Source organism: Streptomyces sp. NPDC048001, assembly GCF_043203115.1.
Lineage (GTDB): Bacteria > Actinomycetota > Actinomycetes > Streptomycetales > Streptomycetaceae > Streptomyces > Streptomyces sanyensis.
The window spans coordinates 292,404-344,181 of sequence record NZ_JBIDBN010000010.1 but is presented as its reverse complement, the minus strand read 5'-3'; the positions used below and the strand labels follow the sequence as shown (position 1 = coordinate 344,181).

Genomic DNA, 51,778 nt, shown 5'->3' with positions numbered 1-51,778 from the left:
CGCTCCCGCAACCCCGAAAGATCATCACGCTCAACGCCCACGGTCCTCGCAACTCCCACAGATCGCGGGTGTTGCGAGGACCGTTAGAACCCAAGGCCCCGCGCGGGGGCCGTGGCGCGTCCGGGCCGCGGGACGTGCCTCGCCGGGACGTGCCTCGCCGGGACGTGCCTCGCCGGGACGTGCCTCACCGGGACGTGCCTCACCGGGAGTGCCTCACCGGGACGAAACCGGCCGGAGACGACCCCCGCTGACGGTGCGCCGGGGCAGGGTGGCGGTCAGTTGTCCGTGTGCGCGGTGACCGTCACCCGCTCGCGCAGCCTCTCGTAGGCGCCGCGGTCGAACTCGCCCGCCGCCGGGGCGAGTACCGTCGCCGCGGACAGGGCGGCCGCTCTCGCCAGGCGTTCCGGCCACGGCAGGCCCTCCACGAGGCCCGACAGCAGCGCGGCGACGGCGGAGTCCCCGGCGCCGGTCGGGTTGCCGCGCTCGGCGGCGGGCGGGGCGGCCTGCCAGGTCCCCTCGGGAGTCGCGGCGAGCAGCCCGTCGGGGCCCAGGGAGCCGACGACGGCGTGCGCGCCCCGGCGGCGGGCGTCGCGCACGGCGCGCCGCGGTTCCCGGGAGCCCGTCAGCAGCGCCAGCTCCTCCGCGTTGGGCTTGATCAGGTCGGGGCGGGCGGCGATACCGCGGCGCAGCGGTTCCCCGCTGGTGTCGAGCAGCACCGGTACACCGGCCGCGCGGGCCCGGCGCACCAGGTCGGCGTAGGCGCCGACGTGGATGCCCGGGGGCAGGCTGCCGCAGAGGGCGACGGCCTCGGCGCCGTCGAGCAGGGTGCCGTAGGCGGCGAGGAACGCGGCCCACTCCTCGGGGGTGACGGCGGGGCCGGGCTCGTTGAGCTGCGTGGTGTCGCCGGTGGAGTCGTCCGTCACGGCGACGGTGCGCCGGGTCGGTGCCGCGACGGGCACCAGTGCGTCGTGGAGCGGGAGGCGGGCGAGCATCCGGCGCAGCACGTCCCCGGTGTGGCCGCCGGCGAAGCCGGTGACGGTGCAGGCGTGGCCGAGCGAGGACAGTACGCGGGCCACGTTGACGCCCTTGCCGCCGGGCCGTTCGTGCACCTCGCCGACCCGGTTGACCGCGTGCGGGGTCAGGGCCGGGACCCGGTAGGTGATGTCCAGGGCGGCGTTGAGCGTGACCGTCAGGATCACCCGTACACACCTCGCGAGAATGCGGCGTCGGAGCTCGTACGGGGCCTGATCATGCCAAAGGGAGGGCGGTCGGCCCAAGCCCCGGGTCCGCCTCCGCACCGGCCCCCCCTCGTCCGGGGCCGGTGCGGAGACGGCGTCAGGCGCCCTTCGGCTCGACGATCCACTCGCCCCGGCGCATCACGCCCTGGAGGACGAAGTCGGAGTCCAGGACCACCAGGTCGGCGTCCTTGGCGGGTTCCAGGGAGCCGATCCGGTCGTAGGCGCCGAGCAGTCTGGCCGGGTTGGCGGAGATGGCCCGCACGACGTCCTCGACGGGCAGGCGGTCGACGGTGACGGCACGTCGGAAGGCGGTGTCCAGGGTGAGGGTGGAGCCGGCGATCGAGCCGCCCTCCACCAGCCGGGCCACCCCGTCCTTCACCTCGACCTCCAGCGGGCCGAGTTCGTAGCGCCCGTCGCCGAAGCCCGCCGCGTCCATCGCGTCGGTGATGAAGGCGACGCGTCCGGCGCCGGCGCTGCGGAAGGCGAGTTCCAGGGCGGCGGGGTGGAGGTGGACGCCGTCGTTGATGAGTTCGACGGTGACCCGCTCGTCCTCCAGCAGGGCCGCGATGGGGCCCGGGGCCCGGTGGGCGAGTCCGGGCATGGCGTTGAACAGGTGGGTCGCGACGGTGGCGCCCGCCTCGATGGCTTCGACGGTCTGCTCGTAGCTGGCGTCGGTGTGGCCGACGGCGGCGATCACGCCGTGCTCGGCGAGCATCCGCACGGAGTCGATGCCGCCGGGCAGTTCGGTGGCCAGGGTGATCATCCGGGCGGTGCCGCGTGCGGCGTCGACGAGCCTGCGGACCTCGGCCGGCTCGGGGTCGAGCAGCAGGGCCTCGCTGTGCGCGCCCTTGCGGCAGGGGGAGATGAACGGCCCCTCGAAGTGGATGCCCGCCAGGTCGCCCTGCTCCACGAGTTCGGAGAGCATCCCGGCCCGCCGGGTGAGGAAGTCCATGCTCGCGGTGACGGTGGAGGCGACCAGGGTGGTGGTGCCGTGCCGGCGGTGGGTGTCGACGCCCTTCAGTACGTCCTCGGCGGTGCCGGAGGTGAAGGAGGCCCCGCCGCCGCCGTGGTTGTGGATGTCGACGAACCCGGGGACGATCCAGTGCCCGGACAGGTCCCTCACGGGAGTGCCGGGGTCGGCGGCGCCCGCGATCCGCGTGCCCTCGACGACGACCCGTCCGTTCTCGACGACGCCGGTCGGCAGCACCACACGGGCTCCGGCCAGCACGGTGGCTGTGGCGCGAGCGGCCATCAGTCGGTTACCTCCGTGGCGAGTAGATCCCAGGCGAGCAGACCTGCGCCCAGGCATCCGGCGGTGTCCCCGAGGGCCGCCGGGACGATCGCGGGCAGTTTCTGGAAGGTGACGCGCTCCTCGACCGCCGCCCGCAGCGGTGTGAACAAGGTTTCCCCGGCCTCGGCGAGCCCGCCACCGATGATCAGGGTCCGGGGGTCCAGCAGGGTGAGGGCCGTGACGAGTCCGTCGGCCAGGGCGGCGACGGCGTCCTGCCACACCGCGACCGCGCGCGGGTCGCCGGAGGCGACCGCCTCGGCGCAGTCCGCCGCGTCCGCGTCCGGGTCGCCGGAGGCGGCGGACCAGGCGCGGGTGACGGCGGAGGCGGAGGCGAGCGCCTCCAGGCAGCCGCGCTGGCCGCAGCCGCAGGCGGGGCCGCCGGGGCGGACGACGATGTGCCCGATCTCCCCGGCGTAGCCGTGGGCGCCGGCCTCGATGGTGCCGCCGATGCCGATCGCGCCCGCGATGCCGGTGCCGAGCGGGACGAACAGGAAGCGGTCGGCTCCCAGCCCGGCGCCGATACGGCCCTCGGCGAGGCCGCCGGTGCGCACGTCGTGCCCGAGGGCGACCGGGATTCCGCCCAGCCGTTCGCTGAGGAGCTTGCGCAGCGGGACGTCCCGCCAGCCGAGGTTGGCCGCGTAGACGGCGATGCCGCGGTCGGCGTCGACGATGCCGGGCACGGCGACCCCGGCGGCGAGCGCCGGCTCCCCGAAGTGCTCCTGCCCGTAGGCCCGCAGGTCCTCGGCGAAGCCGAGGATCGACTCCACCACGGCGTCCGGGCCGCGCTTTCGCCCGGTCGCCCGCCGCAGCTCGTGCAGGAGGGTCCCGTCCGCCGCGACGAGGGCGGCCTTCATGCCGGTGCCGCCCACATCGAGGGCGATGACGTGTTTCACGGGGAACAGTTTCGCCCGAGGACCCGAATAGGTCTAGTCCACTTGGCGAGATTGTTGCCAAGCCATACAAACTCGTCCATCCGTTCGGACGGGGCGAAGCCCGCAGGCAGGGGGGTGCGCCGGCGCCCGGAGGGGGCCTCCCCCCGCCTGCGTGGGGCGCGCGGCGGTCGCGGAGCGGAAGGGGTTGTGCAGGGACGTTGCGAAAGCGAGACCGGCACTGGTGTAGACCTCATGGCAATGCGTGGGACAATCTTCGTTCATCCGCAGAGCGTCACGGGGGCCGACGGGGACGCGCGCAACCGACGAGCAGAGGGTGGGGGAGAGCAGTGCAGCGTCCCTTCATAGGTCTGACCGCCGCAACCGCGGCACTGGGCATGGCGGCCGTGCTGACAGGGTGCGGCGCGACGGGTTCGGGCGATGTCACCCTCCATCTCGTCGCCGCCGACTACGACGTCTCCGGCGGCCAGACCAGCAAGGTCTACTGGGAGCAGCTCACCACCGCCTTCGAGGCCGAGCACCCCGGGATCAAGGTCGAGGTGCAGATCGAGTCCTGGAACGACGTCGACCGCAAGGTCGCCGAGATGGTGGAGGCCGGGAACGCCCCCGACGTCGCCCAGATCGGCGCCTACGCGGACTACGCCGCGGACGGTCGCCTCTATGCGGCCGACCAGCTGCTGTCGGTGCCGGTGCAGTCCAACTTCCTGGTGCCGCTCACCGACGCGGGCGAGTACAAGGGCACCCAGTACGGTCTCCCCTTCGCGGCCTCCACCCGGCTGCTCTTCTACAACAAGGAGCTCTTCGCCGAGGCGGGCATCACGGGCACGCCGGAGACCTGGGACGAACTCGCCGAGGACGCCCGGGCGCTCAAGGACAGCGGGGTCCGCTACCCCTTCGCGCTGCCGCTCGGCCCGGAGGAGGCGCAGGCCGAGACCCTGATGTGGCTGCTGAGCGGCGGCACCGGCTACACCGACGCGGTCGACAAGTACGCCATCGACTCCCAGGCCAACATCAGCGCCTTCGAATGGCTCCGGGACGAGCTGGTCAAGCCCGGCCTGACCGGGCCGGTCGCCCCCGGCGAGCTCAACCGCAAGGACGCCTTCGCCGCGTTCACCCGCGGTGAGGTCGGCATGCTCAACGGGCACCCGTCCCTGATGCAGGCCGCCGAGAAGGAGGGCGTCGACGTCGGCAAGGTCGAGCTGCCGGGGCGCGAGGGCGAGGCCAAGGGGTCGATGGGCGTCGCCGACTGGATCATGGGCTTCAAGGAGAACGGCCACCGCAAGGAGATCGGCGCGTTCTTCGACTACGTCTTCAGCGACGCCAACGTCCTCGCCTTCGCCCGGCAGAACGACCTGCTGCCGCCGACGGTCACCGCCTCCGAGGCCATGGAGAAGGACCCGGAGCACGCGGACCTGCGCGAGTTCCTGCACGCGCTGCCCACCTCCGTCCTCCCGCCGGTCGGCAAGACCTCCTGGGCGGCCGTGAGCGAGACCATCAAGAAGAAGATCGGCAAGGCGATGGAGCCCGGCGGCAGCGTGGCGGCGACCCTCTCCGAGATCGACGGCGACGCGGCCGAGGCCGAGGCGGCCGAGTAGGCCGGGCCCGGGGCCCGGATTCAGGCCTGCGGCCCGGGCGAGGACCGGGCCCGGGGCTCGGGGCCCGGCCCCAGGGCCGGGCCCGGGGTTGGGCCCCCACGGAGCCGGGGGCGCCCGGGCTTGGTACCAGGACCAGGACCAGGGCCAGGACCGGGCCCGGGGCCGGGTGGGGGTGCCGGGCGATAGGTTGGATCGTATGACCGAGGAGCCGCAGAGCACCGGGCTGCCCGCCCGCGAGCAGTCCGTGCTCGCCATGGAACGGCGCACCTGGTCCGGCCCCGGGGCCAAGGAGCGGGCGATCAGGGAGCAGCTCGGCATCTCCCCGGTCCGCTACTACCAGCTGCTCAACGCCCTCCTCGACGACCCCCGCGCCCTGGTACACGATCCGGTCACCGTGAACCGTCTTCGCCGTGTCAGGGACGCACGCAGATCCCGCCGTTAAGGTCGGGGCATGGGCAGCTCCCCGTACGCACACACCCTGCCGACGCCGTCCACCCCCGCGGGCCGCGACGGACTCGCGGCCGTCCTCGACCGGCCCGCCGAGACCGTCGTGGCCCTCGACTTCGACGGCACACTCGCCGAGATCGTGCCCGACCCCGAGCAGGCCCGCGCGCACGAGCGCGTGGTCCCCGCGCTCGCCCGGCTCGCCCCGAGGGTCGCCTCCGTGGCCGTGGTCACCGGCCGCCCGGCCGGGACCGCCGTCCGCTACGGGGGCTTCGCGGGAGTGCCCGGGCTCGACCACCTCGTGGTGCTCGGCCACTACGGCGCCGAGCGCTGGGACGCCGCCACCGGCACGGTCACCGGGCCGGCCGCGCACCCCGGAGTGGCCGCCGCCCGGGCCGAACTGCCGGGCGTCCTGGAGGCCGCCGGCGTCCGGCAGGGCGCCTGGATCGAGGAGAAGGGCCGGGCGGTGGCCGTCCACACCCGGCGCGCCGACGACCCGCAGGGCGCCTTCGAGGCGCTGCGCGAGCCGATGGCCTCGCTCGCCTCCCGCCACGGACTGGTTCTCGAACCGGGGCGCATGGTCCTCGAACTGCGCCCCCCGGGCATGGACAAGGGGGTCGCCCTCGACGCCCATGTGCGCCGGTCCGGTGCCGGGGCCGTCCTGTACGCGGGGGACGACCTCGGCGACCTCGCGGCCTTCGCCGCGGTCGGGAAACTGCGGTCGGACGGGGTGCCGGGGCTGCTCGTGTGCAGCGGGAGCGAGGTGCCGGAGCTGGCGGAGCGCGCGGACCTGGTGCTTCCGGGCCCCGCGGCCGTGGCGGAGCTGCTGGCGGCCCTCGCCGAGCGGCTGTAGGACACCCGGAGGCCCCCGCGGCCGGGCAGTCCGCCGGGTGGCCATTGCCGGTGGGTGGTGCCCACCGGCCCGATGGCAGGATGACGGCATGGCGGCGGCGCGGTGACGGACGAGGCGTGGGCGGGGCTCCACGGCGACCTGCTGGCGGCGAAGGCGCTGGTCTACGACCCGGCCGGGTTCGCCTGCTCGCCCCCCGTGCCCGAACCGGAGAGCGCGGCGTACGCGGCCTGCGGGTTCACGCTCGACGGCCGCTCGGTCCGGTTCCGCGCGGCCAGGACCACCCCGGCGAGGGCGGGGCAGTTCGTCACCCTGTGGCAGAGGTCCGAGGCGGGCCCGATCCGGCCCTTCGACGCGGCCGACGCGGTGGACCTCTTCGTCGTCGGCAGCCGCGACGGCGAAGGCTTCGGGCAGTTCGTCTTCCCCCGCGAGACGCTGCGCGACCACGGGATCGTCTCCTCGGGAGGCTCCGGCGGCAGGCGCGGCTTCCGCGTCTATCCGCCGTGGGCCGCCCCGACCGGCCCGGCGGCCCGGCGCACCCAGGCGTGGCAGGTGCGCCACTTCCTCGACCTCGGGGACGGCGGCGGGCCCGCCGACCCGGCACGCGCCCGCGCCCTGTACCACCCGTAGGACGTGATCTGCGCCATAGGCTGTCACAGCGTCCGCCTCCGCGGTGTCTTGAGGTCGAGCCCACCGGGATGGGGAAAGTCCACCGGGGAACGAGGGAGAGGCCATGAGCGAGAACACCGAGGTGGTCGTCGTCGGAGGCGGATACGCCGGCGTGATGGCGGCCAACCGCCTGACCAGGCGCGGGGACGTGACCGTGCGGCTCGTCAACCCGCGTGGGTCCTTCGTCCACCGGGTCCGGCTGCACCAGCTGGCGGGCGGCACGGGCGACGCCGTCGTCGCGTACCGGGAGGTGCTGGCCGGGAGCGTGGAGCTGGTGGTGGACAGCGCGGCCCGGATCGACGCGCCCCGGCGCCGGGTGGAGCTGGCATCGGGCGGCACGCTGCCCTACGACTACCTGGTGTACGCCGTCGGCAGCGGCAGTGCCGATCCCGGGGTGCCGGGCGCGGCCGAGCACGCCTATCCGATCGCCGGCCTGGAGGAGGCGCAGCGGCTGCGCCCGGTGCTCGACGCCGAGCCCGCGACGGCCCCGGTGACGGTCGTCGGAGCCGGCCCGACCGGGATCGAGACCGCCGCCGAGCTGGCGGAGCTGGGCCGCGCCGTGACCCTGGTCTGCGGCCGGGTGCTGGGCCCCTACCTCCACCCCCGGGGGCGCCGCGCGGTGGCCGGGCGGCTGGCCGCACTCGGCGTGCGGGTCCTCGACGGGCCCGGCGCGCAGGTGACGGAGGTGACGGCCGGGGCCGTGCGCCTCGTCGACGGCCGTGAGCTGGCGAGCCGGGTGACCGTGTGGACGGCCGGGTTCGCGGTGCCCGACCTGGCCCGGCGCAGCGGTCTGCGCACCGACGCGCTGGGCCGCCTGCTCACGGACGAGACCCTGACGTCCGTCGACGACGCGCGCATCCTCGCGGCCGGGGACTCGGCCGCCCCGTCCGGCCTGCCGCTGCGGATGAGCTGCCAGGCAGCGATGCCGCTGGGGGCCCGGGCCGCGGACACCGTGCTGGCCCGGATCGAGGGCGAGCGGCCCGCACCGCTGAACCAGGTGTTCGCGGGCCAGTGCATCAGCCTGGGGCGGCGGACCGGGATCTTCCAGTTCTCCCACCGCTCGGACGTCGCGGTCGGTGTCCACCTCGACGGACGGCCGGGCGGGCGGCTCAAGGAGCTGGTCTGCGACAGCGTCGTCAAGCAGCTGTCCGGTGAGGCGGCCAAGCCCGGCTCCTACAAGCTGCACCGTGTCCCCGGCGGGTCCGCGCGCCGCAAGGCGCTCCGAGGCGGGCAGGGCACGGCGCTGCCCGCCGCCGAACCGGCCGCGTGAGCGGCGTCCACCGGACCGCGGACGGCGGGGGCACGGCGGCCGGGCAGGCCGCCGCCCCGGCCCCGGCCCCGGCCCCGGCCCCGGCCCCGGCCCCGGCCCCGGCCCCGGCCCCGCCCGCCCGCGGGGAGCGGGGCCGCGGGCCGGTCGCGCCGTCCCCGCGGACCGCCCCGACCGCCCCGACCGCACGCACCACGGGGCCGGCACGCACCACCCGATCCACCCGATCCACCCGATCCACCCGATCCACCCGAACCGCACCCGGCGGCCCAGCGCCCCGGCCGCCCAGGAGGGGCGAGAGATGAGCGACCACGCCGCCGACCCGGCCACCGAGAGCTTCGTGGCCCACCGCAACCTGCTGTTCACCGTCGCCTACGAGATGCTCGGCTCGGCGGCCGACGCCGAGGACGTCCTCCAGGAGACGTGGCTGCGCTGGGCCGAGGTCGACCCGGACCAGGTGGCCGACCCGCGGGCCTACCTGGTGCGGATCACGACCCGGCAGGCCCTCAACAGGCTGCGCACCATGAAGCGCCGCAGGGAGTCCTACGTCGGCCAGTGGCTGCCCGAGCCGATGCTGACGGCGCCGGACGTGGCCGAGGACGTGGAACTCGCCGAGAGCCTGTCGATGGCGATGATGCTGGTGCTGGAGCGGCTCGCGCCGACCGAGCGCGCCGTCTTCGTGCTGCGCGAGGTGTTCGACGTCGGCTACGACGAGATCGCCGAGTCGGTGGGCAAGAGCCCGGCGGCGGTCCGGCAGATCGCGCACCGGGCCCGCAAGCACGTGGAGGCCCGCCGCCCGCGCACGGTGGCCTCCCCGCGCGAGGCGCGGGCGGCCGTGGAGTCCTTCCGGCGGGCGCTGGAGACCGGCGACCCGCAGGAGCTGCTGGACGTGCTCGCCCCGGACGTCGTGCTGGTGAGCGACGGCGGCGGGGTCAAGCAGGCCGCCCTGCGGCCGATCGTCGGCGCCGAGAAGGTGGCCCGCTTCTACCTCGGCAGCATCAGGAAGACCGGAGCGGTGGTCACCAGCGACCCCGCCGTGGTCAACGGCCGCCCGGCGCTCCTCGTCCGGGTGGACGGGGAGGTCGACGGGGTGCTCGCGGTCAGGGTCGAGGAGGGGCGCATCGCGGGCCTGTTCTACGTGCGCAACCCCGAGAAGCTGACCCGGGTCGGGTCGGAGACCCCGCTCACCCTGCGGTGACGCGGGCGGCGGCGGGCCGCAGCGGACGCGACTGCCGCGGGCCCGCCCCGGGGGACGCCGACGTGCCGGGCGGCCCGCCCCGCGCGCCCGCGACCACCGGCCGGGGGTGGGGCGGTCGCGGGCGCGCGCCCTCGCGTCCGTACTGGGCGACCTGCCCTGGTGGGTGACGGGGGCGGTCGCGGGCGGGTGCCCTCGCGTGGACGGCGCCGCCGTCAGGAGCGCAGGGGCTCCAGCTGGTCCAGGAACCACCGGCGCGGCGGCAGCGCCGTGGACGCGGCCCCGAGGTGCTTGGTCCGCTCCGCGCGCTCCGCCGCGGGCATCATCAGGCCGCGGTGCAGTGCCTCGGCGGTCGCCGTGACGTCGTAGGGGTTGACCGTGATCGCGAACTCGCCCAGCTCCTCGTGGGCGCCCGCCTCCCGGGACAGCACGAGCGCACAGCCCTCGTCCGAGACGACCGGAACCTCCTTGGCCACCAGGTTCATGCCGTCGCGGATCGGGTTGACCAGCGCCACGTCGGCCATCCGGTAGGCGGCCAGCGAGCGGGCGAAGTCGTCCCTCACATGCAGCACGACGGGCGTCCAGTCCCCGGTGCCGAACTCCTCGTTGATCGCGGCGGCCAGCCGGGACACCTCGGCCGTGTACGCGCGGTACACGGGGAGGTCCTGGCGGGAGGGGTAGGCGAGCGCGATGTGCACGACCCTCCCGCGCCACTCGGGCCGGGAGGTGAGCAGGTCGCGGTAGGCGAGCAGGCCGCGCACGATGTTCTTCGACAGCTCGGTGCGGTCCACCCGGACGATCGTCCGGCGGCCCGGCCCGACGGCCTCGCGCAGCTCGGCCATCCGCTCCTCCACGTCCGGCCTGCGGGAGCGCTCGCGCAGGAACTCCGCGTCGGCGCCCAGGGCGTGGACGGCGGTGACCGCCGCGTCCGTGCCGCCGAGCTGCTGGGCGCAGCACGCGGTGAAGGCGTCCGCCCAGCGGCGGGTCAGGAAGCCCAGGCGGTCCGCGCCGAGCATGCCCCGCAGCAGCTCCCCGGCGATGGCGTCGGGCAGCATCCGGAAGTACTCGGGGGGCGCCCAGGGCGTGTGGGAGAAGTGGCCGATTCTCAGGTCGGGCCGCCGCTCGCGGAGCATCCCCGGCACCAGCGCCAGGTGGTAGTCCTGCACCAGCACCGCCGCACCGTCGGCGGCCTCGGCGGCGAGGGCCTCGGCGAAGGCGCGGTTGTAGGTCCGGTACGCCTCCCACTGCCGCTCGAAGTCCCGGTCGAACACGGGCTCCAGGGGGGTCTGGTAGAGCATGTGGTGGAGGAACCACAGAACGGAGTTGGCGATGCCGTTGTAGGCGGCCGCGTGGACCTCCGGATCGATGTCCAGCATCCGGACACCGTCCTCGCCCACGCCCTGGCGCACCGCGTGACGGTCGCCCTCGCCGAGGGCCGCGCACACCCACAGGGACCGTGCGTCGGACCCGATCGCCGAGAGCCCGGAGACGACTCCGCCGCCCCCGCGCCGTGCTTCGACGCCGCCGTCACCGGTCGGCGTGTAGGAGACCGGGCCGCGGTTGGACGCGACGAGGATCTGTGCAGCGTCGTGGACCATGTGGCGAACGTAGCCCGTACCACCCGGGCTCAAACGTGCGTGCGGCAAGGCCGCGGCTCAGTGGTCGCGTTTCCGGCCACGGACGGCGGCGACCGCGACGACCCCGGCCGCGGTGAGGCTGAGCGCGACTCCGCCGAGCAGCCAGAGCTGCTCGGCGGCGGTGCCCGTCCGGGCGAGGTGCTGGCCGTGCTGTCCCGTCAGGGCGAGGGAGCGGCCAGTGGCGTACAGGAAGGCATCCATGGCGTCCATAGGGTGAAAAGGTAGACAAGAACGACAAGCACACCGTGGATTGCCCGCTATGCGGCATGGCGTGCCGCGTACTCCCCGATCTCCCGCATCGGCGGCCGCTCCTCCGTGTCCACCTGGTACGTCCGGGGTACGAACCCCCGCTCCCCGCGCTCGAACTGGGTGAGCGAGGGACGCACCAGATGGCCCCGGGCCAGGCGCAGTTGCGCGGTGCGGTAGATCGCCGCGGCCATCCGCCCCAGCGCCTGCCCGTCCTGGTGGCGGTGCTTGCGGGTGCCCACGTCCACCTGCGCCAGCGCGTCCAGGCCGACCGTGGCCAGCGCGTCCACCAGCAGCCCGATCTCCACGCCGTAGCCGACGGGGAAGGGCAGCCGCTCCAGCAGCGAGCGCCGCGCCGCGTACTCGCCGCCCAGCGGCTGGACGAACCCGGCCAGCTGCGGCCAGTGCAGATTGAGCAGGGGGCGGGCCACCAGCTCCGTCACCCGGCCGCCCTGCCCCGGCTCCCCGGCCAGCGGCCGGTCGTGCATGGCCTTGACGAAGTGGACGTCGGGCTCGGTCAGCAGCGGCCCGACGGTCCCGGTGACGAAGTCGGGGGAGAAGTCGCGCAGGTCCGCGTCGACGAAGCACACCACGTCGCCGCCGGTCACCAGCAGGGAGCGCCACAGCACCTCGCCCTTGCCCGGCACCGCCGGCAGCCGCGGCAGCACCGCGTCCCGGTGGACCACCCGCGCCCCGGCCGCGGCGGCCACCTCCGCGGTCGCGTCGGTGGACCCGGAGTCGAGCACGACCAGCTCGTCGACCAGCGGTGCGGAAGGCGTCATCAGCTCCCCGCGGATCACGGAGACGATCTCGCCGACCGTCGCCTCCTCGTTCAGTGCGGGGAGCACGACGCTGACCGTGGTCTCCTGCTTGGCGGCGAGCAGCCGTCCCATCGGGCGGTCCGCCACCGTCCAGGACCGCCGGGCCAGCCAGCGCTCCACCTCATCCAGCACGTGATCTCCATCTCGCGGATCGGACGACCGGCTCAACCGTCCGGGGGTTCGGTTACAGTCTTGAACAACGCGGACGACCGTCGCATGTCGGGGTGGTACCGCGCGGACAATCGAATACCGCTCATCCAGAGGGGCAGAGGGAAACGGCCCGTTGAAGCCCCGGCAACCCTCCAGCCGGTCTCGTTGCGTACGACGCGAGGCTCCCGGCTAGGGAAGGTGCCAAATCCGTCTCATGGCGAGATGCGCCATGAGGAAGATGAGGAGAAAGGGCCTCGCCTCCATGGCTGTACAGACTTCTGCCACCGCCGCTCCCTCCGCCGCCGGCACGGGCGCCGTCGATCTCGGCCCCGCCTCCGGGCTCTCCTGTCGCGAGTGCGGTGAGCGCTTCGACCTGGGCCCGGTCTTCGCGTGCGAGGTCTGCTTCGGACCGCTGGAGGTCGCCTACGACCTCCCCACCGGCGACCCCGAGGGGCTGCGCAAGCGGATCGAGAACGGCCCCGAGAACATCTGGCGCTACGCGCCGCTGCTGCCCGTCCCCGCCGACGTCGCCTCCAAGCCCAACCTGAACCCCGGTTGGACCAAGCTGGTGCAGGCCGACAACCTCGCCCGCGAGCTGGGCATCGAGCCGGGGAAGCTGCACGTCAAGGACGACTCCGGCAACCCGACCCACTCCTTCAAGGACCGGGTCGTGGCGCAGGCGCTGGAGGCCGCCCGCGCCTTCGGCTACACCACCCTGTCCTGCTCCTCCACGGGCAACCTCGCGGGCGCCGTCGGCGCGGCCGCGGCCCGCGCCGGCTTCCGCAGCTGCGTGTTCATCCCGAGCGACCTGGAGCAGGGCAAGGTCGTCATGGCCGCCGTCTACGGCGGCGAGCTGGTCGGCATCGAGGGCAACTACGACGACGTCAACCGCTTCTGCTCCGAGCTGATCGGCGACCCGGCGGGCGAGGGCTGGGGCTTCGTCAACGTCAACCTCCGCCCGTACTACGGGGAGGGGTCCAAGACGCTCGCCTACGAGATCTGCGAGCAGCTCGGCTGGCGCATCCCCGACCAGATCGTCATCCCGATCGCCTCCGGCTCCCAGCTCACCAAGATCGACAAGGGGATCCAGGAGCTGATCCGCCTCGGCCTGGTGGAGGACCGCCCCTACAAGATCTTCGGCGCCCAGGCGGAGGGCTGCTCCCCGGTCTCCGCGGCCTTCAAGGCGGGCCAGGACGTGGTGCGCCCGCAGAAGCCGGACACGATCGCCAAGTCCCTCGCGATCGGCAACCCGGCCGACGGCCCCTACGTCCTCGACATCTGCCGCCGCACCGGCGGTGCGGTGGAGGACGTCACCGACGCGGAGATCGTCGACGCCATCAAGCTGCTCGCCCGCACCGAGGGCGTCTTCACGGAGACCGCGGGCGGAGTGACCCTGGGTGTGGCGAAGAAGCTGGTCGAGGCCGGTGCCATCGACCCCTCCCTCACCACGGTCGTCGTCAACACGGGTGACGGCCTGAAGACCCTCGACGCGGTGGAGCCCACGACGGGTATGACCGCTGTCATCCGCCCCAACCTGGACTCCTTCCGAGAGGCTGGCCTCGCATGAGCGTCAACGTCCGCATCCCCACCATCCTGCGCACCTACACCGGCGGCCGGGCCGAGGTCAGCGCCGAGGGCGGCACCCTCGCCGAGGTCATCGCCGACCTGGAGAAGAACCACACCGGTATCGCCGCCCGCGTCCTGGACGACCAGGGCAAGCTGCGCCGCTTCGTGAACGTGTACGTGAACGACGACGACGTCCGCTTCGAGCAGGGCCTGGAGACGGCGACCCCCGAGGGTGCCGGCGTCTCGATCATCCCGGCGGTCGCGGGCGGCTGCTGAGCCCCGCGGGAGCCCCGTCCGGAAGGGCCCGGTGCGCGCTGGCGCGCCCGGGGCCCCGGAGCCGGCCGTTCTGCCCCCTCCCCGAGCCGTCGGGAGGGGGCATTTCCGCATGGTTGAGCGCGGTAGAGTCTGGGAAGCCCCCTTCGCCTTCTCCGCGGGAACGGGCTCCCCACCGCAAGAAAGCGGCCAAAGTCTGTGCGTGAAATGCCTTGATAGTGCTGTTTTGTCGGGCCCGACTTGCCCCGGAAAGCCACGTATTCGCATAGATCACTCGATCGGTCCTGCCCGGATTTCTCGTCCGATTGACCTGTTGCAGAGGGCAGTTGGGCAGATACATTCAGCCGCGGTCGACGCGTTCCGGCGCACACCCCACCTGTCGGGGTGAGGTCTGACCCGGGTCCGCGAAGTGCGGTCCTGTGCAAGGGCCAGTAATAGGGGAGTTAGGCATGGCTCAGGGCACCGTCAAGTGGTTCAACGCGGAGAAGGGGTACGGCTTCATCGCGGTCGACGGTGGTGCGGATGTATTCGTCCACTACAGCGCCATCCAGATGGACGGCTACCGCACCCTTGAAGAGGGTCAGCGGGTCGAGTTCGAGATCTCGCAGGGCCAGAAGGGTCCGCAGGCGGACATGGTCAAGCTCGCCGTCTGATCCGATCGGTCCAGGCGCGTTCGGCCACCGACGCACTCAGGCCGAGGGGCCCGCATCCCGACACGCTCGGGACGCGGGCCCCTCGCGCGTGTCGGCCCCGCCCCGCCACACGCGACGGCGCACGCCCCCCGCCCGCCCCGGTCGGGCCCTTCTCCGAAGGCGCTCGCCCCCGCCCGTCTCCCGACCACCACCCCTCACGGAGCCTTCTTCGAAGGCGCTTGCCCCCGCCCGTCTCCCGACCGCCACCCCAGTGGAGCCTTCTTCGAAGGCGCTTGCCCCCACCCGTCTCCCGACCGCCACCCCTCATGGAGCCTTCTTCGAAGGCGCTTGCACTCGAGGGGGTCGAGTGCTAATCATTGGTTAGCACTCTCCGAGTGAGAGTGACAGAACTTGGATCGGGTCGGTGAGGTCCGCGAGCCGTGTGGGGCAAGGAACCACAGGGCGCGCAGGCCGGCCGTCGCGGGCGCCGGGCGCGATCCGATGTATCCACCCCAGTCCGGGAGGACCACTTCACATGGCCAAGATCATCGCGTTCGACGAGGAGGCTCGGCGCGGTCTCGAGCGCGGGATGAACCAGCTCGCCGACGCCGTCAAGGTCACCCTTGGTCCCAAGGGTCGCAACGTCGTCCTCGAGAAGAAGTGGGGCGCCCCCACGATCACCAACGACGGTGTGTCCATCGCCAAGGAGATCGAGCTCGAGGACCCGTACGAGAAGATCGGCGCCGAGCTGGTCAAGGAAGTCGCCAAGAAGACGGACGACGTCGCCGGCGACGGTACGACCACCGCGACCGTGCTGGCCCAGGCCCTGGTCCGCGAGGGCCTGCGCAACGTGGCCGCCGGTGCCAACCCGATGGCCCTGAAGCGCGGCATCGAGAAGGCCGTCGAGGCCGTCTCCGGTGCGCTGCTGGAGCAGGCGAAGGACGTCGAGACCAAGGAGCAGATCGCCTCCACGGCCTCCATCTCCGCCGCCGACACCCAGATCGGCGAGCTGATCGCCGAGGCCATGGACAAGGTCGGCAAGGAAGGCGTCATCACCGTCGAGGAGTCCCAGACCTTCGGTCTGGAGCTGGAGCTCACCGAGGGTATGCGCTTCGACAAGGGCTACATCTCGGCGTACTTCGCCACCGACATGGAGCGTATGGAGGCGTCCCTGGACGACCCGTACATCCTGATCGTCAACTCGAAGATCTCCGCGGTGAAGGACCTGCTCCCGCTGCTGGAGAAGGTCATGCAGTCGGGCAAGCCGCTGCTGATCATCGCCGAGGACGTCGAGGGCGAGGCCCTGTCGACCCTGGTCGTCAACAAGATCCGCGGCACCTTCAAGTCCGTCGCCGTCAAGGCCCCGGGCTTCGGCGACCGCCGCAAGGCCATGCTGAACGACATCGCCATCCTCACCGGCGGCACGGTCATCTCCGAGGAGGTCGGCCTCAAGCTGGAGAACGCCGGTCTGGACCTGCTGGGCCGCGCCCGCAAGGTCGTCATCACCAAGGACGAGACCACCATCGTCGACGGTGCCGGTGACAGCGAGCAGGTCGCGGGCCGGGTGAACCAGATCCGCGCCGAGATCGAGAACAGCGACTCGGACTACGACCGCGAGAAGCTCCAGGAGCGCCTGGCGAAGCTGGCCGGCGGCGTGGCCGTCATCAAGGCCGGTGCCGCCACCGAGGTCGAGCTCAAGGAGCGCAAGCACCGCATCGAGGACGCCGTGCGCAACGCCAAGGCGGCCGTCGAGGAGGGCATCGTCGCCGGTGGCGGCGTGGCCCTGCTCCAGGCCTCCGCGGTCTTCGAGAAGCTGGAGCTCGACGGCGACGAGGCCACCGGTGCCAACGCCGTCAAGCTGGCCCTGGAGGCCCCGCTCAAGCAGATCGCCGTCAACGGCGGCCTCGAGGGCGGCGTCGTCGTGGAGAAGGTGCGCAACCTGACCGTCGGCCACGGCCTGAACGCCGCGACCGGCGAGTACGTCGACATGATCGCCGAGGGCATCATCGACCCGGCGAAGGTGACGCGTTCCGCGCTGCAGAACGCCGCGTCGATCGCCGCGCTGTTCCTCACCACCGAGGCCGTCATCGCCGACAAGCCGGAGAAGGCCGCCGCGCCTGCCGGTGGCGGCATGCCGGGCGGTGACATGGACTTCTGATCCGGCTTCCGGATCGGACCCGTCCGCACGGACCGAGGGCGGCACCCCCAAGGGGTGCCGCCCTCGGGCGTTTCCCCTTCCGTGAGGAGTTCCCGCACGGTCTCCTCGGCGGACCCGTCCTCCTCAGCCGGGGCGATCGCCCCGGCCGCCAGGCCCCGGCGCGGTCATGACGGCCCTTCTGCCCGGGGCGGGGAGGACGAGGTCCCTTCCCCGGAGCGGGCGGCCGCGGCGCGGGCCTCGGCGGCCAGGGCCCGGACCCGGTCGGGCGGCAGCGCCGCGGGCGGTCCGGCCGCCAGGCCCCGGCAGCGGCGGCACGCCCCGCGGACCAGCTCCCCGCCCCGGGCCGGGGCCCCGCAGCCGCCGCACTCCAGCACCCGGACCGGCCGCGGCCTCGGCGGCGGCGCGGGAGGCAGCTTGTCGACCAGGCGCCGCCGGGCCAGCGCGGCCGGGTGGTGCACCGGCCGGGGCAGGCCCTCGGTGAGCGCGCACAGCACCTGACGGTCGGTCGCCTCGCGGGCGAACCACTCCTCCACCAGCGGCGCCAGCGCCGTGCAGTCGGCGTGCGACAGGGACATCGCGGGGTTCTCCCGGCCGAGCGCGGCGAGCACCACATAGGCCCGCGGCAGGGTGGTCCGGCGGCGCTCCTCGACCGCGTCGCCGCGCCGGAAGGCGGCCCACCAGGCGTCGTCGCGGGCGGTGCGCGACCACCAGGTGCGCGTCACCCACACGGGGCTTCCCGAGGGGTTCGTCACGCACTCCCGTCCGCGCCTCAAGTGGCCGGCCGCGATGAGGTTGTTGAGGGCGCGGGCGACGGCGCACTGGCCGTAGGGGGTGAGCCTGGCCAGCGTCTTCACGGAGATGTCGCTGCCCTCGGGGAGCCGGTCGACGAAGGAGGCGAGGGCCGCCTCGCGCGGCGGCAGGCCGGTGAAGTCGGCCCCGGTGCGCGGATGCCCGCCCGGGGTCGTACGTTTGCCGTAGCCGGGGTTGGCGGGCGGATGGGGGGCGCTACTAAGCTCGGCGTCAGCCATGGGATCGAGTGCCTTTCGATCGTGCGGTCAGGCCCCCGCGGGTGTTGGTAGCACCCGACGGGGGTCGTTCGTTTTCCGGCACGCTAGAGCGAGATGACGCTGCGTGGCAAATCGCTCGCGCTCTGTGCCCGGTTCATGTCAACCGGCAGGGTGGGGGGGCGGGTTGAGGCCCGGCCACCCCTTCCGTCAGAAAGGCGCTCGACGCTCGGATCCCGAGTCTCGGGTGTGCCCGCGGCGCCGCCCGGCGGTCCCGGTCAGGGGCGGCCGAGCCCCCCGAGGAAGGCCGACCAGGCGTCTGCGCCGAACACGAGCTTCGGGCCGTCGGGGGCCTTGGAGTCCCGGACGGGGACGATGCCGGGGTGGCCCTCCGCCACCTCCACGCAGTCGCCTCCCCCGCCGCCGCTGTGGCTGGACTTGCGCCAGGCGAGGGCGACTTCCACGCAGTTCCCGCCGCTGCCGCCGCTGTAGGAGGAGGTGGACCAGACGGCGGGCCTCAGATCGTGCTCAGGGCTGCTGCTCTTCATACGTGTAATCCTCCGCCACCGCCTCGATCCGCGCCAAGGAGGATTCCGGCGCGAGCGCGGCCGCCCGCAGCAGGTCGAAGGTGAGCTGATGGCGGGCGACCGTGGCCGGATCGTCCTCCAGACGCCCCGAGCCCACGCCCTGGAGATAGGCGAGCGGGGGCGCGTCGGGGAAGGTCATCAGCTTGATCGAGCCTTCGAGCGAGGCGTGGGCGCCCGCGGAGAAGGGCAGCAGCTGGAGGATGATCCGGCGCCTGCGCGCCAGGCCCGTCATATGGCGCAGTGCCCCGGCCATCACTGCCGGGCCGCCGACCCGGCGGTGCAGCACCGCCTCGTCCAGGATGACCCAGAACAGGGGCCGGGTGGGATCGGCCAGCAGCGCGGCACGGTCCAGCCGGGCCGCCACCAGCTCGTCGACGGCCGTCTCCTCCGCCGTCGGCCGGTAGGCGCGGAAGACCGCCCGGGCGTAGGGCTCGGTCTGGAGCAGCCCCGGGATGAGCGTCGGCTCGAACTCCTTGAGGGTTTCCGTCAGGGGCTCCGCCTCCGCCGCCTCGGCGAAGTGGTCCGGATAGCGCGAGCGGTGGCAGGCCGCGCAGTTGCGGGCGAAGAAGGAGCCGGTGCCCAGCACCTCGTCCAGCCGGGCGGCGTGCTCGGGGAGGATGCGCCGGGTGCCCGCCTCCATCTGCCCGATGTAGGAGCCGCTGACGAACAGCGCCTCGCCCAGCTGGTCCTGGGTGAGTCCGGCTCTTGTCCTGGCGTGGCGCAGTTCCGCGCCGAGCAGTGCCCGCGGGGAGGCCGACGGGTCGAGGTCCTTGGGTCCGGGCATGGGGCGGCTCCTGGAGCAGCAGCAGGTGTTGTTGGGTCTGCGCCGCTTCCCAGGCTAGCGAGTGATCGACACTCTGGGTGAGGGAAGTCTGACAACCAGTGGTGGAGGAGAGCGGGTCATGGCACAGGTCGTGCGTTCGGGGGAGCGGTTGCGGGCCGCGGAGGAGGTGATCGCCCGGCTCAGGGGCGAGTTGGCGGCGGCCTCGGTGACCCTGCCGTCGCTGCGGGTCGACGTGGTCACGCTCGCGAGCGAGACCCCCTGTCCGCTGGTCGACCTGGGGCGCTGCACGCTGGAGACCGCCGCGCGGCTCGCGGACGCGCTCGGGGCGGTGGAGCGGTGACCCTCCCGGCCGCCGGGCCCGAGCCCGGCAGCTACGCCGTGGACCTGCGCAGCGGGCGGGTGGGGCGGGTGATGGCCTACCTCGGGCCGGACGCCTATCTGCGCCCGCTCGGCGGGGGCCGGGAGTGGGAGTGCCCTCCGGGGGAGCTCAAGGCGGCCTCGTTCTCGGAGCTGCTGCGCGCCCGGGTGCGGGAGCGCAACGCGCAGGGCCGGTTGCCGTAGCGGGGTGGCCTCGGCTGGCCGGGTGCTTCCCGTGGCGCCCGCGGGGTGCGGCCCGGTGTCACCCGGACGGGCGGTGTCCCCGCCCGGCCCCCGCCGTTGGACCTCGGGGTGGTCGCCGGGTCCGGCGGCCACCGGCCGACCGCGCCGGGGTATGCCGTGCCGGTCGGTCCACGACGAACAGAGGAGTAGAGGACCATGCTTTCTCCGAGGGCCCGGCGGGCGGCCGGAATCGCGCTGAGCGTGCTGGTGGCATGCGGCCTGGGGCAGGGGACGGCGGTCGCCGCCGACCCGGGCACCTACGCGGGCCGTGCGCCGATCGTGATCAAGAAGGGGGAGACCGAGGGCGCCGCCATGGTGTTCTGCAAGGAGGGCTGGCACGCGACCGGAGGCGGGTTCGTCTCGAACTACCGGCACGTCAGCCCGGTCCTCTCGGGCCCGGCCTTCACCGACGGCGAGGTGCGCGGCTGGCGCGCGGTGCTGACCGTGGGGCAGTCGGGCCCCGCGCAGACGGACCTGGACGCCGGGTTCGTCAACGTGATCTGCGCCAAGGACGCCTGAGCGTCCCTCCGGCACCCACCGGCCCCGGCCCGGCGTCCGTCCGGGCCGGGGCCGGTTCGTCCGTCCAGGCGTGCGGGGCGCGGTGGTGGTTCGCGTGCCCGGCCGCCAGGGCCCGGCGCGGTGCCGGCGGGTGCTCGGTGTCCGGGGGGAGGCCGAGCGCCGTGAGGAGGTCCAGCGCCGCCGCCGGGTCCAGCCCGCCGTAGACGGCGTGGCAGCCGTCCGGCAGGCCGCGGAAGACCGCCGGGCGCAGCGCGGCGACCGCGGCGGCGGCCCGGTACGCGGGCAGTTGGACCGGCCACGGCACCGGGCCGGACACCTCCGGCACCCGGCGGGCGCGGCGGGGCAGCGGCGCCGGGGCGTCCTCGCGCAGCCGGGTGGCATCGCGGCCGAGGACCTCCTCGAAGGCGGCCGCGGAGGTCCCGCGGTCCTCGAACCCGTCGACCCGCAGCGAGCAGGGCACCGTCTCGCCGGCCGTCGGCGCCTCCGGGCGCCCGCGGTAGCCGTCCCACACCGCCTCGGCGGGCAGGCCGTCGTCCGGGTCCGCGAGGGCGAAGCGGATCTCGCCGGTCACCCGGTACGCGTCGAGCAGGTCCACGAGGCCGAAGGCCAGGCGCAGGGCTTCCGGCGGCTCGGACTCCTCGCCGAACACGTCCTCGGCACGGGCGACCGCGACCTCGGCGGCGGTGAGACGACGCCCGGGGCACGTGGCGTCGGCCCAGGTCCCGTCGTCGCGTTCGGTGACGCCTTCCCCGGCGAGCCGGCGCCGGGCGTCCTCCTTCTCCTGCCCGTCCACGGGGGGAGCCCAAGGGCTGTCCCGTCTCGCCGTGCGCCATGGGCCGGGGCGGCCCGCAGGGGGTTCCCGCCGTCCCGAGGTCACCGAGCCGTGCGCGGGGGTGCCGCCCCCTGGGGCGAGCGCGGTCCGGCGCGGCCGGGGCGCTGATCCGGAGCGCGGGCCGGCCCCGTGACTTTGGCCACTCCGAGGGGCCGCCTGAATAGGGACAGTTCACCTGGATGCAAAGCAATCTCCCCCCTTTGTTATCACTATGTGACTGTCGTACAGTCGGCCTCGGTTCCGGCTGAGGTAGCTTCGATCGTCGGTCTCCGGAGTGATTATCGGCTTTGCTGGTCGCCGGTCCCGGCTGGGTCGACCGCCTGCCGCGGAACGAGTCCCCGGACCGAACAGGGGGCGGACGCGAGCGCATGCGCGTGCCTCTGAGCACTGCAGCGCCGTCTGCGCACCCCGGCGACACCCACGAACAAGGAGAACCACACGGTGCCCGTCCTCCGTACCGCGCGCCCGTCCGGGTCCGCCGACGAAGCCCCGCCGGACACGGAAACGAGGGAGGGCGGCTCCCCCGGCAAGCCGGCGGCGAGAACGGACAAGGCGGGCCTGCGGCTCGACATCCAGGGGCTGCGCGCCGTCGCCGTCACCCTGGTGGCGCTCTCCCACGCGGGGGTCACCCAGGTCGCCGGCGGCTACGTCGGCGTGGACGTGTTCTTCGTCATCTCCGGCTTCCTCATCACCTCGCTGATGCTCCGGGAGCACGCCCGCACGGGACGGATCGCACTGGGCCGGTTCTACGCCCGCCGCGCGCTGCGCCTGCTGCCCGCCTCCACGCTGGTCGTGCTCGCGACCCTCGCGGGCTCCTGGCTGTTCCTGGGCCCGCTGCGCTTCGCGGACTACGTCAAGGACGCCATCGCGTCCGCCTGGTACGTGGTGAACTTCCGGCTGGCCGACGCGGGCACCGACTACTTCAACACGGACGTACCGCCCTCGCCGTTCCAGCACTTCTGGTCGCTGGCCGTCGAGGAGCAGTTCTACCTGGTCTGGCCCGTCCTGCTGATCGTCGCGCTGAAGCTGTTCCGGCGCCGCGCCCTGCTGGGCGTCCCGCTGCTGGTGCTGGCCGCGGCCTCCTTCGCCGTGAACCTCCACCTCACCGAGACCTCCCCGTCCTGGGCGTACTTCGCCTCCCAGGGGCGGATCTGGGAGCTGGCCGTCGGCGCCCTGCTCGCCCTGGTGGCGCACCGCCTGCCCGAGATACCCCGGCCGGTCGCCGCGGTCGTCAGCTGGGCCGGCCTGGCCGCCATCGCCTACGCGGCCGTGGCCTTCGACGAGAGCACCCGCTTCCCCGGCTACTACGCCGTCGTCCCCGTGTTCGGCGCCGCCGCCGTCCTCGCCTGCGGCGAGGCGGGCGGGCGCTACGGCGCGGGGGCGCTGCTCTCGCTGCGTCCGGCGGTCTGGGTCGGCGGCATCTCCTACGCCTGGTACCTGTGGCACTGGCCGCTGATCCTGATCGTCCCGGCCGCCGCCGGGTTCGGCGAGCACGAGGGTCCGCTGCGGCTGATCGCCGCGCTGTGCGGTATCCCGCTGGCCTGGCTCACCCTGCACCTGGTCGAGAATCCGATGCGCTTCCACCGCGCGTTCAAGGCCCAGGCGGGCCGGGGCCTCGCCTTCGGTCTGGGCCTGTCGGCCGTCGCCGCGCTGACCGCGGTCGTCGCCGCCCAGTTCCCGCCCGGCCTGGCCTCGGGCTCCGCCCGCCAGAACACCAAGGAGGCGCTCGCCGGCGTCTCCGACCCGCAGGCGGCACTGAACCGGATGCTGGAGGAGCGCATCGAGACGCTGCCCTCCAACCTCGCGCCCAGCATGAAGGACGTGGCGTACAAGCGGACCAAGGTGTACACCGACGACTGCGCCCTGACCATGACGGACACGGTCCAGACGCAGCCGTGCCTCTACGGCGACACCGACGCCGAGCGCACCGTGGTCCTGTTCGGCGACTCGCACGTCGCCCAGTGGTTCCCGGCGCTCGACGCGATCGCCCGCAAGCACAACTGGCAGCTGTACTCCCTCACCAAGAACGCGTGCAAGGTCTCCCAGATCACCATCGAGTACAACGGCGGCCCGTACTCGACCTGCGACGCGTGGCGTGAGGTCACGCTCAAGCGGATCCTGGAGATGAAGCCCGAGCTCGTCATCACCTCCAACTCCAACTCCGCGAAGCTGTGGGGCGAGGGCGACACCGCGACGGCCTGGGGCAAGGGCCAGGCCGAGACCTACCGGACGTTCAAGGAGAACGGCATCCCGGTGGTGACGCTGCTGGACAACCCCTGGCCGAAGAACAACGCGGTGGACTGCGCCGTGGCCAACCCGGACGATCTCGGCTCCTGCGCCCGCGACCGCTCCGAGGCCGACCCCAAGCCGGACGTCACCCAGGCGATCCGCGAGGCGGCCGAGGCGGAGGACGTCACCGTCATCGACCCCTACCCCTGGGTCTGCGCCCCCTCCGGCAACTGCCCGATCGTGGTCGGCAACACCATGGTCTACCGGGACTACGGCCACCTGGCCGACGCCTATGTCGAGGCGCTCACCCCGGTCGTCGAGCGGGAGCTGATCCGGCTGGCCGGCAAGGACCTGGACAAGCTCCGGTAGCGAGCGCACATCGCAGAGGACCGGCCCGGTGCCGCGTCAGCAGAGGACCGCCCGCCGCGGACCCCGCCCGACGCGGCACCGGGCCGTTTCGCTTGCCGGGCCGTTTCGCCACGGGCCGGGGTGACCCCGGGTCGGCCGGTCGCCGGGGCGCGCCGGTCGCCGGGCCGGGTGGCCCCGGCCGGTCCGCGGCGGAAGCACCGTGCACGCTGGTCGGCCCCGGTCCGCCCCGGCGGCCCCGCCCGGCCCTGCCCGGTTCCGTTCCGGTGCGTTCCGAGGGTTGCGCCGCGTCCGGTGTGCGGGGCTCCGCTTCCGGCGCGGCGGTGGTCTCAAGTCACCCTATTGACACGGCATTTGGTCTAGTCCAATGATGCGGTCCATGCCGAGACCTCGCACGGGCCGCCGCGTCCGCACCCTGCTCGCCGCCGCCCTCACGACCCTCGCCCCGCTGGTGTTCCTCACGGGCCCCGCCCAGGCCGCCCCGGCCGCGGCCGGGGCGTGGACACCCGCGCCCGCACCCGTCGTCAGCCACGTGGAGACCGACGACCCGGTCGTCTTCATCACCATCGACGACGGATGGGCGACCGAGGAGGCCGCCGGAGCCCGGCAGCTGCTCCTCGAACGCCGCATCCCCGCCTCGCTGTTCCTGCTGCCCGACGCCTACGAGCGGGACCGCGACTACTACCGGACGCTCCTCGCGCACGGCCCCTCCCGGATCGAGAACCACACCACCACCCACCCCGACCTCACCACCCTCACCGAGGCCGGGCAGCGCGCCGAGATCTGCGGGGCGCGCGACCGCCAGCTCGCAGCCTTCGGCGACGGCCCCCGGCTGCTGCGCCCCGCGGGCGGGGCCACCTACAACTGGCCCTACCACAACGCCGACACGCGCACGGCGGCCCCGGCCTGCGGCGCCGAGGCCATCGTGATGTGGACCCACGACCTCACCACCTGGGGCTCCTGGACCCCGCCCACCCCGGAGCTGAAGGCGGGCGACATCGTGCTGCTGCACATGGGCCCCACGCTGGAGGCCGACCTCACCCGTGCACTGGAGGCCGCCGACGCGGCGGGGCTGAGCCCGGCCCCCCTGCGCGACTACCTCCTCGGCTGAGCGCGGCGGGGCGCCCTCCCCGGGGACCGGAGGAGAGCGCCCCGCACCGCCGCCGAGCGGCCGCTGCCCCGGTCAGCGCACCACGTCGAAGACGTTCTTCTGGATACCGTTGGCGTAGGCCTCGTGCTCGACCAGCTTCAGCTTCTGGACGTCCTTGTCGGTGGTGCTGAACAGGCGCTTCCCGGCGCCGAGCAGAAGCGGGAACACCAGCAGGTGGTAGCGGTCGATCAGCCCGGCGTCCGACAGGTTCCGGTTGAGGGTGGCGCTTCCGTGCACGATGATCGGGCCGCCCTCGGTCTCCTTGAGCTTCGCCACCTCGTCCAGCGAGCGCAGGATCGTGGTCTCGCCCCAGTCCGACACCAGGTCGTCCTCGGTCAGCGTGGTGGAGACGACGTACTTCGGCATCACCTTGTAGCCCGCGAACTCCTCCATGCCCGGCCACACCGGGCTGAACGCCTCGTAGCTGGTCCGCCCCAGCAGCAGGGCCGCGGCCTCCTCCTGCTCGCGGCCCTTGATCTCGTAGGCCTCGGGCAGGAACTCGACGTCCTTGAACGTCCAGCCCGAGTTGCGGTAGCCGGGCTCTCCGCCCGGAGCCTCCACCACGCCGTCGAGCGAGACGAAGGCGGTGCTGATCAGGGTGCGCATAGCGGATTCCTCGGTGTCTCGTCGGTGGTCCCGGCCGGTTCGGTGGGCGCGGGCGCCGGGGGTCCCGCCGCGCGCCGGCCACCATGTTCCCCGACCGCCGTGTTCTACGACCGCGCGGAGCGGGGAAAGTCATCGGTGTCCACCCGGCCGTCTGGCATGATCGCGTACACGACACGGGAGGGGAGTTCGGTGGCGTTCGGGGGACAGGGGCCGTACGGGGCGGGGAACCCCTACGGGCCGGGGCAGCCGCACGGATCGGGAAGCCGCTACGGGTACGGGCCGGGCACCCCGGGGGGACCGGGGGGTGGTCCGGGCGGGTATCAGCCGGACGGCGGGAACCCCTACGGCGGCGGGCCGCACCTGCCCCCGCGGCCGCCCGTCCCGCCGCCGTATGTGCCGCCCCCGCGGCCGACGCTGCGGCAGCAGTTCCGTGCCGACGAATGGCCGACGCTGCGCCGGCTGCTGCACCGGACGGACCTCAACGGCTGCTATCTGCTGCCGCTGCTGATGTGCTGCACGCCCCTCCTGCTGCTCGTGCTCGCCTACCCCGTGGCGCGCTCCGCCCGCAGGCAGGCGAGAACCGCGTTCCCCGCGGACCTCCACCGCCACCCGTACGACCCGGAGGTCTGGCGGGTCCAGAAGCTCCGCGCCTGGCTGGCGCTGGCCGCCTCCCTGGCGATCCTCGTCGCGTACGGCACGGGCGAGGACTGGTCCGAGGTGCAGGACCAGTTCCTGCTGCGGGTGACCATCACCCCCTGGCTGCTGCTGCTCACGGCGCCCGTGGTGATCCTGGTCCTCCTGCGGCTGGCGCCGGACGCGGCGCGACCGGGGATGCGGTCCCGGCTGCGTCCCCCGGTGCGGATGGTGTTCTGGTACGTCGGCTCCTTCACCCTGGTGCCCCTGCTGTTCGCGGGGGTCATGCTGCTCAGCGAGACCTACCAGGGGCGGATCTGGGCCCCCTTCCTGACCATGGTGCTGCTCGCCCCCGTCCTGTGGATGCTCTGCTTCGTCGGCTTCGGCTCGGCCACCGTGGTCCGCACCGCCTTCGGCACCTCGGCGGTCCATGCGGCGCTCCCCGCGCTGCTCACGGGCGTGCTCGTCTGGGAGCTGGCCGCCGTCAACCTTCTGGCCACGGGCATGCCGCCGGGCCCGCCGCTCGTCCAGGTCCTCGCGGTGTTCTGCGGCCCGCTGTCCGTGACGGGCGTCGCCTGGTGGGAGATCGAGCGCCTGCGCACGCGGCACGGGGTGCGCCTGCGCGCCTGAGGCCGGCGGTGCGGGGCACCGCCGTGCCGTGCGCGAGCCGGTTCCGTACCGGCCCGCTTCTGCACAGGGAGGAGGTCGCGCATCCCCCCGGGCCGCATCGACGGTGGTGACAGGGCACATGCAGGTCGCGGGGGCGGCTCCGGGCCGTCGCCGTCGTCCCGCTGAAGGGCCCCGGGACTGCTCAGGGGCCGGTGCCCGAGGGGGTGACGGCGGCCGTGTCCGCCTCGGCGGCCTCCTGCTCCTGCTCCGGTTCCTGCCTCGGTTCCGGTAGCTGCTCGGGTTCCGGTTCCGGTTCCGCGGACGGGCTGCGGAGCCACACCGTCGCCCCGCCCAGCACCACCGCCCCGGCCAGCAGCCACGGCAGCGGGCCCGCCGGGAGCGCGCCCGCCGCCAGTCCGGCGAGGGCGCCCGTCAACTGGAGGGCGAGGGACTGCACCGACAGCGCGGTCGCGCGGACGGTCCCGCCGACGCGCCGGTGCAGCAGGTCGTTCTCGTTCGGCCCCGCGCAGCCCAGCGCCAGGTAGACCAGGGCGTATCCGCACACGGCGAGCATCGAGGCCACCGGCGAGGCGGACCCCGCCGTCGCCCCCAGGAGCAGCAGCCCCGAGGCGCACGCCACCATGCACAGCAGCACCGCCCGGTCGCCCCGTCCGCCCAGCCGCCGGGCGGCGGCCGGAGCGAGGTGGCTGCCCGCCCCGGTGCACACGAAGCCCGCGCAGGCCAGCACGGCGAAGAGCACCGCCCCCGACTCCGAGCCACCCGTCGCCGCGGCGGCCCGGGGCGGGGTCAGCAACTCGACGGCGCACAGCGCGGCGCCCGAGGCCGCGGCCGTCAGCAGGAGCCTGCGGACCAGTCCGTCGCGTGCGCCCAGGCGGACCCCGGTGCGCACCGTGTCCGGGACCCCGCGCAGGATCCCGGCCACGGTGGCGGGCGGCCGCGGCGGCTCGGGCAGAGCCGTGAGCACATAGCCGACGAACACCGCGCAGACCACCGCCGCGAGCATCGACGGGACCGACAGCGGCAGCACCACGCCACCGGTGATCCGGGACGGGTCCGCGCCGATCCGGTCGAGGAGCAGGGGCAGCGATCCCCCGGCCAGCGTGCCGACGGCCAGGGCGGCCGCGGAGGCCGAACCGCCGCGGGCCAGACCGGTCCGCAGTTCCGCGTCCGGACCGGCGGCGGCCTGCACGGTGTCGACGTACCACGCCTCCGCAGGACCGGAGGAGAGTGCCCGGCCGGCGCCGAGCAGCAGCATCGCCGCACCGAGCACCCACAGGGAGGAGGCCGTGGAGACCAGCAGCAGGGCGCCGAGGTTGAGCGCTCCCGAGGCGGCGAGCACCGGCCTGCGGCCGATCACGTCCGACAGTCCGCCGGTGGGCAGTTCCAGCGCGGCGACGGTCAGCGAGTACACCGCGAACAGGCCCGCGACGGTGGCGAGGGCCAGGCCCCGCTCGGTCAGCAGCAGCACCTGGGAGGGGAGGTAGAGGCCGACGGGCAGCCAGAAGAGGAAGGCGGTGGCGGTGAAGCGGCGGCGGGCCGTCTCGGGGCTCAGGAGGCTCACCGGGCGTCCTCCGCGTCGCCCCGGCGGCCCGCGGCCGGACCGTCCTGCCCGCCGGGCGCCCCGTCCCCCGCGCCGGTGGCCGTGTCGGCGGCCGTGCCTTCCCCCGCGTCGGCGGCGGTATCGGGGTCCCCGGGGTCCCCTGGGTCCTCGGGCGCGTCGGGCATGCGGAACCCGGCCGCGAACACCGCGGTCTGCTCGGCGCGCGGGTCGTCCGCGTCCCGGGCGGCCAGGGCGTGGGCGGTGCGGGTGAAGACCTCCTCCAGCTCCCTGAGGGACTCGGGGGTCATCCGGAGCATGAGGTCCGTCATGCCGGACGCCTCCAGCCAGTCGGCACCCACCCGGCCCGCCGCCGCATCGGCCGCATGGGCCGTCACCGTGCGTTCCAGGTGGTCCAGTTGGGCGCGGCGGATGGTGTCGACGAAGGCGCGGGCCGCCTCCGAGTCGTTCATCCGGGCCTCGTCCCAGCTGGTGAGCGCATGGACGGCCTGCCAGCGCCGCTCCCGGGCGTCGCGGTGCTCGGCCTCGGCGATGAAGCCGTGGCGTGCCAGGACGCGCAGGTGGTAGCTGGTCGACGCGGAGGACTCACCGGTCCGCACGGCCAGCTCGCTGGCGGTGGCGGCGCCGAGCTGCCTCAGCAGCCCCAGCAGCCGGATGCGCAGCGGATGGGTGAGGGCCTTCAGGGCGGCGGTGTCGGTCCCCGGGTCGAGGATCCGGCGGGTGGGTTCGGCGGGCATGGGGCGAGCGTAGGGTCGCCGGGCCACTTCGCAAAACTATTTTTGCAAAAAAACTTCTGCAGAATCGGTGGGCGGTGGGCGGTGGGCGGTGGGTGATGGGTGATGGGTGATGGGCGGTGCCCGGCCGCACGGGCGGGGCCGGGTCGGCCGGGGGCGCGCGCCCGGGGCCGCACGCGGCAGGGGGCGCGCCGAGGGCCGCCGAGGAACACTCATCCACCTCTCATCCGGGGCTTATCCCCCCATCACCCCCCGCTCCTAGCGTCGCGTCATGTTCTTCACCTACCTCCGGCGCGAGTTGCGCCGCCGCAGGAAGGCGGCGTTCGTCGTCGCTTCGGGGCTGGCCCTCGGCATCGCCCTCGTCATCGTCGTCACCTCGGTCTCCTCGGGGATGAGCCGCGCCCAGGACAAGGTCCTGGAATCCCTCTACGGACTGGGCACGGACATGACCGTCACCAAGGCCGTCGAGCCCCCGGAGGAGGGGCAGACCACCCGGAGGCCGCGGTTCGAGTTCGACGCAGGGGAGGGCGACGAGGCGCAGCAGAGCCGGGACCTCGTCACGGTCCAGGGCTTCCAGTCCCTGGACGCCTCCACCGTCGACGACGTCGCGGGCCAGGACGGCGTCGCCGACGCCGTCGGCGGACTCGGCATCCGTGTGATGAAGGTCGACGGGGAGTTCCGGCGCGGGCAGGTGGAGAACCCGGGGCAGGGCGGACCGGGCGGCGGGGGCGGCGGGGCCGTGCGCGGCGGGGGCGCGGCCTTCGACGTCGACTCCTACACGGCCTACGGAACCGACGTCGCGCGCCAGGACCTCGGCCCGCTCACCACCTCGAAGATCACCTCCGGCCGGACCTTCGACGAGGACGAGACGGACGCCGCGGTCGCCGTGCTCGACAGCGCCTGGGCCGCCGGGAAGGACCTGGCCGTCGGCGGCACCCTCACCGTCTCCGGCACGGAGTTCGAGGTCATCGGCATCGCGACGGCCGACAGCGGCGACGCCGCGGCCGACGTCTACCTGCCCCTCGCCCGGGCCCAGGCCCTCGCCGACGCCGAGGCCGAGGTGACCACCGTCTACGTCAAGGCCACCGACTCCCAGCGGATCGAGGACGTCAAGGAGGCCATCGGGAAGAACATCCCGGGGACCACCGTCACCACCTCCGCGGACCTCGCCGCCACCGTCTCGGGCTCTCTGTCCACCGCCTCCGACCTCGCCTCGGGCGTCGGCACCTGGCTGTCCTACCTCGTGCTCGGCGCCGCGTTCCTGGTGGCCGGGCTGCTCACCTCCTCCGCGGTGAGCCGCAGGGTGCGCGAGTTCGGCACGCTCAAGGCCCTGGGCTGGCGGAGCGGCCGGGTCACCCGCCAGGTGGCGGGTGAGGCGCTCGTCAACGGGCTCGTCGGCGGCGCCCTCGGTATCGCACTCGGTCTCGCGGGCGCCTGGTTGATCACCGCGCTCAGCCCGACGCTGACCGCCGAACTCGGCGGCGGCGGGGGCGCGGTCGGCAACGCGGCGCGCGGCGGGATGCGCTTCGGCGGACCCGGCGGCGGGGGCGGCAGCCCCCAGACCCTCGACATCGCCCTCACCGCCCCGGTCTCCCTCACCACGATCGGCCTCGCCGTCGCCCTCGCCGTGGCCGGCGGTCTCGTCGCGGGCGGGTTCGGCGGCTGGCGCGCCTCCCGGCTCCGCCCCGCCGACGCGCTGCGCCGCGTGGAGTGAACGCACACGTCACGACGCCATACGTCTCGTCCGCACATGTCTCGACGGCACATGTCTCGACGGCACATGTCACGACGGCACATGTCTCGACCGCACGCGTCTCGACGGCACATGTCACGACCGCACGCGTCTCGACCGCACATGTCACGAGCGCACGGGTCTCGACCACGTTGCGCACGGCCGCCCGGCGCGGGGCGGACCGGCCCCCGGGGACGCCACCCCGGGGCAGGCAGGACCGCGACGACACCCCCTTCATGCAACAGGAGTTGACGATGTACCAGCTCACCGGCGTCACCAAGCGCTACCGGCGGGGCAAGGACGCCGTAACCGCCCTCGACTCCGTCGACCTCACCATCGAGGACGGCGGGCGCCTGGTGATCCAGGGCCCGACCGGAGGCGGCAAGTCGACGCTGCTGCAGATGCTCGGCGGACTCGACCGGCCCACCGAGGGCAGCATCGTGCTCGACGGCACCGACCTCGCCGCCCTCCCCGAAGCCCGGCTCACCCGGGTCCGCGCCGAGAAGATCGGCTTCGTGTTTCAGGGGTTCAACCTGATCCCCACCCTCACCGCGCAGGAGAACGTGGAGACCGCCCTGGTGCCCCTGCGCCTCGGTGCACGCGAGCGCCGCGAACGCGCCGGGGAGGCCCTGGCCTCGGTGGGCCTCGGGGAGCGCTCGGGCCATGTGCCCGGCGAACTCTCCGGTGGCCAGCAGCAGCGGGTCGCCATCGCCCGAGCCCTGGTCAAGCGCCCCGCGGTGCTGCTCGCCGACGAGCCGACCGGCAACCTCGACGAGTCCATGCGCGACGAGGTGATGGAGGTGCTGGAGGCGCTGTGGCAGGAGCACGCCTTCACCTTCGTGATGGTCACCCACGACTCGGCGCTGGCCCGCCGCGCACCGCGCGTGGCGACCATCGGCGACGGGCGGGTGACCGTCAGGGAGCAGGTGGCGTAAGGGGGGTGCCGGGCCACCGCCGGGGGTCACCCGCCCCCGGCGGGCGCCGGGGTGCGGGCATCCGCCCGCGCGAGCCCGGCGGTGGAGACCGCCAGCGCGATCAGCACCGCGGCGAAGCCGTAGAGGACGGCCGGGGAGCCGCCCACCACGAGCGCCCGGTCCCACAGCGGTACGTCGGCGGCGCGGTGGGCGATCCAGGCCGCCACGGCCGCGAGACCGAAGACCCGGGGCGACATCCGGGTCGCGGCCGCGGTCACCGCCACGGCGGCGGGAGGGACGGCGGCCATGGGCAGCACCAGCCATCCCGCGGAGCCGTCGTAGCCCAGCGACACCAGGACGATCCACTCGGCCGCCAGGACCGCGGCCGTCACCGCGGCGCACCTGCGCGCCGTCCGGCGGTCCGGACGGGACCGCACCCGCAGGGCGCACCCGAGACCCGTGAGGGCGGCGACGGCGGCGAAGGTGCCGAGGGCGGAGCCCAGGAACTCGTTCGCCGACAGCACCAGCAGCGCGTCCCCGACCGCGGCCGCCACTCCCAGAACGGTGACGGCCCGGGCGTGCCCCGGACCCAGCCGGGGGGACAGGCGCGGCCGCACCGCCCGCAGGGCCCGTACCGCGGCGAGTACGACGGCGCCGTGGGCGGCGATCTCCAGGATCATCCCCCACCCCGGGGAGAGGCTCCACAGCGCCAGCGCCACGGCCTGGACCCCTCCGATCGCCGACGTGCAGCCCAGCCCGGCCAGCCCGCCGGCGGCCGCCCTCTCCCAGGAGGGACGCAGTACCGCCGCCCCGCACAGCGCCACCAGGCAGGCGAGGGTGAGGCCGGAGGCTTCCTGCCAGCGGAAGTCCACCTGGGCGGGGGAGCCGTCGGCGTAGTACGGCAGGAACAGACGCGCGAGGAGCAGGGCGGCGCCGACGAGGGCCGGAACGCAGACCGCGGTCGGCCGCGGCCCCCGGCCTCCGGCCGCACCTCCCGAGCCGAGGGCCGCCCCGCTTCCATGCCCCGTCGCCACGCCCCCCGGACGCGGGGGTCCGCCCGCAACCGCCTCGGGCCGCCGCGGCGGGGGCGGGAGCTGCTTCCGCGCCTCCTCCGGGACCTCTCCCCGGGGCTTCTGCGCGGGCGCGGGCGGACGGTCCGTCACGGGCGGTGCTCCGGGAGGGCTCCCGGTCCGTCCGGCGGGGGCGGTGGGTGCGGGAGGGGTGGCGGTGCGCCGGGTACGGCCGCCCCGCTTGCGGCGGGTGGTGGGCGCGCCTGCCGGGGAAGGCCGTCCCGCGGGGGCCTCGGGCGGGCCCGCGGCGCCCGTCGGGCGCGCGGGGCCGGGCCGGGCGGTGGCGCCGGGCCGGGCGGTGGCGCCGGACGGGGTCGGGCTCCCGGCCCCGTCGGGGCCCTCGGCCCGGTCCGCCTGGTCCGCCCGGGGCGGCGGGGAGTCCTGCGGGGTGGGGTCCTCGGCCGCGCCCGCCGGGTCGGCGGGCGCCGTGAGCTGCTCCTCCCGCCCCCCGTGGGCGGCGAGCAGGGCCGCGGCCGCGGCCGACACCGTGCGGCTGTCGTCCTCCGCGAGGCCCTGAAGGGCCAGTCGCGCGGCCAGTGCCCGCCCCGCGTGGCGTCCGGCCAGCAACCGGCCGAGTTCCTGCGCCGCAGCGGCGCGGATCCCGGCCAGCGGATGGCCGATCGCGTCGGCGAGCTCCGGGGGCAGCGGGGCGGGCGTCGCCACGGGCCGCCCGCGGCGGGCGAGGCGCAGACCGCCCTGCACTCCGAAGGCCCACTTGCCCGGCGTCTGGTGCCGCGTCACCGCCCGGACGGACTCGTAGAGATGGTCGTACAGCTCGTCCAGCGTCACCCAGCCGTCCTGGTCCCGGTCGGCCTCCCCCGACTCAAGCCCCGCCACCAGGGCGCCGGTGAAGACGGACGGCCCCGGTGACGGCGAGGTCTCGGACGGTTCGTCGCCGCCCTCGAAGGCGTACTCCATCGCGCTGGACGCGGTGATCACGGCCCGGCCCCGGCCCGCCAGCTGCTCCCGCAAAGGCAGGGCCGTGCCCCCGCGAGGGACCATGCCACGGGCGAAGGCACCCGCGTAGCAGCAGTCCAGGAAGAGGACGATCCGACGCGAACGGCTGCGTCCCATCAGCCGGTTGACGAGGTCCGCCGAGACGGATGTCGAGTCCAGCCGGCCCAGCCGCGTGTCCGGGGTCGCGAAGTGCAGGCGCCCGTCCTCGTCCTTGACCCCGTGGCAGGAGAAGTGCACGAGCAGCAGGTCGTCGGGCGAGCGGTCGGCGAAGAAGTCGTCGAGCGCCTGGTTGACGACGTGCGCGGGCTGGTTGACCAGGGTCCGGACGTCGTAGCCGCCGATGGCACCGTCCCGCAGCACCCGGCCGAGCGCCTCTGCGTCCTCCGCGGGTGATCGCAGCCGCCGCAGCCCGGGGTCCCCGTACTCATGGCACGCCACGATCAGGGCACTACGTGTCCCGCTCACTGTCCGGCCCGGTGCTCCGGTGCTCCAGCCACGAGTCGATCAGCCGCCGCCTGTCCTTCGCGGACAGGCCCGTCACCTCGATCGAGTCACCGTCGATCTCGATCCTGACGCTCCGCCCCGTCCGCCCGGCCGCCCATGCCTCGACGGCCGCCAGGACGGCCGACACCAGCTCCGGCTGCGCCATCGCCACCAGCAGCGCGCCCAGTGCGACCGCCCCGCCGGACTTGGCGCCCTCCGGCGCCTCGCCGCCGTCGAGCGGGGACACTTCGGCGGCGTCGAGTTCCCGCAGCTCCCGGCCCAGGCTCTCCGCCAGTTCAGCCCGCCGCTCGTCGTCGGCGCCCTCCTCCCCGACGTGCAGGACCAGCCGTAACGCCGCCGTGTGCGCCACTGTCACCCCCAGGGACTCCCCGTGCGCGGTGCACCACATGTTAGGCGCGGGCCGTGGTGGACGGCAGGGCTTCGCGGGATGTGGGCCGGTGTTGTTGCGGCCCCGCGGGGGTGCCGCCGCCGGGGCTCAGGCGCACTCGGAGGCGCCGTGCCCGCGGCCCGCGGCAGGGCCGGCGCCGGGTGCGCCGCCCGCCGCCAGGGCCGCGCGGAGGCGGCCGTCCGCACGGGAGAGCAGCTCCGCGGCCTGCGGTGCCCCCACGTCGGCCAGGATCACCAGGATGGCGTTCTTCACCTCTCCGCCGGTCAGCTCCAGCGCCGCCTCGATCCGGTCGTCCGGGGCCCCGGTGGCCAGGGCGACTATCCGCCGCGAGCGGGCCCGGAGCTTGTCGTTCGAGGCGCGGACGTCGACCATCAGGTTCCCGTAGGTCTTGCCCAGGCGGATCATGGTGACCGTCGAGATCATGTTGAGCACCAGCTTCTGCGCCGTGCCCGCCTTCAGACGGGTGGAGCCCGTGATCAGCTCGGGCCCCGTCACCACCTCGACGGAGTGCTCGGCCGCCGCCCCCAGCGCGCTGCCCGCGTTGCAGGAGAGCCCCACCGTGAGCGCCCCCAGCCGCCGTGCGTGCTCCACCGCCCCCACGGCGTAGGGAGTGCGGCCGGAGGCGGAGACGCCGACGACCGTGTCGTCCTCGGAGAGTTTCAGCGCGTCCAGGTCGGCGGCGGCCAGCTCCCTGCTGTCCTCGGCCCCCTCGACGGCCTGGACCATCGCCGCGGGGCCGCCCGCGAGGAGCCCGACGACCTCGGAGGGGTCGGTGTTGAACGTCGGCGGGCACTCGCTCGCGTCGAGCACGCCGAGCCGCCCCGCCGTGCCCGCTCCCGCGTACACCAGCCGGCCACCGCGGGCCATGCGGGCGGCCGCCGCGTCGATCGCCCGGGCGATGGCGGGGAGCTGCTCGGCGACGGCGGCCGGGACGGACGCGTCCTCGCCGTTCATGAGGCGGGCGATCTCCAGGGTCGAGAGCCGGTCGACGTCCGCCAGTTCGGGCCGGAACGCCTCCGTCGCGAGGCTGTCGAGCTGGGCGCGGAGTTCACCGTGGAGGGAGGGCATGTCAGGTGGCTCTGCTTTCTCTCTCGGGCCGTGCGCGTGCCGGGTGGTGCGGAGGCTCGGGTGCGGGCTCGGCGGGTGCGTGGACGGTGGTGGTGCGGACGGTGGTGGTGCGGGGCTCGGCGGGTGCGGGATCAGCGGGTGCGCGGGCGGTGGCGGTGGGCCAGCGCCTCGTACGAGGCGGCCAGGGCGGGCGCCGCGGACTCGTACGTCCGCTGCGCCACCCCGATGAACAGGCAGTCCACAACCAGGAGTTGACTGGTGCGGGAGGACATGGCCGCCGGCCGCAGCTCGCTCTCCCGGGCAGTGGACGTGGTCAGCACGTGGTCGGCGTACTGGGCGACGGGCCCGTCCGGGCGCCCGGTGATCGCGATGGTCGTCGCCCCCCGGTCGAAGGCCACCCGCAGCGGCTCGATGGCGTCGTCCGTCGAACCGGAGTGCGTGATGGCGATCGCCACGTCCCCGGACCGCAGCTGGACCGCGTTGGTCACGGCGAGGTGGGGGTCGGCGTGGGCGTGGGCGATGAGCCCGATGCGCTGGAGCTTCTGGGCCAGGTCCATGCCCACGAGGGAGGAGGCGCCCACGCCGTAGACGTCGATGCGGCGGGCAGTGGCGGCCGCCGCCACCGCCGCGCCCAGCTGGACCGTGTCCAGTCCGGCCGCGGTGTCGGCGAGGGTCTGCTGCTCGTCGTGGGCGAGCTTGGCGACGACGTCCGCGATCGGGTCGTCGACGGCGATGTCGGTGGTGAGGGCGGGGGCCCGTCCGGACTGCTGGTGCGCCGCCAGTCCGGCCAGGGCCAGGCGCAGGTCCCGGTAGCCGGGGTAGCCGAGGAGGCGGGCCGTGCGCACCACGGTCGCCTCGCTGGTTCCCGTGCGCTCGGCGAGGCCCGTGACGGTGAGGGCGGCGCATCCGGCGGGGTCCTCGGCGACGGCCTCGGCGACCCGCTGCATGGAGCGTGTCATGGAGGGGGAGAGCGTGCGCACCTTCGCCGCCAGGGCCGCCGGTGCCGGTGGCGTCCCGCTGCTGAAACTTTCCTTCACTGGATGGGTCACAGATGAAAGGTATTTTCGGGCTTCGGGCCTCGTCAAGGCCCCCGTGCGACCGGGGGACAATGGGGCCATGGACGCCCCGAACCCGCTGGAACAGGCACTGCACGCCGCGCGGGCCCTGGTCCTCGCCGACCTGGCCGCCCGGGACGTGGCGGAGGCGGACGTCGTCTCCCTCGTGGAGGACGCGGTCACGCACCGCCGCTGGTGGGTCGAGCAGTGGCCCGAGGGGGCGGCCTACGTGGCGGGCCTGGTCGCCCAGGACGTGCAGGACGCGCTGCTGGAGCGCTACGGGCGCTGGCCGCTGTGCCCCGTCTGCGACCAGGGCGACCCGCACGCGCTGGAGGTCGAACCCGAACTCGGGCCGGACCCGCGCTGGGTCTGCGCCAAGGCCGGCGTGGTGATCGCACCCGTCGGCGGCCTGCGGTGACGGTCTTCATCGACCCGCCGGACTGGCCGGGCCACGGCCGTATGTGGTCGCACATGGTCAGCGACGCCTCCTTCGACGAGCTGCACGCCTTCGCGGAGGGCATCGGCTGCCCGCGCCGCGCCTTCGAGCGCGACCACTACGACGTGCCCTCGCACCGCTACGCCGACGCCGTGGCGGCCGGGGCGGTGGAGATCGGCTCCAAGGAACTCGTCCGGCGGCTCACGGAAGCGGGGCTGCGCCGGCCGAAGGGCCGCCCGGCGCCCCGCGGCCACCGGTAGGCCGCCCCGGTCCGGTCGCGGCCCGGCAGGGCCACCGGCGGGTCGGGTGACACGGTCACCGGCGCACGCGGTCGCCCACCCGGGCCCGGCAGGGCCACCGGCGGGTCGCGCGACCGGGGCCCGGCACGGTCACCGGCGGACGCGGTCGCCCACCGGCGCGGCGGAGGCGCCCAAGGCCCCCGTGACCACCCGGGAGCGGGAGTGCACCCGCAGCGAGAGGGCGACCAGCCCCGCCGCCGCCGCGGTCATCGCCGCGCCCGCCCAGGCCGTCGACGCGAAGCCGAAGCCCGCGTCAATGACCGCACCGCCGAGCCACGGCCCGGCGGTGTTGCCGAGGTTGAACGCGGCGGTGGTCGTCGCGCCCGCCAGGGTCGGCGCGGCACCGGCGACGTTGAACATCCGGGCGTTGAGCGCCGGGGCCGTGAAGAACGAGGAGAACCCCAGGCAGAACGCGAGCGCGACCGCGGCGGCGGGGGAGGAGGCGAGCAGCGCCAGCGCCGCCAGCAGCACCGTGGAGGCGGCGGTGCCCGAGAGCAGCACGCCGAAGAGGCGGGCGTCCGCGACCCGGCCGCCGATCACCGTGCCGGCCAGCGCGCCGGTCCCGAACAGGCCGAGCACCGTCGGCACCCAGCCCGCGGACAGCCCCGCCACCTCGGTGAGCAGCGGCGCGAGGTAGGAGAAGGCGCAGAACACCCCGCCCGCCGCCAGCGCGGTCGCGGCCACGGCCAGCCACACCTGCCGGTCCCGGTAGATCGCCAGCTCACCGCGCAGCCGGGGCCTGCGGTCGGGCCGCGGGATGCGCGGCACCAGGGTCGCGACCCCCGCCAGGGCCACGGCCGAGGCGGCGCCGACGGCCCAGAACGCGGCCCGCCAGCCCAGGTGCTCGCCGAGGAACGCCCCTGCGGGCACCCCGAGCACGTTGGCGAGGGAGAGGCCGCCGATCATGACGGCCATCGCCCGGGCCCGTGAGGTGACCGGGACCATGGCGATGGCCACGGCCGCGCCGACGGCCCAGAAGCCGGCGCAGGCCAGGGCGCTGAGCACCCGGGAGGCGAACAGCACCTCGTAGGAGGGGGCGAGCGCGCCCGCCACCTGCCCGAGGCCGAACAGCGAGATCAGGGCCACCAGGGTGGTCTTGCGGGGGAGCCCCAGGGTGGCGACGGCCAGCAGCGGGGCGCCGACGACCATGCCGATCGCGAAGGCCGAGATCAGCAGACCCGCCTGCGGGATCGACACGCCCATGTCGGCGGCGATCGGCGGGAGCAGCCCGGACAGCATGAACTCGCTGGTGCCCAGGGCGAACACGGACAGCCCCAGGAGGTGGACGGCGAGCGGCATCCGGGAGCGGCCCGGCCGGGACGCCCCGTCCCCGCCCGGGGGTGAGGACCCGGGGGTCCGCGGGGCGGGCGGTGACGGGTGATCGGAAGGAGCGGGCACGACAGGTGCCAACCGGCGCTACGTGCCTGTCATTCCCCCGGGGGTCGGCGTCTCAGGACGCGGACAGGAGCTCCAGCTCCACCGTGAGGTTGTGCCGTGCCGGGGCCTCCCAGTGCTCCCGCCCGTGGGGCGTGCGGTACAGGCGCGGCAGGGCCAGCAACCCGCGCAGCACCGCGGCGCGTCCGTCGCGGAACAGCTCCTCGGGCACGAAGCCGTACTCCTCGCGCACCGCGGCCGCATAGGCCGCGTAGGCGGCCGGGGCCGCCGCGAGGACCGCGAGGTCCGCGTCGCACAGCACCTGCCCGTCGGCGTCCCCCTCCTCGGGGTCGTGGGTCACGGTCAGCCGCACCAGGCGGGCGACCTCGGCGGTGCGGGCCTCGCCCACGCCGAGCTCGGTCAGCGCCCGCTCGGCGAGACGGGCGGAGCGCTCCTCGTTCTCGGAGCGGTCGGGGAGGTAGACGGCGTCGTGGAACCAGGCCGCGAGGCGGACGGCGGCGAGGTCGGCCGCGTACTCCCGGAGTTCGTCGACCCGGTGGAGGACCGCCACGAGGTGGTCGGTGGTGTGGTAGCGCCGCTGGGGCTCCGCCCAGCGGCCGAGCAGGTCGTCGGCGTAGCGGTCGAGCACCGTCGCGCCGGGCCCGTCCCCCTGCGGCCCGGTCGCGCCGGGCACGGTCGCCTGCGGGCCGGTCGCGCCGGGCACCGTCGCCCGGGGGTCCGGGGCCTCGGGGCCGTCGCCGAGCGCGGCCAGCAGGGTGGCGCGCCAGCGGGCGCGGAGGTCGTCGTGGGCGGGGTGCGCGGGGAGCGGGGCCATGGCCTCATTCTGCCGCCGGGCGCGGGAGCGGGAGGCACCCCGGGGCAGGCCCCGCGGCACCTCCCGCTCCCGCGCCCGGCCTGTCAGCCCGCCGCGCCGAAGCGGCGCAGGCGCAGGCTGTTGCCGACGACGAAGACGGAGGAGAAGGCCATGGCCGCTCCCGCGATCATCGGGTTCAGCAGGCCGGCCGCGGCCAGCGGCAGGGCGGCGACGTTGTAGGCGAACGCCCAGAAGAGGTTGGTGCGGATGGTCGCCAGGGTGCGGCGGGCCAGCCGGATGGCGTCGGCCGCGGCGGTGAGGTCGCCGCGGACCAGGGTGAGGTCGCCCGCCTCGATGGCCGCGTCGGTGCCGGTGCCCATGGCGAGCCCGAGGTCCGCCTGGGCGAGGGCGGCGGCGTCGTTGACCCCGTCGCCGACCATGGCGACGGTCCGGCCCTCCTCCTGGAGCCGCCTGACGACGTCCACCTTGTCCTCGGGCATGACCTCGGCGACGACCTCCTCGATCCCGACCTCGGCGGCGACCGCCTCGGCCACGGCCCGGTTGTCGCCGGTGAGCAGCAGGGGGGTGAGCCCCAGTGCGCGCAGGCGGCGGACGGCCTCGGCGCTGGTGTCCTTGACCGCGTCGGCGACTTCGAGGAGCGCGCGGGCCTCGCCGTCCCAGGCGACGGCGATCGCGGTGCGGCCGCCGGCCTCGGCGGCGGCACGGGCCTCGGCCAGGGCGGCGGGCAGGTCGATCCCCTGCTGCTCCAGCAGCCGCGGGCGTCCGACGAGCAGGGCGTGCCCTTCGACCGTGCCGCGCACGCCGAGGCCGGGCACGTTGGCGAAGTCCTCCGGTGCGGGCAGCGGGCCGGTGCGCTCGGCGGCCGCGCTCGCGACGGCACGGGCGACGGGGTGCTCGGAGGCGTGCTCCAGGGCACCGGCGAGCCGCAGGGCCCGGTCGGCGTCGACCGCACCGGCGGTGCGCACGGCCAGGAGCTCCATCCGGCCGGTGGTCACCGTGCCCGTCTTGTCCAGGACGACGGTGTCGACCGCGCGCGTGGTCTCCAGGACCTCGGGCCCCTTGATCAGGATGCCGAGCTGGGCGCCGCGTCCGGTGCCGACCATCAGGGCGGTGGGGGTGGCCAGGCCCAGGGCGCACGGGCAGGCGATGATCAGGACCGCCACGGCCGCGGTGAAGGCGGCGGTGAGCCCGGCGCCGTTGCCGAGCCAGAAGCCGAGGGTCGCGACGGAGAGCGCGATGACCACGGGGACGAAGACGGCGGAGATCCGGTCGGCGAGCCGCTGGGCCGCGGCCTTGCCGTTCTGGGCGTCCTCGACGAGCCGGGCCATCCGTGCGAGCCGGGTGTCCTCGCCGACCTCGGTGGCCTCGACGACCAGGCGGCCGCCCGCGTTCAGGGTGCCGCCGGTGACGCGGTCGCCCGCGGCCACCTCCACCGGGACGGACTCGCCGGTGAGCATGGAGGCGTCGACGGCGGAGGAGCCCTCGACGACCGTGCCGTCGGTGGCGATCTTCTCCCCGGGGCGTACGAGGAAGCGGTCCCCGGTGCGGAGCCCGGCGACGGGGATGGTCTCCTGGCGGTCGCCGCGCAGCACGGTGACCTCCTTGGCGCCCAGCTCCATCAGGGCCTTCAGCGCGGCCCCGGCCCGGCGCTTGGAGCGGGCCTCGAAGTAGCGCCCGGCCAGGATGAAGGCCGTGACGCCGGCGGCGGCCTCCAGGTAGATGTTCCCGGCGCCGTCGCTGCGGGCGATGGTGAACTCGAAGGGGTGGGTCATCCCGGGGACGCCCGCGGTGCCGAAGAACAGCGCCCACAGCGACCACAGGAACGCGGCGGAGGTGCCCACCGAGACCAGGGTGTCCATCGTGGCGGCGCCGTGTCGGGCGTTGGTCCACGCGGCCCGGTGGAAGGGCCAGGCCGCGTAGGTGACGACGGGTGCGGCGAGCGTCAGGCTGAGCCACTGCCAGTACTCGATCTGCAGCGCGGGCACCATGGCCATCGCGATCACCGGTACGGACAGCACCACGGCGGTCACCAGCCGCTGGCGCAGCGGGGTGAGCCCGTCCTCGTCCTCCGGCCGCCCCCCGCCGTCCGCTCCGGGCGCCCCGGGTGCCGCCGGGGCGGGCTCCTCGGCGGTGTAGCCGGTGGCCTCCACGGTCGCGATGAGGTCCGCCACCACCACGTCCGGGGCGAAGGCGATCCTCGCCTTCTCGGTGGCGTAGTTGACCGTCGCCTCGACGCCCTCCATCCGGTTCAGCTTCCTCTCGACGCGCGCCGCGCAGGAGGCGCAGGTCATCCCGCCGATGGTGAGTTCCACCTCGTGGGCTGCGCTGTCCGCTGGGCGGGCGGCTGCGGTCGGCATCTCCGGCCTCCTTCGTGTTTATACCCCTAGGGGGTATCTGCTTCCTCTCTCTGTATACCCCCTCCCTGTATGGGGAGGCAAGTGCCGCCGATGTGTGTGCATGGCCGGATGCCGCCCCGGCGGGCTGTCACGGGAGAAGCGGGGTATTACGCTGGACATTGGACTAGACCTCTTCGGCCGTTCGGGGGCCGCGGAGGCGGCACCTCGTACCTTCCTGGAGGAATGGGCCCCATGAGCAACCGTGCACTCCTTGAGGTGATCGCCCTCGACCCGCGGGACGCGGTCGCCGCGCAGACGGCAGGAGCGGACCGGCTGGAGCTGGTCACCGACATGGCGGCCGACGGCCTCACGCCCACCCGCGACACCTTCGCGCGCATCCGGGACGCGGTGGACATCCCGCTGCGGGTGATGCTCCGCCGCACCGACGGGTTCTCCGCGGGCGGCCCGCGCGAACTCGACACCCTGGCCGAGACGGCGCGGGCGCTGCGGGAGGAGGGCGCCGAGGAGTTCGTCCTCGGCTTCCTCGACGACCAGGGACTGCCGGACACCGCGGCCGTCGAGCGCCTCGCCACCGAGATCGAGGGCTGCCGCTGGACCTTCCACCGCGCGATCGACCACTGCGCCGACCGCGGAGCCCTGCGCAAGCAGCTCGCGGAACTCCCGGGCCTGGACACCTACCTCACCGCCGGGTCGGCCGCCGGGGTGGACGACGGCCTCGCCACCCTCACCGCCGAGGCCGCCCGCCGCGGCGAGCCCGGCTACGGGCCGACGCTCCTCGTCGGCGGCGGGCTCCGCCTGGAGCACGTGCCCGGGCTGCGCCGCGCCGGAGTCGCCGCCTTCCACATCGGCGGCGCCGCCCGCCCGGACGGCTGGTCGGCCCCCGTCTCCACGGACGCCGTCCGCGTCTGGCGCGAGGCGCTCGACGCGTAGCACCGGCCCGGCCGGGCCCGGCGCGGCGCGGCCCGTCCGCGCGCACCGGCGCTGCGGACGCTCGTGACCGCCCGGCCCGACGGCCGCGCCCGGGCCCTGGCTCCTGCGCCGACGGTTGGCGCCCTGCTCCCGCCGCGACGCCCGGCGCCCGGGCGGTGCCGGCGCCACCCGGGCCCGGCCCGGCGCGGCCCCACGGGCCGTCAGACCGCGTAGGGCCAGGTCGCCAGCATCGACGCCCCGTACCACGTCCCGAAGAGCGCCGCGCCGCCCGCCGCCGCTGCCGCCGTGCGCGGACGGGCGGCGGCCAGCGCCCGAGCGGGCGGCAGCAGGAACAGCACGGCGGGTGCCAGCATGCGCAGCTTGCAGTGGTAGTAGTTGCTCTGCCCCAGCGCGAGGACCACCACCGCCGTCCCGTACACCGCCAGCGGCAGCACCCCGGGCACGCACCGGCCGGGACCGCGCCAGGCGGCCGCCGTCAGCAGGATCACACCGAGCACCAGCACGGCCGTGCTGACGGGAACCCACCCCGTCTCGCGCACCAGCGCGTCGGGCAGGAAGCCCGCGAACCGCGCCCCCGCGTCCCAGTGCGTCCCCCACCCGGCCTGCTGGATGCGGAACCAGGCGTCCCACCGCCCCAGCCGGTCCCCCACCCAGAGCAGGTAGAGCGGTGTGCCGAGGCAGGCCAGTGCCGAGCCCGCCACCGGCCGCCAGCGCACCCGCCGCCCGGCGGCCGCCGACTGCACCGCCGCCACCGCCACCGCGAGTGCCACCGCCGCGGCCGTGGGGCGGGTCAGACCGGCCAGGCAGCCCAGCGCCCCCGCGGTGAGCCACGCCTCCCGGCGGCAGGCGAGCAGCGCCCCCGCGGCCAGGGCCAGGAACAGCGACTCGCTGTACCCCATGGCGAAGACGATCCCCATCGGCTGCGCGGCGCAGAGCAGCACCACCGCGAACGCCGCCGTCCGCGGGCCGTACAGGCCCAGCACCAGCCGGTGCACGGCGAACAGGGCGGCGAGGAGGGCGAGATGGGCCACGACGAGGGCCCCGGCCCCGGCGGAGGCGCCCAGCACCGCGGACGCGGCACGCGAGACCAGCGGGTACAGGGGGAGGAACGCCAGCTCGTTGCCGGTGAGTTCGCCGTCCGGGGTGCGGCTGAAGCCGTCCGGATAGCCGTCCGCGGCGATGCTCAGGAAGTGCCGGGCGTCCCAGGAGAGCAGATGGTCCTGCACGGAGCCGCGGGCCGGACGGCGGAGCAGGGCCAGCATCGCCAGGTGCAGCGCCGTCGAGGCGGCGTAGGCGGCGAGCACCGGCCCGGCGGCGCGCACCGCGGCCCCGGCGGACGCGCGCACCGCCGCCCCGGCGGACGCGCGCACCGCCGCCGCCCGGGCCGCGGTGCGGCCGCGCCCCCGTCCGGGTGTCCGGCGCCGCGGTGCCCGGTGCTCCTGTCCGGCGGGCCGAGGGCCCGGCGTGCCGGGGCGGCCGGGAACGGACGGCCGGGGGAGCCCCGACGGGCCCGCCTCCGGGGCGGTGGCGGTGGGCTGGGGCATGCGGGGCGCTCCTCGCGTCGGGGACCTGTGACCCGCCTACGCCCCCGGTCGGCCGCCGGGTTGACCGCCGAGACGCGGATCACGCCCCGTGCCCGCGCCCCCGCGTCAGGCGGAGGGCCCGCCGCCCGGGGGGAGACCGGCGGGGAGCGTGGAGGCCCCGTCCGGGAACTCCGTGCCCGACGCGCCCCCGGCCCCGGTAGGGGGCCCGTCGGCGGGGGCGGTCCCGGTGGGGTCGGAGGCGGTTCCCGTGGCGGACGGGGGACGGCTCCCCTCCGGCCCGGCCGGGGGGCCCGTCGGCGGGACCGACTCCGACGGCGCGCGGGTGGGCGTGGGCGGCGGGCCGGTGACCTCCGGCGGGGAGGGCGTACCGGACCAGGGCGGTGCCGTCGGGACGCCGTCCGGGGACGCGGGCGGCACGCCCTCCCGCCCCCCGGCCGCGCCCGCCACGGCGAAGGCGACCACCGCCGCAGTGCACACCGTGGCCGTGCCCGCCATCGCCGCGAGCCGCCTCCTGCGGCGCCGCCGCCCCCCTGCCGCGACGGCGGCGAGGCCGACGGGCCGTGCGCGGACCGCCGCCTCCCGTGCCGCGTCCCGCAGCAGACCGGCCAGCCGGTCCCCGTGCTCGGCCATCGGCTCCTCCTCACGCATCGCGGCCCCCGCTCGCGTCGACGGGGTGGTCCAGGCTCGCGGCCAACCCGGCCCGGGCCCGCGACAGATGGGTCTTGACGGTCCCGGTGGACAGCCCGGTCTCCGCCGCGATCCGCTCCACCGGCAGATCGCACACGTAGTACAGCGCCGCGCACTGGCGCTGCCGGGCGGGCAGCCGGCGCAGTGCCGCCGCCACGTCCACCATGCCGGGATCGGGGGCCCCGGCCGGTGGCGGCCCCCCGCTGCGGAGCCAGGCGAGCCGCCCCCGGCGGGCCCGCCGCCAGCGGCTGACCGCCAGCCGCCACGCGACGGTGCGCACCCATGCCTCCGGTCCCAGCCCCCGGTCGAGCGCCCGCCTGCGGTCCCAGGCGCGGACGAACGCCTCCTGCACGACGTCCTGGGCCTCGTGGAAGTCCCCCGTCATGATGTACACCTGGCCGGTGATCCGCCCGGCGGCCTGCGCGTAGAAGGTGGCGAACTCCTCTTCGGTCAACGCGGCTCTCCTTGCTGGTCAGGGCGGTACACCCGCACCTACGCAGCACGGGCCCGGCGCGGTTGACCTGCTGAGACCGAGGTCACACCGCCCGCGCCGGGCCAGGGGCCCCGTCAGGGGGAGGCGGGGCCGGTGAGGAGCCCGAGGAGCGTGCGGCGCAGGACGGCGTCCGCCTCCGGGCCGCGCGCTCCGGCGATGCCGGAGCGGAACAGCGCCGACCCCTCAGCCGTCATCACGAACACCTCCGCCCGGGCACGCGCCGCGGCCTCGCCCAGCCCCGGCACCCGGTGCCGGACGATCCCGGTGAGGTGGGCGACGTACCCGGCGTAGAAGGAGCGCACGGCGGCGGCCGCCGCGGGGTCGTGCGCCGCCATCGACCACACCTCGGTGAACAGCCGCACCAGGGCGGCGTCGTCGTGGTCGCCGAGGACCGCGTCCAGCACCGAGGCGGGGTCGGCGCCCGCGGACGGGCCGGTGCGCTCGGCGATCCGGGCGAGCGAGGTCTCCAGCACCCGGTCCAGCAGTGCGGCCACCAGCTCGGCCCGGGAGGGGAAGTAGTGCTGGAGGTGCCCGAGGCGCACCCCCGCCTCGTCGGCGACCGCGCGCAGCGTGAGCTGCGCCCCGCCGGACGCGGACAGCAGGCGCTCGGCGGCGTCCAGCAGTTCGGCGCGGCGCCGGAGGCCCTTGGCCGTGGCCGGGCGGCCGGAGGGCTCGGGGGTCACGCGGCCGCCCCCCGCCGCCCCGCGGCCCCGGCCCGCTCGATGTCGACCAGCACGCCGTGCGCGGCCAGCCGCTCCAGGGCGGCGGCGGGGTCGGGGTGCTGCTCCGGGAAGACCACGCCCTCGGGGGCGGGCGCCCCGTCGGCACCGAGCACCCGCAGCAGACCCAGATAGCCGCCGACGGCCGTCAGATGGCTCTGCCCGGCCGGGTCCGAGACGGTGGCGGTGCGGGTGGCGCCCGCGTGCGCCACGTCGACACGGAGCCGTGCGGTGCCTCCGTCGCCGGGGGAGTGGAGCAGGGCGCGGCGGGCCGGGGTCCAGCGGTCGCCGCCGCCCCAGCGGAAGAAGCCCGTGCCGCGCAGGGCGAGGAGCATCCGGGTGGCGGCGGGGGAGCTGAAGCCGATACGGGTGGCGGCGGTGGCGGTGCCCAGGGTGAGCGGGAGGGTGTACTGCTCGGGGGTGTCGATGCGCGCGACCCGCATCTGCTCCGTGCCGATCCGGACGGTGCGCGCCCCGCTCAGCGGGGCGGCGAGCCTGCGCCTGCCGTCCTCCACCACCTCGAAGCCGATGCCGAGCCGGTCCATGAACTCCACCGAGTCCGCACCGGCCCGGTCCGCCATGTCCCAGCGCACTGCCGTCTCGACGCGCTCGGCGCCGCCCAGCTCCCGGGCCAGGGCCGCGGCGACGAGGCTGGTGACGCCGCCCATCCAGGCCGAGGAGAGCAGGACCGGCGCGGAGGTGCGGGTCAGGGCGGCCACGGTGACCGCCCGCTGGAGCCGGGCGGTCCACCGGGTGACGTCCACCTGGGGCACCCCGGCGGTCGCGGCGGCGCGCAGCACGCGGTCCTCGGGGTCGTTGACGGCGCTCACCACCGCCCGCACGGCGGCCCGGAAGGGGGCCGGGGAGGCGAGGTCCCAGGCGCGGACCTCGGCGCCGAGGCGCGCGGCCAGCTCCCGGCCGCGCTCCGGGGTGCGGCCGGTCATCAGGACCGGCAGACCGCCGGCGCCGATCAGCCGGGAGAGTTCCGCGCCCACGGTGCCGTAGCCGCCCGTGACGAGTACGGGGCCGGCGGGGTCCCACTGCAGTTCGTCGAGGAGTTCGTCGTTCATGGGACCACTATAGGTCAAGTGACCTATTTAGCGGAGGTGCGCCTGCCGGGAGGCCCGGGCGACCGGCGGCCCGCCGGGCCGGGCGCTGTCCCGGGGGCGGATCGGCGCCCGGCCTGCGGGCCGGTGCGGCCGGGGACGGGTCGGGTCGCGGACGGCGGACGGCGGGTGGCGGGTGGCGTGGTCTCGGCCTGTGCCGCCGTCCGGCCCGGGCGGGTCTCGGCCCGTCCCGCCGCCTACCGCCAGACGTCTGCCGCCTGCCGCCTCCCGCCTGCCGTCAGTGCAGCTCGGGCGGCAGCGGCCGGGCGTGGACCACCGTCAGACCCGACACCGCACGGGTGAGCGCGACGTACAGCCTCCGCAGCCCCGTCCGCAGGTCCGGCTCGCCCGCCACCACGGCCGCCGGCTCGTCCAGCACCACGTAGTCGTACTCCAGGCCCTTGGCCAGCGAGGCCGGGACCAGCGTCAGCCGGGAGGCGGCCGTCGTCTCGGTCCCCGGCTCCAGGTGCGCCATGCCCGCCGCCGCCAGGGCCCGCGCCAGGTCCGGGACCCGGTCGTCCGCGGCGATCAGCCCGATCGAGCCCTCACGGGCCAGCGACCCGGTACAGGCCGCCACCACCGCCGCGTCCCGCTCCTCCTGCGCCACCTCGCGGACCACGAGCGACCCCGGGTTCTCCCGCACCGAGGACACCGGCGCCAGGCCCGGGGACATGTGCGGCAGCAGCCGCGAGGCGTAGGCGATCACCTCGCGCGGCACACGGAAGCCCGCCGTCAGCTCCTCCACCGCCGCGTCCGGCTTGCCCAGATGCCCGAGCGCGTCCGCCCACGAACCGGTCGCCCAGGGCGTCGTCCCCTGCGCCAGGTCGCCCAGCACCGTCGCCGACCCCGTCGAGCAGCGGCGGCCCACCGCCCGGTACTGCATGGGCGACAGGTCCTGGGCCTCGTCCAGGACCACATGACCCAGCGACTGCGTGCGCCGCACCAGGTCGTACGCCTCGTCGACCAGCACCGCATCCGCCGGGGACCACCGCGCCGAGCGCACACTGCGCGGCGGCTTCGCCCACACCACCGCCGCCTGCTCCTCCGCGGTGAGCACCCCCTCGGCGTGCTCGGCCAGGAACGCGGCGTCGGACAGCAGCCGCAGCACCACCTTCGCCGGGTCGACCGGGGGCCAGAGCGCCTTCACCGCGGCCTTCACGGCCGGGTTGCGGGCCACCGCGTCCTGGATCCGGTCGTCCGGCGCCTCGCCCGCCTGCTCCATCCGCACCAGCACCGCGTGCGCGATCCGCTGCGGCAGCGCCTCCCGGGCCGCCCCGTAGCGCATGTCGCGCTCCAGCAGCTCGCGGACCATCTCCTGAAGCTCGTACGCCGGGATCCGCCAGCGCCGCGACCCGCGCACCACCACGACCGCCTCGGACGGCATCGACACATGCGAGCGGACCGCCCGCCGCAGCACCTCCGCCATGCGCGCGTCGCCCTTCACCACCGCCGCCCGCGCGTCGTCCGCCCCCCGCACCTCGACGTGGGCGACCAGCTCGTCCACCGTCGACTGCCGCACCTCCAGCTCGCCGAGGGCGGGCAGCACCTGCTCGATGTAGTGCAGGAAGGAGCGGTTCGGCCCGATCACCAGGGTGCCGGTCCGGGCCAGCCGCTCCCGGTGCGCGTACAGCAGGTAGGCCACCCGGTGCAGGCCCACGGCCGTCTTCCCGGTGCCCGGGCCGCCCTGCACGCACACCGTCCCGGACAGCCCGCTGCGGACGATCTCGTCCTGTTCGGGCTGGATCGTTGCCACGATGTCCCGCATCGGGCCCACGCGCGGCCGCTCGATCTCCGCCTGGAGCAGCCGCGAGGTGCGCTCCACCTCCTCCGGGTCGGTCAGGTGCTCGTCCTCGTACGCCGTGAGCTCCCCGCCCGTGTAGCCGAACCGGCGCCGCAGGGCGACGTCCTGGGGGTCCCGGCGCGAGGCACGGTAGAAGGGCTGCGACACCGGGGCGCGCCAGTCGACGACCATCGGGTCGCCCTCGGCGTCGTGCACATGACGGCGGCCGATGTAGAAGCTCTGGCCCTCCTGCGCGCTGAGCAGGTAGTCGAGCCGCCCGAAGAACAGCGGCGTGTGCGCGAGGTCGGCCAGGGCCTTGATCCGTGCCTCGATCTGCGCCTCCAGGACCGCCGCGTTGACCCAGTTCGCCGTCACGTCCCGGATGTCCAGCGACTGCACGTCCTCCCGCATCGCGCGCAGCGCGGCCCGGGAGGCGGTGAGGTGCGCCCGCTCCCTCCCGAGCGGGCCGGGGCCGGGCTCGGGGGCGGCGGGCTCGGGGGACGGCGCGGCGGGTGCGTCGTCGGCGGACTCGGTCGCGGGTACGGGAACGTGCGCGGGCACGGCTTGCCTCCGGCTCGATGGTGCGGCGTGATCACGACATGGCGGACCGGCCGGTTTCCGTCCGGGCGGCGGCACTCCGGCGAAGGGAGGCGGGAGACCCCGGGCGCGGCCCGGGGCAAGCCGGCGATTCTAGTCAGAGCGCAGCCCGGGAGCGAACGGATTTCCCCGCCCGGGGGCCGGGTGCGGGCGCCCCCGGGTCGGGCGGCCGTCGCCCCGGCCGCGCCCTCGTGCGGACGGGGCCGGGGTGCGGCGACCCTCAGACCGCCTCAGGGGCGGGTCCTCCCGGAAGCGGAGAGGAGACCGCCCCGGGTCGTAGCCGCCGGGGCTCCGCACCAGGCCCGGGGAGGGATGCTCCGAGCGGGTGAGAAGGCGCACCCTGGATACATGAGCACAGCGACCTTCACCCCCGGCAACCCGGTGGGCCCGGGCGCCCCGCGCCGCGGTGCCACCGCCATCGGAACCGCGCCCCACCCCCGCCACCGCCTCGGCGACGCCGTCCGGGCGGTCAGGGTGTTCGCGGAGACCTTCTTCTCCGTCGTCGTGCTGGGCGAGTACGGCGAGGAGGCGGGCGTCCGCCGCCGCTGACCCGCCGCGGGAGGACGGCCCGCCCGCCTCCCCGCCGCGCCGGACCCGGCACGGGCCGGAGCGGGGCCCCGAGCGCGCCCCGCGGACGCGGAGCCCCGCAGGGACCGTGCCCACCGCTCACTGCTCTTGCGGCGCGGCGGTCCCGGCGGCGGATCCCGGGGGCGGCGCGGCGCTCCCGGCGGCTCCCGGGGGACGGCACGGGCCTGTCAGCGCGCGGGGTGCGCGGTCGGCTCCGGCGAAGGCGCCGCGGCGGTCCAGGCCAGCAGCATCCGCAGCGCGTCGTGCGAGGCGCTGCCGGGCTCCGCGGCATACGTGATCAGCGCCTGCTCGGGATCGTCCGCCGGGCGCAGCGTGTCGTAGGCCAGCTCCAGATCGCCGACCAGCGGATGGTGGAACCGCTTGGTCCCCGAGGTCTTGTCCTGCACCGGGTGCTCGGCCCACCAGCGGCGGAAGTCCTCGCTGCGCATGGACAGCTCGCCGATCAGGCCGGCCAGCCGGGGGTCGTCGGGGTGCCGCCCCGCGTCCAGGCGGAGGTAGGCCACGTTCTCGCGGGCGCAGGAGGCCCAGTCCGCGTACAGCTCCCGGGACGTCTCGTCGAGGAAGGTGATGCGGGCGATGTTGCGCTCGGCCCCGTCCATGGCCGCGTAGTCGCCGAGCAGGGCGCACGCCGCCGTGTTCCAGGCCAGGACGTCCATGCGCCGGCCCATCACGAGGGCCGGCGTGTCCGTCAGTTCGTCCAGCAGCCGCCGGAGCATCGGCCGCACGCGTTGCGGCCGGTCCCGGCGTCGAGGGACGCGCCCGGCGCCGGACCGGGGCCGGGCGAGGCGGTGCAGGTGCCGGGTGGCGTCCCCGTCCAGCCGCAGTGCGCGGCCGAGGGCGCCGAGCACCGCGTCCGAGGGGTTGGGCACACGGCCCTGTTCCATCCGGGTGTAGTAGTCGACACTCACTCCGGCGAGCTGGGCGATCTCCTCGCGGCGCAGGCCCGCGACCCGGCGCCGGCCTCCGAAGTCCGGCAGGGCCACGTCCTCGGGACGCAGGAGGGAGCGGCGGCTGCGGAGGAACTCGCCCAGGGTGATCGCTGTACTCATACGACGATTGTGGTCGGTCGCGGTGGGGGGGGGGGGGGCCCGCCCGGGGGCCGGCCCCCCCCCCCCCCGGCCGGGGGGGGGGGCGGGGGGCCCCCCCCCCCCCCCCCGGGCCGGGTGAGCGGGGGGGGGCGGGTGGCCCCCC

Annotated in this window: 49 protein-coding genes and 1 riboswitch; of the genes, 22 read left to right on the top strand and 27 right to left on the bottom strand. The window is 75.2% G+C overall.

All coding sequences use genetic code 11. The features are described 5' to 3' along the window. Window positions 1-275: 275 nt before the first annotated feature. The 3 genes from ACGF15_RS20860 to ACGF15_RS20850 form a co-directional block, all read right to left on the bottom strand. Complete coding sequence (locus ACGF15_RS20860; protein WP_392800875.1) at window positions 276-1,199, bottom strand: 1-phosphofructokinase family hexose kinase; 924 nt, start codon at window positions 1,197-1,199, stop codon at window positions 276-278. Between the two features lie 136 nt (window positions 1,200-1,335). Continuing rightward, entirely contained in the window at window positions 1,336-2,490 is a 1,155-nt protein-coding gene (nagA, locus tag ACGF15_RS20855) for an N-acetylglucosamine-6-phosphate deacetylase (RefSeq protein WP_362613606.1), read from the bottom strand. Beyond that, on the bottom strand, window positions 2,490-3,383 hold the full coding sequence (locus tag ACGF15_RS20850; protein ID WP_392800899.1) for an ROK family protein: 894 nt from the start codon (window positions 3,381-3,383) through the stop codon (window positions 2,490-2,492). The genes nagA and ACGF15_RS20850 overlap by 1 nt, the downstream gene beginning before the upstream one ends. Window positions 3,384-3,748: 365 nt before the next feature. Here ACGF15_RS20850 and ACGF15_RS20845 point away from each other — a divergent pair, with 365 nt between their 5' ends. The 6 genes from ACGF15_RS20845 (at window position 3,749) to ACGF15_RS20820 (ending at window position 9,442) form a co-directional block, all read left to right on the top strand. Next, window positions 3,749-5,014: an extracellular solute-binding protein gene (locus tag ACGF15_RS20845; RefSeq protein WP_345613675.1), complete on the top strand. Its 1,266-nt coding sequence runs from the start codon at window positions 3,749-3,751 to the stop codon at window positions 5,012-5,014. Window positions 5,015-5,210: 196 nt separating this feature from the next. Beyond that, the gene (locus tag ACGF15_RS20840) at window positions 5,211-5,456 is read left to right on the top strand and encodes a DUF3263 domain-containing protein (protein ID WP_256524191.1); all 246 of its coding nucleotides are present in this window, start codon (window positions 5,211-5,213) and stop codon (window positions 5,454-5,456) included. A 9-nt stretch (window positions 5,457-5,465) separates the two neighbouring features. Beyond that, window positions 5,466-6,311 carry a trehalose-phosphatase gene (gene otsB / locus ACGF15_RS20835; RefSeq protein ID WP_362613613.1) on the top strand — a complete coding sequence of 282 codons (846 nt, stop codon included), beginning with the start codon at window positions 5,466-5,468 and terminating at the stop codon, window positions 6,309-6,311. 102 nt (window positions 6,312-6,413) lie between these two features. After that, window positions 6,414-6,938 (top strand): MepB family protein, encoded by a 525-nt coding sequence (locus ACGF15_RS20830; RefSeq protein ID WP_392800870.1) that lies wholly within the window; start codon window positions 6,414-6,416, stop codon window positions 6,936-6,938. 103 nt (window positions 6,939-7,041) lie between these two features. Beyond that, window positions 7,042-8,247, top strand: coding sequence for an NAD(P)/FAD-dependent oxidoreductase (locus ACGF15_RS20825; RefSeq protein ID WP_392800867.1), 1,206 nt, complete (start codon window positions 7,042-7,044; stop codon window positions 8,245-8,247). Between the two features lie 298 nt (window positions 8,248-8,545). After that, window positions 8,546-9,442 carry an RNA polymerase sigma-70 factor gene (locus ACGF15_RS20820; RefSeq protein ID WP_345613666.1) on the top strand — a complete coding sequence of 299 codons (897 nt, stop codon included), beginning with the start codon at window positions 8,546-8,548 and terminating at the stop codon, window positions 9,440-9,442. 212 nt (window positions 9,443-9,654) lie between these two features. Here ACGF15_RS20820 and ACGF15_RS20815 read toward each other — a convergent pair whose 3' ends face one another. The 3 genes from ACGF15_RS20815 to ACGF15_RS20805 are packed head-to-tail and all read right to left on the bottom strand — an operon-like array spanning window position 9,655 to window position 12,275. Next, window positions 9,655-11,037 (bottom strand): trehalose-6-phosphate synthase, encoded by a 1,383-nt coding sequence (locus tag ACGF15_RS20815; RefSeq protein WP_345613664.1) that lies wholly within the window; start codon window positions 11,035-11,037, stop codon window positions 9,655-9,657. Between the two features lie 57 nt (window positions 11,038-11,094). After that, window positions 11,095-11,286: a hypothetical protein gene (locus ACGF15_RS20810; protein WP_345613662.1), complete on the bottom strand. Its 192-nt coding sequence runs from the start codon at window positions 11,284-11,286 to the stop codon at window positions 11,095-11,097. 47 nt (window positions 11,287-11,333) lie between these two features. Continuing rightward, complete coding sequence (locus ACGF15_RS20805) at window positions 11,334-12,275, bottom strand: glucosyl-3-phosphoglycerate synthase (RefSeq protein WP_256524184.1); 942 nt, start codon at window positions 12,273-12,275, stop codon at window positions 11,334-11,336. 118 nt (window positions 12,276-12,393) lie between these two features. Further along, window positions 12,394-12,538: riboswitch (SAM riboswitch) on the top strand. Window positions 12,539-12,555: 17 nt separating this feature from the next. Here ACGF15_RS20805 and thrC point away from each other — a divergent pair. The 4 genes from thrC to groL all read left to right on the top strand — a co-directional run bounded on the left by thrC (window position 12,556) and on the right by groL (window position 16,922). Beyond that, complete coding sequence (gene thrC / locus ACGF15_RS20800; protein ID WP_362611425.1) at window positions 12,556-13,860, top strand: threonine synthase; 1,305 nt, start codon at window positions 12,556-12,558, stop codon at window positions 13,858-13,860. Beyond that, window positions 13,857-14,135, top strand: a complete 279-nt coding sequence (locus ACGF15_RS20795; protein WP_345613657.1) for a MoaD/ThiS family protein — start codon at window positions 13,857-13,859, stop codon at window positions 14,133-14,135. The genes thrC and ACGF15_RS20795 overlap by 4 nt, the downstream gene beginning before the upstream one ends. 446 nt (window positions 14,136-14,581) lie before the next feature. Further along, the gene (locus tag ACGF15_RS20790) at window positions 14,582-14,785 is read left to right on the top strand and encodes a cold-shock protein (protein WP_005315736.1); all 204 of its coding nucleotides are present in this window, start codon (window positions 14,582-14,584) and stop codon (window positions 14,783-14,785) included. 514 nt (window positions 14,786-15,299) lie between these two features. Continuing rightward, window positions 15,300-16,922, top strand: coding sequence for a chaperonin GroEL (gene groL / locus ACGF15_RS20785; RefSeq protein ID WP_256524181.1), 1,623 nt, complete (start codon window positions 15,300-15,302; stop codon window positions 16,920-16,922). Window positions 16,923-17,086: 164 nt separating this feature from the next. On the opposite strand, the gene ACGF15_RS20780 is transcribed toward groL, so the two are convergent. The 3 genes from ACGF15_RS20780 to ACGF15_RS20770 all read right to left on the bottom strand — a co-directional run bounded on the left by ACGF15_RS20780 (window position 17,087) and on the right by ACGF15_RS20770 (window position 19,297). Continuing rightward, a complete protein-coding gene (locus ACGF15_RS20780; RefSeq protein WP_392800860.1) occupies window positions 17,087-17,950 on the bottom strand; it encodes a hypothetical protein in 864 nt (287 codons plus the stop codon). A gap of 254 nt (window positions 17,951-18,204) precedes the next feature. After that, a complete protein-coding gene (locus ACGF15_RS20775) occupies window positions 18,205-18,474 on the bottom strand; it encodes a DUF397 domain-containing protein (RefSeq protein ID WP_392800857.1) in 270 nt (89 codons plus the stop codon). Then, window positions 18,455-19,297: a helix-turn-helix domain-containing protein gene (locus tag ACGF15_RS20770; protein WP_392800854.1), complete on the bottom strand. Its 843-nt coding sequence runs from the start codon at window positions 19,295-19,297 to the stop codon at window positions 18,455-18,457. Before ACGF15_RS20770 ends, ACGF15_RS20775 begins: the two co-directional genes overlap by 20 nt. A gap of 118 nt (window positions 19,298-19,415) precedes the next feature. Between ACGF15_RS20770 and ACGF15_RS20765 the strand changes: the two genes are divergently transcribed. From ACGF15_RS20765 to ACGF15_RS20755, 3 genes are all read left to right on the top strand, one after another. Beyond that, entirely contained in the window at window positions 19,416-19,637 is a 222-nt protein-coding gene (locus ACGF15_RS20765) for a hypothetical protein (RefSeq protein ID WP_362611437.1), read from the top strand. Continuing rightward, entirely contained in the window at window positions 19,634-19,858 is a 225-nt protein-coding gene (locus tag ACGF15_RS20760) for a hypothetical protein (RefSeq protein ID WP_256524176.1), read from the top strand. The genes ACGF15_RS20765 and ACGF15_RS20760 overlap by 4 nt, the downstream gene beginning before the upstream one ends. Before the next feature lie 195 nt (window positions 19,859-20,053). After that, window positions 20,054-20,416: a hypothetical protein gene (locus ACGF15_RS20755; RefSeq protein ID WP_345613645.1), complete on the top strand. Its 363-nt coding sequence runs from the start codon at window positions 20,054-20,056 to the stop codon at window positions 20,414-20,416. Here the strand turns inward: ACGF15_RS20755 and ACGF15_RS20750 are convergent. After that, window positions 20,388-21,209 (bottom strand): hypothetical protein, encoded by an 822-nt coding sequence (locus tag ACGF15_RS20750; RefSeq protein ID WP_392800850.1) that lies wholly within the window; start codon window positions 21,207-21,209, stop codon window positions 20,388-20,390. The two genes, ACGF15_RS20755 and ACGF15_RS20750, sit on opposite strands and share 29 nt — an antisense overlap. 480 nt (window positions 21,210-21,689) lie before the next feature. Between ACGF15_RS20750 and ACGF15_RS20745 the strand changes: the two genes are divergently transcribed. Together ACGF15_RS20745 and ACGF15_RS20740 are read left to right on the top strand one after the other, a co-directional pair. Next, window positions 21,690-23,846: an acyltransferase family protein gene (locus tag ACGF15_RS20745; RefSeq protein WP_392800847.1), complete on the top strand. Its 2,157-nt coding sequence runs from the start codon at window positions 21,690-21,692 to the stop codon at window positions 23,844-23,846. 376 nt (window positions 23,847-24,222) lie between these two features. Next, the gene (locus tag ACGF15_RS20740; RefSeq protein ID WP_345613637.1) at window positions 24,223-24,954 is read left to right on the top strand and encodes a polysaccharide deacetylase family protein; all 732 of its coding nucleotides are present in this window, start codon (window positions 24,223-24,225) and stop codon (window positions 24,952-24,954) included. Window positions 24,955-25,026: 72 nt separating this feature from the next. Here ACGF15_RS20740 and ACGF15_RS20735 read toward each other — a convergent pair whose 3' ends face one another. Further along, complete coding sequence (locus ACGF15_RS20735) at window positions 25,027-25,599, bottom strand: dihydrofolate reductase family protein (RefSeq protein WP_345613635.1); 573 nt, start codon at window positions 25,597-25,599, stop codon at window positions 25,027-25,029. A 393-nt stretch (window positions 25,600-25,992) separates the two neighbouring features. Between ACGF15_RS20735 and ACGF15_RS20730 the strand changes: the two genes are divergently transcribed. After that, window positions 25,993-26,862, top strand: coding sequence for a hypothetical protein (locus tag ACGF15_RS20730; RefSeq protein ID WP_362611445.1), 870 nt, complete (start codon window positions 25,993-25,995; stop codon window positions 26,860-26,862). Between the two features lie 181 nt (window positions 26,863-27,043). On the opposite strand, the gene ACGF15_RS20725 is transcribed toward ACGF15_RS20730, so the two are convergent. Next, a complete protein-coding gene (locus ACGF15_RS20725) occupies window positions 27,044-28,423 on the bottom strand; it encodes an MFS transporter (RefSeq protein WP_392800842.1) in 1,380 nt (459 codons plus the stop codon). Continuing rightward, complete coding sequence (locus tag ACGF15_RS20720; RefSeq protein WP_392800839.1) at window positions 28,420-29,157, bottom strand: winged helix-turn-helix domain-containing protein; 738 nt, start codon at window positions 29,155-29,157, stop codon at window positions 28,420-28,422. The genes ACGF15_RS20725 and ACGF15_RS20720 overlap by 4 nt, the downstream gene beginning before the upstream one ends. Before the next feature lie 268 nt (window positions 29,158-29,425). Here ACGF15_RS20720 and ACGF15_RS20715 point away from each other — a divergent pair, with 268 nt between their 5' ends. Further along, window positions 29,426-30,868 (top strand): ABC transporter permease, encoded by a 1,443-nt coding sequence (locus tag ACGF15_RS20715; RefSeq protein ID WP_392800836.1) that lies wholly within the window; start codon window positions 29,426-29,428, stop codon window positions 30,866-30,868. A gap of 272 nt (window positions 30,869-31,140) precedes the next feature. Continuing rightward, complete coding sequence (locus ACGF15_RS20710) at window positions 31,141-31,821, top strand: ABC transporter ATP-binding protein (protein WP_345613625.1); 681 nt, start codon at window positions 31,141-31,143, stop codon at window positions 31,819-31,821. A gap of 26 nt (window positions 31,822-31,847) precedes the next feature. Here ACGF15_RS20710 and ACGF15_RS20705 read toward each other — a convergent pair whose 3' ends face one another. The 4 genes from ACGF15_RS20705 to ACGF15_RS20690 all read right to left on the bottom strand — a co-directional run bounded on the left by ACGF15_RS20705 (window position 31,848) and on the right by ACGF15_RS20690 (window position 36,836). Continuing rightward, entirely contained in the window at window positions 31,848-34,265 is a 2,418-nt protein-coding gene (locus tag ACGF15_RS20705; RefSeq protein WP_392800833.1) for a caspase family protein, read from the bottom strand. A 10-nt stretch (window positions 34,266-34,275) separates the two neighbouring features. Next, on the bottom strand, window positions 34,276-34,686 hold the full coding sequence (locus tag ACGF15_RS20700) for a hypothetical protein (RefSeq protein WP_392800830.1): 411 nt from the start codon (window positions 34,684-34,686) through the stop codon (window positions 34,276-34,278). Window positions 34,687-34,806: 120 nt separating this feature from the next. Then, window positions 34,807-35,787 carry an N-acetylmuramic acid 6-phosphate etherase gene (gene murQ / locus ACGF15_RS20695; RefSeq protein WP_345613619.1) on the bottom strand — a complete coding sequence of 327 codons (981 nt, stop codon included), beginning with the start codon at window positions 35,785-35,787 and terminating at the stop codon, window positions 34,807-34,809. Between the two features lie 131 nt (window positions 35,788-35,918). Beyond that, window positions 35,919-36,836 carry a MurR/RpiR family transcriptional regulator gene (locus ACGF15_RS20690; RefSeq protein WP_345613617.1) on the bottom strand — a complete coding sequence of 306 codons (918 nt, stop codon included), beginning with the start codon at window positions 36,834-36,836 and terminating at the stop codon, window positions 35,919-35,921. A gap of 67 nt (window positions 36,837-36,903) precedes the next feature. Between ACGF15_RS20690 and ACGF15_RS20685 the strand changes: the two genes are divergently transcribed. Both ACGF15_RS20685 and ACGF15_RS20680 read left to right on the top strand, forming a co-directional pair. After that, entirely contained in the window at window positions 36,904-37,260 is a 357-nt protein-coding gene (locus ACGF15_RS20685; protein ID WP_345613615.1) for a hypothetical protein, read from the top strand. Next, entirely contained in the window at window positions 37,257-37,538 is a 282-nt protein-coding gene (locus tag ACGF15_RS20680) for a DUF4031 domain-containing protein (protein WP_345613613.1), read from the top strand. Before ACGF15_RS20685 ends, ACGF15_RS20680 begins: the two co-directional genes overlap by 4 nt. A 129-nt stretch (window positions 37,539-37,667) precedes the next feature. On the opposite strand, the gene ACGF15_RS20675 is transcribed toward ACGF15_RS20680, so the two are convergent. The 3 genes from ACGF15_RS20675 to ACGF15_RS20665 form a co-directional block, all read right to left on the bottom strand. Then, window positions 37,668-38,876, bottom strand: coding sequence for a Cmx/CmrA family chloramphenicol efflux MFS transporter (locus tag ACGF15_RS20675; RefSeq protein WP_345613611.1), 1,209 nt, complete (start codon window positions 38,874-38,876; stop codon window positions 37,668-37,670). 151 nt (window positions 38,877-39,027) lie between these two features. Then, complete coding sequence (locus tag ACGF15_RS20670) at window positions 39,028-39,786, bottom strand: hypothetical protein (protein WP_392800824.1); 759 nt, start codon at window positions 39,784-39,786, stop codon at window positions 39,028-39,030. An 83-nt stretch (window positions 39,787-39,869) separates the two neighbouring features. Next, a complete protein-coding gene (locus ACGF15_RS20665) occupies window positions 39,870-42,143 on the bottom strand; it encodes a heavy metal translocating P-type ATPase (RefSeq protein ID WP_362614712.1) in 2,274 nt (757 codons plus the stop codon). 231 nt (window positions 42,144-42,374) lie between these two features. Between ACGF15_RS20665 and ACGF15_RS20660 the strand changes: the two genes are divergently transcribed. Next, a complete protein-coding gene (locus ACGF15_RS20660) occupies window positions 42,375-43,073 on the top strand; it encodes a copper homeostasis protein CutC (protein ID WP_345613605.1) in 699 nt (232 codons plus the stop codon). Window positions 43,074-43,273: 200 nt separating this feature from the next. On the opposite strand, the gene ACGF15_RS20655 is transcribed toward ACGF15_RS20660, so the two are convergent. The 6 genes from ACGF15_RS20655 to ACGF15_RS20630 form a co-directional block, all read right to left on the bottom strand. Further along, window positions 43,274-44,617 carry a mannosyltransferase family protein gene (locus ACGF15_RS20655; protein ID WP_392800820.1) on the bottom strand — a complete coding sequence of 448 codons (1,344 nt, stop codon included), beginning with the start codon at window positions 44,615-44,617 and terminating at the stop codon, window positions 43,274-43,276. Window positions 44,618-44,722: 105 nt separating this feature from the next. Then, a complete protein-coding gene (locus ACGF15_RS20650; protein WP_392800817.1) occupies window positions 44,723-45,247 on the bottom strand; it encodes a hypothetical protein in 525 nt (174 codons plus the stop codon). Window positions 45,248-45,257: 10 nt separating this feature from the next. Then, entirely contained in the window at window positions 45,258-45,758 is a 501-nt protein-coding gene (locus ACGF15_RS20645) for a SigE family RNA polymerase sigma factor (protein ID WP_392800814.1), read from the bottom strand. A gap of 113 nt (window positions 45,759-45,871) precedes the next feature. Then, window positions 45,872-46,480, bottom strand: coding sequence for a TetR/AcrR family transcriptional regulator (locus tag ACGF15_RS20640; RefSeq protein ID WP_362610787.1), 609 nt, complete (start codon window positions 46,478-46,480; stop codon window positions 45,872-45,874). Continuing rightward, complete coding sequence (locus tag ACGF15_RS20635) at window positions 46,477-47,586, bottom strand: saccharopine dehydrogenase (protein ID WP_392800811.1); 1,110 nt, start codon at window positions 47,584-47,586, stop codon at window positions 46,477-46,479. Before ACGF15_RS20635 ends, ACGF15_RS20640 begins: the two co-directional genes overlap by 4 nt. Window positions 47,587-47,860: 274 nt before the next feature. Further along, window positions 47,861-49,963, bottom strand: a complete 2,103-nt coding sequence (locus ACGF15_RS20630; protein WP_345613593.1) for a UvrD-helicase domain-containing protein — start codon at window positions 49,961-49,963, stop codon at window positions 47,861-47,863. 384 nt (window positions 49,964-50,347) lie between these two features. Here ACGF15_RS20630 and ACGF15_RS20625 point away from each other — a divergent pair, with 384 nt between their 5' ends. Next, the gene (locus ACGF15_RS20625) at window positions 50,348-50,548 is read left to right on the top strand and encodes a hypothetical protein (protein WP_345613591.1); all 201 of its coding nucleotides are present in this window, start codon (window positions 50,348-50,350) and stop codon (window positions 50,546-50,548) included. A 206-nt stretch (window positions 50,549-50,754) separates the two neighbouring features. On the opposite strand, the gene ACGF15_RS20620 is transcribed toward ACGF15_RS20625, so the two are convergent. Then, on the bottom strand, window positions 50,755-51,636 hold the full coding sequence (locus ACGF15_RS20620) for a helix-turn-helix transcriptional regulator (protein ID WP_345613589.1): 882 nt from the start codon (window positions 51,634-51,636) through the stop codon (window positions 50,755-50,757). Window positions 51,637-51,778 lie beyond the last annotated feature (142 nt).

Bases quoted from the DNA above. Each gene is read 5' to 3' on its own strand.
- nagA (WP_362613606.1), bottom strand. From the start codon at position 2,490: ATGGCCGCTCGCGCCACAGCCACCGTGCTGGCCGGAGCCCGTGTGGTG.
- ACGF15_RS20850 (WP_392800899.1), bottom strand. From the start codon at position 3,383: ATGAAGGCCGCCCTCGTCGCGGCGGACGGGACCCTCCTGCACGAGCTG.
- ACGF15_RS20840 (WP_256524191.1), top strand. From the start codon at position 5,211: ATGACCGAGGAGCCGCAGAGCACCGGGCTGCCCGCCCGCGAGCAGTCC.
- otsB (WP_362613613.1), top strand. From the start codon at position 5,466: ATGGGCAGCTCCCCGTACGCACACACCCTGCCGACGCCGTCCACCCCC.
- ACGF15_RS20825 (WP_392800867.1), top strand. From the start codon at position 7,042: ATGAGCGAGAACACCGAGGTGGTCGTCGTCGGAGGCGGATACGCCGGC.
- ACGF15_RS20820 (WP_345613666.1), top strand. From the start codon at position 8,546: ATGAGCGACCACGCCGCCGACCCGGCCACCGAGAGCTTCGTGGCCCAC.
- ACGF15_RS20815 (WP_345613664.1), bottom strand. From the start codon at position 11,037: ATGGTCCACGACGCTGCACAGATCCTCGTCGCGTCCAACCGCGGCCCG.
- ACGF15_RS20810 (WP_345613662.1), bottom strand. From the start codon at position 11,286: ATGGACGCCATGGATGCCTTCCTGTACGCCACTGGCCGCTCCCTCGCC.
- thrC (WP_362611425.1), top strand. From the start codon at position 12,556: ATGGCTGTACAGACTTCTGCCACCGCCGCTCCCTCCGCCGCCGGCACG.
- ACGF15_RS20795 (WP_345613657.1), top strand. From the start codon at position 13,857: ATGAGCGTCAACGTCCGCATCCCCACCATCCTGCGCACCTACACCGGC.
- ACGF15_RS20790 (WP_005315736.1), top strand. From the start codon at position 14,582: ATGGCTCAGGGCACCGTCAAGTGGTTCAACGCGGAGAAGGGGTACGGC.
- groL (WP_256524181.1), top strand. From the start codon at position 15,300: ATGGCCAAGATCATCGCGTTCGACGAGGAGGCTCGGCGCGGTCTCGAG.
- ACGF15_RS20780 (WP_392800860.1), bottom strand. From the start codon at position 17,950: ATGGCTGACGCCGAGCTTAGTAGCGCCCCCCATCCGCCCGCCAACCCC.
- ACGF15_RS20775 (WP_392800857.1), bottom strand. From the start codon at position 18,474: ATGAAGAGCAGCAGCCCTGAGCACGATCTGAGGCCCGCCGTCTGGTCC.
- ACGF15_RS20770 (WP_392800854.1), bottom strand. From the start codon at position 19,297: ATGCCCGGACCCAAGGACCTCGACCCGTCGGCCTCCCCGCGGGCACTG.
- ACGF15_RS20765 (WP_362611437.1), top strand. From the start codon at position 19,416: ATGGCACAGGTCGTGCGTTCGGGGGAGCGGTTGCGGGCCGCGGAGGAG.
- ACGF15_RS20755 (WP_345613645.1), top strand. From the start codon at position 20,054: ATGCTTTCTCCGAGGGCCCGGCGGGCGGCCGGAATCGCGCTGAGCGTG.
- ACGF15_RS20740 (WP_345613637.1), top strand. From the start codon at position 24,223: ATGCCGAGACCTCGCACGGGCCGCCGCGTCCGCACCCTGCTCGCCGCC.
- ACGF15_RS20735 (WP_345613635.1), bottom strand. From the start codon at position 25,599: ATGCGCACCCTGATCAGCACCGCCTTCGTCTCGCTCGACGGCGTGGTG.
- ACGF15_RS20720 (WP_392800839.1), bottom strand. From the start codon at position 29,157: ATGCCCGCCGAACCCACCCGCCGGATCCTCGACCCGGGGACCGACACC.
- ACGF15_RS20715 (WP_392800836.1), top strand. From the start codon at position 29,426: ATGTTCTTCACCTACCTCCGGCGCGAGTTGCGCCGCCGCAGGAAGGCG.
- ACGF15_RS20710 (WP_345613625.1), top strand. From the start codon at position 31,141: ATGTACCAGCTCACCGGCGTCACCAAGCGCTACCGGCGGGGCAAGGAC.
- murQ (WP_345613619.1), bottom strand. From the start codon at position 35,787: ATGCCCTCCCTCCACGGTGAACTCCGCGCCCAGCTCGACAGCCTCGCG.
- ACGF15_RS20685 (WP_345613615.1), top strand. From the start codon at position 36,904: ATGGACGCCCCGAACCCGCTGGAACAGGCACTGCACGCCGCGCGGGCC.
- ACGF15_RS20675 (WP_345613611.1), bottom strand. From the start codon at position 38,876: ATGCCGCTCGCCGTCCACCTCCTGGGGCTGTCCGTGTTCGCCCTGGGC.
- ACGF15_RS20670 (WP_392800824.1), bottom strand. From the start codon at position 39,786: ATGGCCCCGCTCCCCGCGCACCCCGCCCACGACGACCTCCGCGCCCGC.
- ACGF15_RS20665 (WP_362614712.1), bottom strand. From the start codon at position 42,143: ATGCCGACCGCAGCCGCCCGCCCAGCGGACAGCGCAGCCCACGAGGTG.
- ACGF15_RS20660 (WP_345613605.1), top strand. From the start codon at position 42,375: ATGAGCAACCGTGCACTCCTTGAGGTGATCGCCCTCGACCCGCGGGAC.
- ACGF15_RS20655 (WP_392800820.1), bottom strand. From the start codon at position 44,617: ATGCCCCAGCCCACCGCCACCGCCCCGGAGGCGGGCCCGTCGGGGCTC.
- ACGF15_RS20650 (WP_392800817.1), bottom strand. From the start codon at position 45,247: ATGGCCGAGCACGGGGACCGGCTGGCCGGTCTGCTGCGGGACGCGGCA.
- ACGF15_RS20635 (WP_392800811.1), bottom strand. From the start codon at position 47,586: ATGAACGACGAACTCCTCGACGAACTGCAGTGGGACCCCGCCGGCCCC.
- ACGF15_RS20625 (WP_345613591.1), top strand. From the start codon at position 50,348: ATGAGCACAGCGACCTTCACCCCCGGCAACCCGGTGGGCCCGGGCGCC.
- ACGF15_RS20620 (WP_345613589.1), bottom strand. From the start codon at position 51,636: ATGAGTACAGCGATCACCCTGGGCGAGTTCCTCCGCAGCCGCCGCTCC.